This window comes from Rhizobium sp. 05L419, from assembly GCF_056397845.1.
This window is the reverse complement of sequence record NZ_JBFTOF010000032.1, coordinates 1-54,434: the sequence shown is the minus strand read 5'-3', so window position 1 is coordinate 54,434 and position 54,434 is coordinate 1. Positions and strand designations below refer to the sequence as shown.

The following is a 54,434-nucleotide window of genomic DNA, read 5'->3' as shown; positions in this document are numbered from 1 at the left end:
CCTGCTTCGAGCCGTCTTTGAACTGATCGGGATCGTGGCCCTCGATGCCTTGGAACTGAACCTGCAGAACGCGCGGATGCGTCCATTCGCCGTTCTTGCCGAATTTGACCTCACCCATGACCGTGTTGAAGGTCGTCTCCCGTGCGAAGGCCGACAGGGCGGCGTCATCAAGCCCGCCGGTGGCTTCGACCGCCTTGGCGACCACCTGCATCTGGGCGTAGGCCAGCGGCGCCATATAATGCCCCAGGAGATCGATGCCGGCGTCGGTCGCGCGGCCCCGGTAGGTGCTCAAAAACTCCTCCACACCCGGGAACATCATCTTGGAGACCGGGACCCAATATTCGTAGTTCACGAAGCCGTTGAGCAGCGGGCCGAGCGTGGTTTTCACCGACGTGTTCTGTGGCCCGATCATGCCAGCGCCGACCATCTTCGGGCGGAAGGGGTGAGCGTGGATGGCACGCACGAGGCCGACCGAGTCATCGAGGTAGGAGCAGAGAAACAGCAGGTCGCAGTTGCTTTCGGCGACTGCGTCGATGACAGGCGCGAAATTCTCAGTCGTCAGCGGATAGAGCTCCTCATGGACGATCCGGAAGCCGTACTTCTCGGCACTGGCCTTGGCGCCAAGAACAGGATTGCGCGAGAATTCGGCGTCGGCCGATACGAGCGCCACGGTCTCGTGCCGCGGCCTCTGCTCTACGGCGAGCGCGAAGAATCCTTCGGTGAGCGCGGCGTTCGGGTCCGGCCCGGTTGGGATCATCGCAAAATAGTTCGGGTAAGCGAGCGTATTGTTGACGCCCAGGCCCATCAGCCCGACGAAAAAGCGCTGTCGTTCCATGATCAACGGCATCGCCGGCAAAACGGTGTTGGTGCCATAGCCACCGATGACGAGATCGACCTTGTCCTCGTCGATCAACCGTTTGTAGAGGCCTGGAACGCGCAACGCGTCCGCCTGATCGTCATAGCAGACGAATTCGACGGGACGGCCGAGCAGGCCGCCCCGGTCGTTCATGTCTTCCCGCCAGATGTCATGGGCGAGCCGCGCTGATTGGCTGTTGCCCGCGAGCGGGCCCGTCAGCGAAAGGCAATAGCCGATACGGATAGGCGCGGTCGCGGACGGCATGATCAGGCGCCCGCTTTGGCGTGGGCACCAAGAAGCTGCAGTTCCCAGGCTAGGGCCACACCGGCGGCCCCGCCGTGTTCGAGAACAACACGGGCGACACCGGCGGCCGTCTCTTCGCGCGCCCAGTCACGCTGCCATTCGCCCAGCACGGCCATCCAGTTGATCGGCACCGCGCCGGCCTGAACCATGCGACGCACGGCCATGTCATGCGCTTCGGCCGAGACGCCACCCGATGCGTCGGTAACGATGAACACCTCATAGCCCTCACCGAGCGCCTGGATCGCGGGCATGGCGAGGCAGATCTCCGTGTAGAGGGCGGCCAGCACGAGTTGCTTGCGTCCGCTCTTCTTGACGATGTCGGTGACGTTCGGATCTTCCCAGGTGTTGATGAAGGTGCGGTTGATCGGCTTCTGGTCGGGGAAGACGTCGAGCAGGCCCTTGATGATGTAGCCGCCGCGCTCCTCGATCACCGAGGTCAGGATGGTCGGCACGTTGAACACCTTCGCCGTCTTGGCCAGGCCGATGACGTTATTCACGATCATCGTTGGCTCATGGCTGTTCAGATTGGTGAACTGATACGGCTGATGGTCGATCAGCACGAGGATGCTGTCTTCGGGACGCAGCAGGCCTTCAAGACCGATTTTGGGCATGGGAAACTCCTTAGAAGCGCTGAGTACGGCTCAGGCGGTGGGTTCGAGAAAGACGTAGAGAGAATGAATGCGCCCGTCCTGGAAGTGAGCGATGTCCATGCCGGTGACGGCCGCCGGGCCGTTCGGCGGTCCGGCCTGCCAGTGCAGCCGGCCGATACCGTGGTGGCCGAGAGCGGGGCCGAGCGCGGCGAAGGCAAAGTCTGGCGGCAGACTGGCGAGCAGCGCCGTCACGGCCACGGAGATCGCAGCGTGCCCGGTGACGGACGTTTCCGGCTCGTAGAGCACGGCGTCCTCGGCATAGAGTTCGCCAATCGCCGCGATCCATCGCTCGGCATCGCGCTCGCCGAATACACGCGAGAGATTGGCCTGCATGAGACGCTGGTAATCGATGGAATCTCCCGATGCGTTGGACATTGCAGTGGCCTTGCTTTGGGGTTGGGTGCCTTGGCGGAGACAATAGGGCGCCAGATCGGTTCCGATTAGTCATTGATAACTTGAACAATCTTCAACTGTTCGTTTAAGATCGGCGCATGGAAACACTGGCCAACCTGGAATCCCTCATCCGTAGCGCCGAGTGCGGCAGCTTTTCCGCGGCGGCTCGGCGGCTCGGCGTGACACCTGCCGCAGTCAGCCGCAACGTGGCCATGCTGGAACGCAACCTGGGCGTTCGCTTGTTTCAGCGCAGCAGCCGCAGCCTGTCCCTGACCGAGGACGGCGAGCGTTTCCTGGCGTCGGTCACTGACGGCGTGGAGTCTATCCGGTCGGCCATTGCCAACGTCACGACGCACTCCGGTAAGCCCGCCGGCGTGCTGAAGGTGAGCATGGCTTTGACCTTCGGCCTGGACCATGTATTGCCGTTGCTGCCGGCCTTCATGGAGCGCTATCCCGATGTTCAGTTGGACTGGAGCTTCGAGAACCGCCAGGTCGATTTGATCGGCGAGGGTTTCGACGCCGCCATCGGCGGCGGCATGGAACTGGCGCCCGGCGTGGTGGCACGGCGATTGGCTCCGCTGCATGTCATCGCCGTGGCTTCGCCGGAATACATGCAAGGCCACCAACCGCCGCGGCAACCTCACGAACTGGCTATGCTCGATGGACTCTCCATGCGCTCGGCTCACACCGGTCGCGTGCGCGTCTGGAGGATGCGCAACCGCGAAGGCGTCGAAACGACGCTGGAACACAAAGCGCGCATGGTGGCCAACGATCCCGAGGCGATATGCCGTGCGGCCTTGATGGGTTTGGGAGTGGCAATGATCGCCGTACCATATGTGGAGCGGCATCTGGAAAGAGGTGCGCTGCTACGCCTGTTGCCAGATTGGCACGCTGACCTCGGCGCGATATCCCTCTATTTCACCAGTCAGAAACTGCTGCCCGCCAAGACCCGCGCCTTTGTCGACCATGTGACCGCCGCGTTCCGCGAACAGAACCTGGCGCGGCGATTTTCAGCGGAACGATGACCGAGCAGCTGCCTGTAGTAGCGCAATCTCCAATTCTGTCGCAACATTGGATACTGCGGACCACTATCGGACGCGGAATCATAGTGCTCCAGCAGAAACGTAGTTCTCAGTTTCATCAACGCTGGGGCGCCAAAATTTACGCATGTCCATTGTCCATACCGAAGACATAGGTAACAGAGCGTTCCTAATACATGGGTGACAACCTCGTGTGGCGCGGCGCAACCTTCTGGACAGATCGGCGTCAGCTTTCGGACACCAGAACGGAATTCTACCCAGTGTGTATCGGAGCTCCCACGTCGGAAGATTTGAACGCCGGACTGGAAGTACTGAGCACACTTCTTGCTGACCGGCAGCCACGCTTCTTTTAGCTCTTGAGGATCGATTCCGGAACGAGTGATCGTTGAACGGCAGCTGTTGGCGCGATCAGGCGGAGGCGTTCGTCTGGAGTCGGCCCGAAGCGGTCGACTGCCGAAAAACKAGAAGTACTTGGTTGTGATTTCACCCGCAACGCTCGTTGCGATCAATGGTTACGATCCGGTCGCCTATTTCCTAGATAACCGGGCGATCAAGGGGTCGGAGAAGTAGAACAAAGCCTCGATCAGATGGTCCCGAAGGATGCCCAAAACCGGCATCGGTACGCGCGCGTCGCCGGCTGCGGCCGCTACGAGATTCAAGTCCTTCAGAGCAAGGGGCGCGGCGAAACCAGCTGGGCGAATACGCTCGTCGACCAGAATTTGACCGTAGATCTGAGGATCGAGTTCCGGAACGAGTGATCGTTGAATGTCCGCTGTTGGCGGATCGACCGACGCATTCGTCCACATATCGGCTGTTCAGCATTCGGGTCTCTCCGGATTGAAGGAAGGCCAGAAGGTCAGCTACGAGATCGTTCAGGATCGGCGGTCAGGAAAGTCTTCTGCTGAAAAACTGAAGGTCCTTTAGACGAACGGACGTGGTCCGGGATCTTCAAACGGCCGACGTCTTCCACGGGGATGCCGTCACGTCCGCGCAAAAGAAGCGCGCCCGTTCCAATATCGCCCTTGTTCGAGCGCATCGTCTTCGCCCGAAACGAGGGGTGGGCTCCCGTGTCTTGGGGCCAATCGCCAGATCGCGTCGGCCGTTGTTGTCGTCTTCCTTGCAGCCGTCGCGCTTCACACGCTCTTCCATGGCTAGAAGCGACGTGACCGCGATATCGTGGAATTTTACGAAAAATTTAGGTTAATTTTATCGATATCAATCTGCTTGTTTCGATCTGAAAAAAGAAAGCTACAACTTTCACTGGCATGTCCCTGGCGTGCCCAAATCCCTTCAGACAGAACCACGGATCGTCGCAATGAACATTATTGCCAATTCGGATTCCGCATTTTTTCCCTCGGCACGAAGTCTCTCATCTCAAACCACGGAGAAGGTGCGGTCCAGGGCGGTTGGCCCCGATGTCCTGCGATCTTTGGCAATCCTTCTCGTCATGCTCGTGCATCTCCCTGTCGAGGCGACGCCGTCCATGCTCGTCGGCGTCCGCAACTATGCATGGGTGGGCGTCGATATCTTCTTTGTTCTGAGCGGGTTTCTGATCGGAACCCAGCTCTTCAAAGAGGTCTCGCGGACGGGAGGGGTGGATCTGAAGTCCTTCTATCTCCGCCGCGCCTTCCGTATTTTCCCGGCATTTTTCGTTGTTCTCGGCCTCTACGCGATCTTCCCCGTGCTTCGAGACGCCCCGACGATGCAATCGGTCTGGAGCTTCGCGACCTTCACTGTGAACTTCGACTTCGATCCGCGCATAGGCCGAGCCTTCACGCAGGCATGGTCGCTGTGCGTCGAGGAGCATTTCTATCTGGTTTTGCCGCTGCTCGTATTGCTCTTGCATCGTCGGATCAGCATGGGTTGGACGCTTCTCATCGCGGCTTCAATGGTCGTTGCGGGAGTGATCCTTCGCTACACGATCTGGGAAGGCCAGGTCGGCGTACTCGTCGATGCCGGCAAGCTGAGAGATGCCTTCGCCGTCTATCTCAGGGACGTATACTACCCGACATACACACGCTTGGACGGACTGATGTTCGGCGTAGTCCTTGCTGCAGCGAGGTTTTTCAAGCCGGAACTGTGCAAGCGCTACGCGCCTCCGCGTGTGACACTCCCGATAGGTGTCGCTCTCGTCGCGATCGCCCTTGTCCTGTTCTCGATCCGTGGACCGCTTGAAGGAACCAATCTCTTTCTCGTGTTCCAGGCGCAGCTAGGTTCGGTGGCCGGGTTCCCTTTGATCTCGATCGGTATCGCGCTCGTTCTCGGCGCCATGCTCGACCTGGAACATGCTCTGAAACGATGGCCGGTTCCGGGTGTCGTAGTCGTCGCAACCTTGTCGTACAGCTTGTATCTGACCCATAAGTCGGCCTTCCATGTCGACAGGCTCGTCTTTGGGGAACAGAACCTTCAGGGCGGCGTCGGCTTCGTGGTCTATCTTGTCACTAGCTTCGCTGTGGCGGTTGTGCTGTGGTTCTGCGTTGAGAGGACCTTCCTTCTCTTTCGCGACCGCATTCTCTCTTCTGGCCGATGACTTGCATTCTTCCACTTCGGGACGAGAAAGCTCGGGGAGCCGGGCTGACGACAGCGGCCGCTCGTCTTGAATCCTTGATCGCATGGAACGACGGCAAGCTGCCGTCGAAAGGAGGATGGAAGGCGCTGGCGGGCGATATCGGCCCATCGCCGGAAGCGCTCTATCGGGAGCTGTCGAAGCGGCACAATTCCTATGTGCAGGACCGGACTTGACCTTCCCATGGTTGGAAGCCCCATATCGGAGCGGTCAATCTTTGGAGACCTCGATGTACGAATTCGAAATTCAGAACATGACCTGCGGCCATTGCGCCAGCACAGTCGAAAAAGCAATCAAAGCAGCCGATCCGGAAGCTTCCGCCAGCATCGATCTTGCGGCCAGGACTGCCAAGGTTGAAACGAAGGGCGATCCAGCCGCGATCAAAACTGCCATTGAGAAAGCGGGTTATCCATCCAATTTCAAACAAATTTGATTTCCGGAGCGGAGCCCCAGGTGAAACAGGTGGTTCCGCGCCGAAGTCCCAAACCGTCACCGGGGCGACTGATAGGTCTGCGGCGACCGACGATATGCTTCTTCGCAGCGCGACGAACAAAACCACCTCCCTGCAACGCGGCCCGTCGATAGGGTGAATATGGTGGCATGCATCTTACACACCGGATCGATCCAGGCCGGGTCAGCCGACGGAGCAAGCTCGATCTCGTAGAGAGGGACTTCCCCGGCTACCGATCTGAGCGCCACCATTCCAAGGCCGCGCACCAGGATGCCTCTGGCGACAGCCCCCTCGGCAATGGGCTGAGTGGCAAGCACGGGTGAGCGGTAGCCGTGGTTCCTTACGGCATGCCTGCAACAGCGTTCCGAGTATCTGGATCGCCGTATCGGGTTCAGGAAACGAGAGCATTGCCTCATCGCCGATCCATTTGATCGGGGGCTCGTAGCCGCTGAGGGCGTCGCGGACCATGCTCTCGAATACCTCAAGCACGTGAAGCGCGACTGCGTCGCCAGAAATGTCCGCAATCGCGCTGAATCCCGCAATGTCTATGAACGCAACGGTGGCCGGTGCCGAAACCGAATTCTGTCGACGCCACACATCGCTCTCCATCGCCACTCCTACTGGCGCTTGCGTCAGAGCATCGAGCGCTGGTTCCTCGACTGTAGAAAAAGGCTGGCACGTATTTCCGTACGCCGACACTCTAAACCGAAGGGTGGCGGGGCGACGCGCCTAGAAATGAAGACGGGACGCTCACTGGTGTTCACCTCCAAATCCTCTTGCGACCGCCTCTGCGTTGCCCTCGTACGCAGCCGGATCCTAGTGGCTGTCGCTCGCGTCCTGAAGAGAGCTTCTGAAATCGCCAGTAAGAGGCTCTTGACCTTCCCATCATGGGAAGGATTACTTATGTGTGCAGTTGAATGAAGGATCGTCCCATGACTGCCATATCACAGATCGAAAAATCGACCGCGCTGCCCATTCCGGCCGAGTTCGCCATCGAAGGAATGTCCTGTGCGTCGTGCGTCGCAAGGGTGGAACGGGCGATCAAGGCCGTTCCCGGCGTCGATACGGCGTCGGTGAACCTCGCGACCGAACGCGCGACGGTGACGTTCATGGACACGGTGGACGCGGCCGCCGTCCTGCAAGCCATCGAAGGCGCAGGCTACGAAGCCCGGATCGAAACGCTGGAGATGCTTGTCGAGGGCATGACCTGCGCCTCCTGCGTCTCGCGCGTCGAGCGAGATCTGAAAGCCGTACCGGGGGTGGTCGATGCCTCCGTCAATCTGGCGACCGAGAAGGCCACCATCCGCTACGCGGCGGGTACGGCGTCCGTCCGAACACTGGAGGACGCCATCCGCACGGCCGGATACGAGCCTAAATTCGAAAGCCGATCGGACAAGGCCGATGCCACCGATCGCCGCGACGTCGAGACGCGTTCGCTCGCGCTCCGTCTCGGCGTATCCGCCATTCTCACCCTGCCGCTGTTCGTGATCGAAATGGGCTCGCACTTCATACCGGGGGTCCACGAGTTCGTCATGGACACCGTTGGCATGCGCGAGAGCCTCTATCTGCAGTTCGGGCTGGCGACCGTCGTCCTGTTCGGACCTGGGCTGGCGTTCTTCCGGAAGGGCGTGCCCAATCTCCTGCGGCTTGCTCCCGACATGAACTCGCTCGTGGCGCTCGGAACTTCGGCTGCCTGGGCATACTCCGTCGTCGCGACATTCGCCCCCGCCGCGCTGCCTGCAGGAACCGTGAACGTCTATTACGAGGCAGCAGCCGTCATCGTGACCCTGATACTGCTCGGCCGCTACCTCGAAGCCCGCGCGAAGGGAAAGACGAGCCAGGCCATCAAGCGCCTGCTCGGCCTACAGGCCAAGATCGCCTTCGTGGAGCGGTCCGGGACATTCGTGGAGATCGATATCGACGAGGTCGTGGTCGGGGACGTGATCCGCATTCGTCCCGGCGAGAAGGTTCCGGTGGACGGCACGGTGGCTTCCGGAGCGTCCTACGTCGACGAGGCCATGATCACCGGCGAGCCCGTCCCCGTCTCGAAATCCATTGGCAGCGAGGTGGTCGGCGGCACGATCAACAAGACGGGTTCGTTCACGTTCCGCGCGACCAAGGTCGGCGCCGACACCGTGCTCGCCCAGATCGTCCGGATGGTCGAGGCCGCGCAAGGGTCCAAGCTGCCGATCCAGGCTCTGGTGGACAGGGTGACAGGCTGGTTCGTCCCCGCCGTCATCCTCGCCGCGCTGCTGACATTCGGCTCCTGGATGATCCTCGGCCCCTCCCCGGCGCTGAGCTTCGCACTGGTGAACGCCGTCGCCGTCCTGATCATCGCCTGCCCGTGCGCGATGGGCCTTGCGACGCCGACGTCGATCATGGTCGGCACGGGCCGTGCGGCAGAGCTCGGAATCCTGTTCCGCAAGGGCGAAGCGCTGCAGAGCCTACGCGAGGCCCGCATCGTCGCCCTGGACAAGACCGGAACGCTGACAAAGGGCAAGCCGGAGCTGACCGACTTCCGGGTCTCGGACGGCTTCCTGCGCGAGGACGTCCTCGCCTGGGTGGCAAGCCTCGAGGCGCTGTCGGAGCATCCGATCGCAGAAGCCATCGTCAAGGCCGCCAAGGCGGAGGGACTTGCGCTCGGCGACGTGGAGGGTTTCGAGGCGTCTCCAGGATATGGCGTGAAAGGAACCGTCGCAGGTCGATCGGTGCTCGTGGGCGCGGATCGGGCGCTGGTCCGCGAGGGCGTCTCCGTGGAAGGATTCGCCCCCGTCGCCGAGGAACTCTCCGGCAAGGGCAGATCGCCGCTCTATGTCGCCGTGGACGGCCGGCTTGCGGCGATCGTTGCAGTGTCGGATCCCGTCAAGGAAACGACGCCCGAGGCGATCAGGTCCCTGCATGCCCTGGGTCTCGAAGTGGCGATGATCACTGGAGACAACCGTCGCACCGCGGAGGCTGTCGCCGCCCAGCTCGGCATCGACCGGGTGATTGCGGAGGTGCGTCCAGAAGGCAAGGTGGAGGCCGTCAAACGGCTCCGCGAGGGCGGCAAGGTCGCGTTTGTCGGCGACGGCATCAACGACGCCCCGGCCCTCACGGAGGCAGACGTGGGACTTGCCGTGGGCACCGGCACCGACGTTGCCATCGAGAGCGCCGACGTCGTGCTGATGTCCGGAGACCTCACGGCGGTCGTTAGGGCCGTCGGGCTCAGTCGCGCGACCATCCGAAACATCAAGCAGAACCTGTTCTGGGCGTTCGTCTACAACGCCAGCCTCGTGCCCGTTGCGGCCGGCGGTCTATACCCGGTCAACGGCACGCTGCTTTCGCCGGTCTTCGCCGCCGGCGCAATGGCCATGTCGAGCGTGTTCGTCCTCGGCAACGCCCTTCGGCTTCGCCGTATCCAACCTTGAAGCAACAGGAGCGTCGCCGTAGCGGCGCGCCCTTCCGTATCGACAGGAGCACAGAATGAACATCGGAGAGGCAGCCAAGGCCAGCGGCGTATCGGCCAAGATGATCCGGTACTACGAGCAGATAAAGGTGATCGCGCCGGCGCATCGCACGGAATCGAGTTATCGCACCTACGGCGAAAACGACGTCCACACCCTGCGATTCATACGCAGAGCGCGGGACCTCGGTTTCTCCGTCGACCAGATGAAGACGCTGCTGGCTCTCTGGCGGGACAGGTCGAGAGCGAGCGCCGACGTGAAGAGCATCGCCCGCGAGCATATCGAGGAGCTCGAGCGCAAGGCGGCTGCGATCCACGCGATGACCGCCACGCTCAAGCAACTGGTCAAGCACTGCCACGGCGACGACCGGCCCGACTGCCCGATCATCGACGAGTTCGCCAATCCGGACGATGAAGTGCCGCCGCCCGCGATCACCCCCCGCTTCGGCCTCAACGGGCTGAAGACGGAGCACGGCGGACGATAGCCGCCTGGATCCAACCTTTCACAAGTCAGCTCCAGACCGTCCTTGTTAAAGGTTGCGCTCTAAGGCTTGAACAAGGCGAACAATCCCGGTCCTTAGGAGTCGTTCTCATTCCATCCTGAATTTTGCGTGGCATGTGGTGCAGGTCTGGAGCATGAGGTGGAAGGCATGTTCCGCCGGCATCGCCGACAGCTCCTGCTCGTTGCGGACGTGGGTGCCGAGCGGGCCGCCGCCCATGGGCTCTCCAGGCTTCATCCGCATGCCGGCGGACATCGGACCGGGGTTATTCTCCGCCGCGGCGTCCAGAGCGACGGCGTAGTCGCGCAGGTCGTTCGCGAACCGGTTGAACCTGTCGCGCTCCTCGAGGATGTTCGGCCTCGCCTTTGACTGCGGGCTGGCGGCCTCGGACGCAAAGTGTCCGGCGAGAACGCTCCCCGACCTGTCGCGGATGGTGTCGGCCGCCCACCTGAACTCGGCGGCCTTGTAGATCGCCGGATCCTTGAACATGCCCGAGATCGTCTTCGCCGCGGCGGCCATGGCCTTCATGTCCGCCTGCCGAAGGGCGACGACGTCCTCGGCGGCAGGCGTCGGGACCGCCGTCATCAAGACCGCGCCCATCAAGGCAAGTCGTCCAAACCTGTTCACGTAGGTGGTCTGTCTCATAAGCTTGCGTTCCGAACTCGGCTCCATTTCACTTGCCACGGATATCCGTTCTCATCTGGGCAGCAAGAGGGCGAATGCCCTCCTCGATCACACCGCCATCTTGCGGCAGCTCTCGGCGCAGCGGCGGTAGGCGTCGCCGCAGCTCTGCATGTCGCCGATCCGCTCGTCGTCAGCGACTTGCCGATGAGGAAGCGTTAACCGCCGCCGGCTAGTCTGCGCCTCTCGCGCGGAGAGGATCGATGAAAGGCGGCTATTCGCTGGCACAGATAGGACTTCACTGGCTGGTCGCCCTCCTGGTGCCGGTCCAGTATCTGACGGGCGGCAGCATCGAGAGAACCCACCACGCCGTCCACATGGGCATGACACCGTCGCACTGGGACGTCGTCCAGCATCACCTCCACAACTACACGGGAATGGCGGTCGGCCTGCTGATGGGCGTGCGGCTGGTTCTCCGAATACTTCAGCCGCGCCAGGCCGGCGCGCCCGGCACATGGACCGGACGGGCCGCCACGGCGCTGCATCACGCCTTCTACGCAGCGATCATCGGACAGGCCTGCATGGGATTCGTCGCAAGCTACTTCTGGTTCGGGATCGCGCCGTACCACGTCGTGGGGTCGAAAATCATCCTGGCGATGGTCGCGCTGCATCTCGCTGCGTCGGCCTGGCACACGCTAGTCTCCCGTGACGAGACGGTCGATCGGATGGTGTTCCCGCGCCGGAAGCGGTCAGCCCAAGAACGGTAAAGTGGCCAGCGTCAACACGACGTAGCGGCCCGTCTTGGCCACGAACACAAGGATCGTGAACGCAAGCAGCGGCTCCCTGAGCACTCCGGCGACAACCGTGAGAGCGTCTCCAAACACCGGCATCCAGGAAAGCAGCAAAAGGGCGTCTGGTGGCGCATGATCGCGGTGATGTCGGACGATCCGGACTTCGAATATCTGATCGTCGATTCCACCATCATCCGCGCCCATCAGCACGCCGCCGGCGCAAAAAAGGGGCTGAAGATCAGGCCCTTGGCCGCTCTCGAGGCGGCCTGAGCACCAAAATCCATATGGCTGTGCGTGGTCTCGGCTGCCCGGTCCGCTTCACACTTGCCGCGGGCCAGAAGGGCGATGCGCCGCAAGCCGATGCCCTGATCGAGGGCCTACCCGCCGACATCCTCATGGCCGACACCGCTTATGACAGCGATCGCCTGCGCAATGCCATCGCTGATAAAGGCGCTGTGGCGGTGATCCCCAATAATCCCTGCCGCGCTCAAAAATACCCACTGGACAAGGAGCTCTATGCCCAACGCCACCTGATCGAATGCTGCTTCTCCAAACTCAAGCAGTTCAGAAGAGTCGCAACGCGCTTCGAGAAAACGGCGAGAAACTACCTCGCCGTCGTCACCATCGCAGCAATCGTCCTATGGATCAGATAACAGTCCAGGCCATCTAGAGAGAAATAGCTTGGCCCACACCCAGGCGTTTGGCCTCGCGGTAAGCGAGGTCGGCTGCCACCATATCCTCCATGGCGACGCCCATGGCCTTGTAGATCGTGATCTGCTGATCAGACGTCCGACCTGATCGCTGCCCCAGCAACATCGCACCAAGATCGGTGCCTGCTTCGGGATCAATATTTACGAGTTCGCAGCAGCCCACGGGTGTTGGCGCGAACGAATCCCGCGTCTCAACAAAGAGGGTGCCGCGCGCCATCAAATCGATCGGAAGTTCGCCGCCGGGGGGGGCGACACCAACCGAGGACACGTGCGTTCCTGGTTGAACCCATTCTGCGGATATTGCGGGGACATAGGAGTGCGTCGCGAGGCACACAACATCTGAAGAGCGTATCGCCGCCTCGAGGTCCTCGACGGCAGTGATGCCTGAATGACGTGAAGCCAGCGCCTGCGCATCAGCAAAATCTCTAGAGAACACTCGAATTTCCTGGAAATCGCGAACGAGCGGCAACAGGTGAAGGTGCTGGCTAGCTTGAACGCCCGCGCCCACGACGGTCGCGACCTTGGCATTGCGCCTGGCGAGCTCTCGCACCGAGAGGACCGCTGAGCCAGACGTGCGTACGGCCGTAATGTAGGTACCATCCATAATGCAAACAGGCATCCCTGTTTCTGGATCGAAGAGGTGTATTGTTGCGAGGTGACTGGGGATGCCCCGGGCGATATTGCCTTCGAACACGTTGACCAGTTTTACGGTCAAATGCATTCCCTTCATCCAGGCCGGCATCGCCAACGAATAGCCCGCATTCGGAATATCGAGTTGTGGCCGCGCTGGATTGACGACACGACCGTCGGAGAGCGCTTTGAACCCGTCCGCTAGCGCGTCGAGCAGCTTGCGCAGGTCGATGCATGTTTTGACCTCCGCTTCGCTCAGCGAGAGAATCTTGATCTCACCTTTGGTGTGAGTGCTTAAGGCAGGTTGGGTTCTGTGCATGATGTTGCTTGCCTTCGTCTGGTTGGGGTTTAGTTGCTTTCCAACCGTATTGCGGCAAACGGCGCGGCGAAATATAGTCATTTCGACTTTTTTGCGTGATTATCGCGCATTCCAACCCAAGAAAGTGTGAATCAGAAATGAGTGACTTGGACCGTGTCGATCGGATGCTGCTCGGGCTATTGCAAGAAGATGGTCGCCGAACTGTTCTTGACCTCGCCGAACGCGTTGGATTGTCACCCACCGGCGCATCGCAGCGCATCAAGCGGCTTTTCAGTGAAGGCTTTATCCGCGCTGTGCGGGCTGTGCTCGAGCCTTCAAAGATCGGACGCGGCACGCTCGTCTTTATCGAGGTAAGGCTCGATCACACCGCGCCGCACGTCTTCGACCGCTTTGCAGAGGCTGTTGCGAAGGCACCCGAAATCATCGAATGTCATATGGTGATTGGTGGCTTCGACTACCTGGTCAAAGCACGAATAGCGGACATGGCGACGTTTCAGGAATTCCTGCAGCGGGTCATTCTGCCGCTTCCTGGCGTCAGAGAAACCCACAGTTACGCATCAATCGGTGATGTGAAGCCTGACGCATTGTTGCCGCTTTGACACCTCCGATTTCCCGGACCGGTTGAGACTGGAAATTCCAGTCTAGACGGAGTTTTCGGCATGAAAAAAGTCGAAGTTCACGGAGGTGCAGATCGCTTTCATTCTGCGGCAAACCGGGGAGCGAACGCCGGTTCCCGTGGTCTGTCGGTAGTCGCGCGTCGCCGCCATCGTCTTATCGATCAGACAAGTGTCCACGCCACCTAGCTGTGCACAACGCGATGTTCGCGCCACATAAAGGACTCGAACATCGACGAGACATAGGTCCTAGTTGAAATCGGGCTGCTTTGCATGTAGCTCGTTGGGAATGGGCAAGATGTACCGAATCACAGTGAGCAGGCTGCTCGTGATGATGCGGCTGGTGATCATCGTATCACTGGCGGGGTACTCGCTGTCGAACGCCAACGCCGCGATGCACGGCTCCTCTTTCCCCGACCTGAAGGCCGTCGTCTCGGACGTGACACCGTCTCATGAAGGCCACGACATGACGCAGGCGGCCCATCACGGCCGCTCGCATGGCGACGCATCCCACGATGACGATGGTGCGTCGAAGCTCGTCAAGCAGGAATGCTGCAAGGACTTCTGCGGCGGCTTTGGCATCATTTGTGCAAGCCCCGACGTCGGCGGACCCGTCGTGACCTCGATCCGGCAGTTCGTCGACGACCGGACGACCCTTGGCGAACTGCCGACCCTCGACCGTCCCCCGAATATCTGAATAGAGACGCGCCCGCTTGATCGGGTCCAGTCGGCCGCCTGCCTTTTAGGCGAGCGCCCGTAGGCTATCTCTTATTCGGAAATTTCATAATGAAACCCTCGCTTTTCGTGGTGGGGCTGCCGCTTGTTATCGGCGGCTGCGCATCCACGCTTCCTCCCGATGTGGTGGCGTCCGCCGCCGCAGTCGAACAGCCGTTCGCGCGCCCGGCCGCATACCGCTCGCCGATTGCGGGCTATGTCGCCAGGCAGCCCGTCGATCCCAAGCCATGGCGCAGACAGAACGATCTGCAGTCGCCGGCGGATGGAGACGCCTCGTGATCGACCCCAAAAAACTGATGGCCGTGCTGGCATTCCCGCTGGTGCTGAGCGGCTGCGTCACAGGCGCCGAGTATTCCGGCAAGGAGGCGGGCTTCACCTCCGTCTCAAACAAGACTGCCACCGTCACTGCGAAGCAGACCGTCTGGATCCAGAATAAGAACCAGGCCCGGTCGGCCGCCGCGCAGGTCAGAAGCCTGCTCGCGCGAAAGAAGACCCTCGACGCCGAGACGGCCGTCCAGATCGCCTTGCTCAACAACAGGGGCCTCCAGGCGGCCTACGCCGATCTTGGCGACAGCGCCGCCGACGCCTGGCAGTCGACGATGTTCATCAACCCGACCGTCTCCATCGGCACGACGGGCATGGGGACGCCGGAACTGGAGGCGTTCAAGACCATCGAGGGGATGATCACGACGAACATTCTGGCGCTCGCGACGAGGAACCGGGACATAGCGATCGCCGACACCCGCTTCCGGCAGGCACAGTTGACCGCTGCCGTGAAGACGCTTCAGGTCGCCGCCGACACGCGGCGTGCCTGGATAGGGGCGGTGGCGGCCTGGGAGAACGTCGGGCAGCTCCAGCGCGCCCAGGCAACGGCGGACGCCGCTTCCGAGCTCGCGGAGAAGCTGGGCGAGACCGGCGCGATGACCAAGGGCGCCCAGGCCCGCGAACATGTGTTCGTCGCCGAACTTGCCGGAGAGACCGCCAAGGCCCGCCTGGCGGCACGTCTCGCCAAGGAGGAATTGACGCGGCTCATGGGCCTCTGGGGTTCCGACCTGGACTACCAGGTTCAAAACAGTCTGCCGCCGCTACCCAAGTCCGTCGCCAGACGCGACACCATCGAGGCAGAAGCACTCCGAAACCGGATAGACCTAGAGGTGGCGAAGCTCGAACTCGAAGCCACTGCCAAGTCGTATGGTCTGACCGAGGCGACCCGCTATGTCACCGACCTCGAAATCCTGACCGGTTTCGAAACGGAACGGGAAATCGAGGACGACGAGAAGAAGACTAGGACGACTGCCCAGGTCGAACTGGAGTTCGCGATCCCGATCTTCGACACCGGCAAGGCCCGGATGCGCAAGGCCGAAGCGGCCTACATGCGTGCGGCAAACCTGCTGGCGGAAAAGGCCGTCAACGTCCGGTCGCAGGCCCGGTCCGCTTACGAGGCATACCGCTCGAATTACGACATCGCGCGGCACTACCGAAACGACGTCGTGCCGCTTCGCACCAAGGTCGAGGAGGAGTCCCTGCTGACCTACAACGGCATGATCTCGAACACCTTCGAGCTGCTGACCGACACCCGCGACAAGATCAACTCCATCCTGCTCTCCGTCAACGCGAAGCGCGACTTCTGGCTGGCCGAAGCCAACCTCGCGCCTGCGATCTACGGCGGCGGCGCGACGAACGCGTCGGCAGAGACCGAGGTCACCGCTGCTTCCGAAAGCAGCGGTGGCGGCGGCCATTGAGAAAGGACATCACAATGTTCAACAGACGACAACTGTTCGGTGCGAGCGCGGCCCTTCTTGCGGCCGGAGCCTGGACGAAGACGTCGGCGATGGGCCTGCCCGACGCCCCGACAATGGAATCGGCCGACATGCAGCCGCCCCTCCACCCGACCTCCGGTCCGGACTACCAGCCGGTCGTCACCTTGAACGGCTGGACCTTGCCCCACAGGATGAACAACGGCGTCAAGGAGTTTCATCTGGTCGCCGAGCCGGTCGAGCGCGAGATGGCCGACGGCATGACAGCCTACTTGTGGGGTTACAACGGCCAGTCTCCGGGTCCGACGATCGAGGCGGTCGAAGGCGACCGCGTCCGCATCTTCGTCACCAACAAGCTGCCGGAGCACACGACGATCCACTGGCACGGCATGCTCGTGCCGTCGGGCATGGACGGCGTCGGCGGGCTGACGCAGCCGCACATTCCGGTCGGCAAGACCTATGTCTACGAGTTCGACCTCGTGAAGTCCGGCACCTTCATGTACCACCCGCATTCCGACGAGATGGTGCAGATGGCCATGGGCATGATGGGCTTCTTCGTCGTCCATCCCAAGGACCCGAAGTTCATGCGCGTCGACCGCGACTTCGTCTTCCTGCTCAACGCCTACGACATCGATCCCGGCTCCTACGTGCCGCGCATCATGGAGATGACCGACTTCAACATGTGGTGCTGGAATAGCCGCGTGTTTCCGGACATCAGCCCCCTCGTCGTTTCCAAGAACGACAGGGTGCGGGTGCGGGTCGGCAACCTGACGATGACGAACCATCCGATCCACATGCATGGCTACGACTTCGAGGTGACATGCACGGACGGCGGCTGGGTCCGGCCGGAGGCGCGGTGGCCGGAGGTGAGCATCGACATCCCGGTCGGCGCGATGCGCGCCTACGAGTTCGACGCCAAGTACCTCGGTGACTGGGCGATCCACTGCCACAAGTCGCACCACACGATGAACGCCATGGGTCACGACATCCCGACCTTCATCGGGGCGGACAAGTCGAAGGTCGCCGACAAGATCAGGAAGCTGCAGCCGGAATACATGCCCATGGGCACCAAGGGCATGGCAGATATGGGCGAAATGGAAATGCCCATCCCCGAAAACACCGTCCCGATGATGACCGGCTGGGGCCCGCACGGCCCGATCGAGATGGGCGGCATGTTCTCGGTCGTGAAGGTCCGCGAGGGCATCTCGGCGGACGACTACTCCGATCCGGGCTGGTACGAAAACCCGCCCGGAACGCAGGCCTGGGAGTGGGCCGGCGAGCTGCCGGACGCGACCAAGGCCAAAGACGCGAAGACGCAAATCACCCCCAGGCCGACAAACGGCTGAGGCTCAATCTCCCACATCAAAAGGATCTACGCATGAAGAACTATGTACTGGCACTGGCGCTCGTCGCACTCGCAACCCCGGCGCTCGCTTCCGGCAATCACGCTGGCGGCCATGGTGAGAAGATGGCCATCGGAGAACCCGGCGACAAGGCCAAGGCGACACAGACGATCCGCGTCACGATGAAGGAAACCGACGACGGCAAGATGATCTTCACGCCCGCCGTCTTCAACGTCCGCAAGGGGCAGACGGTCAAGATCGCGATCAAGAATGCCGGAACCGTCGACCACGAGTTCGTGCTCGATCAGGAAGACAAGATCCTGGAACACAAGAAGGTCATGGAGAAGTTCCCGGAGATGGAACACGCCGACCCCAACTCGATCCGGCTTCCGGCCGGCCAATCCGGCGAGATCGTCTGGAAGTTCACCACCGACGGCGAGTTCAAGTTCGCCTGCCTGATCCCGGGCCACTACGAGGCCGGCATGCACGGCGACGTCAACGTCAACGTCGCCGGGAAGTAACCACAATCAAAGGAGCCACAAGCATGAAAACTGCAATGATCAAAATCGGCGTAGCCGCCCTTCTTTCGGCCAGCGCGGCCTTCGGTGCGTTCGCTGAGGAATTCACCAAGGGCGTCGTCAACAAGGTCGACGCCAAGGCGAAGAAGGTCACCATCAAGCATGAGGACCTGAAGAACCTCGACATGCCTGCAATGACGATGGTGTTCCGCGTCGACAACCCGGCTCTGCTCGAAAAGCTGAAGGAAGGTTCGAGCATCGAATTCGTTGCCGAACGCGTGAATGGCAAGCTGACCGTCACCGAAGTAAAATAGCGGACTCCTGGCCGCCCGGATCCATCCGGGCGGCCAGGACATCGAGGAGTTGAGACGATGCACAGGAGAAGCTTCATCGCAATGGCGGCATCCGCGCTCGCGTTGCTAGGCGGAGGGGCACGCGCCGCCACGCCGGTCAAGATGACGGTCTACAAGGATCCGAACTGCGGCTGCTGTCATGAATGGTCGAAGGCGATGGCCTCGGCAGGATTTTCCGTCGACGCCCGCGACACCGACGACCTAGCCGCGGTCAAGGCGCGGCTGGGCGTGCCTGCCGACTTGGAGGGATGCCACACCGCCGTCATCGAGGAATACTACCTCGAGGGACACGTGCCGCTCGAGGCTGTCCAGCGCCTGCTACAGGAGCGGCCGCCGGTCCGGGGGCTGGCCGTGCCGGGCATGCCGTCCGGCTCGCTGGGAATGGGTGACGACCCGCAGGCATCCTATGACGTCTATGCGATCCCCTCGGGGACCGGCGCGCCATACGTGTTCATGGAGGTCCGCCCCCGGAAGGGCTGACGCCTCGATCGACCAAGCCATGTCGTACGACCGCTCAGGAAACTGGAGTGTTGCAGAGCGCTGCCCAGAGATCGTGCTTCCAGTCGGTTCCCGGCCGCGCCGACACGTCGATCGCATAGTCGGCGGAATTGATCCGGACCATGGCGGGCGAAACGCAGCGCACGCTCGCCTGGTGTCTACCTCCGTCCCGATAAAGCACAGTCCCGCCACCGTCGAACTCTGACAGCGTGATGACGACGTCGAAATCGAAGGCCGGATCGCGGGCAGGACCGCCCTCCGCCAGACTGAGGCTGACCGACCGGCTGCTGCCGAACGAAGCGGTGTGGAAGATGGCAAGGCCGGAGGCCGCCGACATCGATGCGGACTGCGCGCAAAGGATCAGAGACAGAAGGATGCGGTGCATTTACCCCTCCCGTGGTCAATGCAATCTGATCCTATCATATCCTCGGAGGCTCCGCGACTATTCGCAGAGCCCGAGGCTTGATCCCTAGTCCCCGCTACGGCCGCATGAACGCCTGCAGCTCGTCGGTCGTGACCTTGCCGTCCTTGTTCGCGTCCACGGCGTCGAATATCCGCTTGTGGATCGCCGTCACCTCCTCGAAGGACAGCGCGCCGTCTCCGTCGGCGTCGGCGACCGCGAACATGATCTTCATCATGTGCCCGCGCATCGCCATCATCGGCATGCCCCCCATCATGCCGGGCTGCATCATGCCCCGTCCCATCATCCCGCCTTGCATCATGTCGCAGCCGGGCATTCCGCCCTGCCCCTGCCCGGACATGCCGTCGGTGCCGGAGGGTGGGGTCACCTGCGACGAGTCGGTGGGATGATGAGGGTCGGCGCCGTTCGCCTGTGCTATGGCGAAACCTGTTCCGCCGAGCGTAATCAGCGTGGCCAGCAAGGCCGCATGTGGTAATCTTTTCATAGTCATGTCGCTTCTCCTTTAGCGTGGTTTCTTCATCCGCCTGCCTCCTGGGATCCTGCGCAGGACCGGCATTTGGAATGTCGTGTTCCGGCGGGGACGCCGCCGGCCACCTAGTCGATCGACGAGCGCCGCAGCCGCAGCGAGTTGCCGATGACGCTGACGGAGGACAGAGCCATGGCGGCGGCCGCGATGATCGGCGAGAGCAGCAGCCCCAGGGCAGGATAGAGCACCCCGGCCGCGATGGGCACGCCGGCTGCGTTGTAGATGAAGGCGAAGAACAGGTTCTGACGGATGTTGCTCATCGTCGCGTGGCTGAGCTTGCGCGCCCTGGCAATGCCCTGCAGGTCGCCCTTCAGCAGCGTGACGCCGGCGCTCTCGATCGCCACGTCCGTTCCCGTGCCCATGGCGATTCCGACGTCGGCGGCGGCGAGCGCCGGGGCGTCGTTGACCCCGTCGCCGGCCATCGCGACGACGCGGCCTTCTGATCGAAGCCTGGCGACTACCTTGCCCTTGTCCTCAGGCAGGATCTCCGCCTCGACTTCGTCGATGCCGAGCCTTCTGGCCACCGCCTGCGCCGTCGTCCTGTTGTCGCCAGTGAGCATGACGACGCGGATGTTCTCCTCTTCGAGCGAGCGCAGCGCCTCGGGCGTCGTCGCCTTGATCGGATCGGCGATGGCGACAAGACCGCCCACCTTGCCGTCGACGGCGACGTAGATCACCGTCGCACCCTCGCCGCGCAGCGCCTCGGCCTCGGCCGAGAGTGCCGCGAGGTCCACGCCTGCCTCCGCCATGATCCGATGGCTGCCAATGACCAGCTTCCTGCCATCGACGGTTCCGGTGACGCCCTTGCCGACGGGGCTGTCGAACTCGCGGGCCTCGCCCAGCGCAAGGCCCCTCTCCAGCGCCGCGGCGACAATGGCCGCCGCAAGGGGATGTTCGCTGGCACGCTCGAGTGTTGCGGCCAGCCTCAGGAGTTCGGCTTCGTCGAACCCTTCGACGGCCTTCAATGCGGTCACCTTGGGTCTGCCTTCCGTCAACGTGCCGGTCTTGTCGACGACAAGCGTGTCGATCTTTTCGAAGCGCTCCAGCGCCTCGGCGTTCTTGATGAGGACGCCCATTCGCGCACCGCGGCCGACGCCCACCATGATCGACATCGGCGTCGCCAGTCCGAGGGCGCATGGGCAGGCGATGATCAGCACGGCGACGGCGGCGACGAGGCCGTGGGCGAAGCGCGGCTCCGGTCCCCAGACGCCCCAGGCCACAAAAGCGGCCACCGCGATCAGGATCACAGCCGGGACGAACCAGCCCGACACCTGGTCGGCCAGCCTCTGGATCGGCGCTCGGGAGCGCTGGGCCTCGGCCACCATGCGGACGATCTGCGAGAGCATCGTGTCGCGCCCGACCTTGCCGGCCTGCATGACGAAGCCGCCGCTCTGGTTCATCGTGCCACCGATCAGCTTGGCGCCGACATCCTTGGTGACCGGCATGGATTCGCCGGTGATCATGGATTCGTCGACGGAGCTGCGCCCCTCCAGCAACGCCCCGTCGACAGGGACCTTCTCGCCCGGCCGTACGCGCAGACGGTCCCCGACCGCGACGACGTCCAGCCCGACGTCCTCGTCCGATCCGTCTTCACGGATGCGGCGGGCCGTCGTCGGTGCGAGGTCGAGCAGCGCCCGGATGGCGCCGCCGGTCTGCTCCCTCGCCCGGAGTTCGAGAACCTGGCCGAGCAGCACGAGTGCGGTGATGACCGCGGCCGCCTCGAAGTAGATCGCGACCGAGCCGTCGGCGGCGCGGAACGTGGCAGGAAAGATGTCCGGCGCCGCCGTGGCGACGACGCTGTAGATCCAGGCCACGCCCGTTCCCATCGCGATCAGCGTGAACATGTTGAGGCTGCGGTTGAGGAGCGAGGCCCAGGCCCGCTCGAAGAACGGCCATCCGGCCCAGAGCACGACGGGCGTCGCAAGCACGAACTGCATCCAGTTCGAGAGCTGCGCGCCGAGCAGCATGTGCAGGTTGGTGAGATGGCCGCCCATCTCGAGCGCGAGAACGGGCAGCGACAAAGTGAGTCCGATCCAGAACCGCCGGGTCATATCGACAAGTTCGGCGCTCGGCCCGGTCTCCTTCGTCGTGACCTCCGGCTCGAGCGTCATGCCGCATATCGGACAGGTGCCGGGGCCTACCTGCCGGATCTGCGGATGCATCGGGCAGGTATAGATCACGCCCTCCGGAGCCTCCGGCGGCCTGGTGGCCGCTTGCGTGGCCGGCCGCCCTTCTTCGTGATGGTGATGGCCGCCGTGGGCATGGCCTTCATGGACGTTGTGGTCAGTCATGGACAGCTCCTCCGCGATGGCTTCCAGCGGCGTCCTTTCCGAGGCCGAACCTTGGAAGGAACCGGGGAACCGTTCTGGCATAGGCATCCCACGCGGCTCCGAACTCGGCCCGCGAGGCCTCCTCCTCCCGCTTCGCCAGGCGCACGTAGACCCAGACCAGCACTGGGAACATGGCGAGCGTCACGAGAGTCGGCCACTGCAGAAGGAATCCTATCATGATGACGACGAAGGCGTCGTACTGCGGGTGCCGGACGCGGGCGTAGGGTCCCGTGGTCGCCAGGCAGTGCTCGCGCTGCGCGGCGTAGAGCACGTACCAGCTCGAGGCGAGCAGCCAGAAGCCGGCGATGATCAGGATGTTGCTCGCGAGATGGAACGGCCCGAAATGCGGGTTGACGCGCCAGCCGAACATCATCTCCAGGAGGTGGCCGGCGTCGTGCGACCAGAAGTCGACGCCCGGAAACTGTCGGCCAAGCCAGCCAGACAGCAGATAGACGGTAAGCGGGAAGCCGTACATCTCCGTGAAGAGCGCGACGACGAAGGCGCAGAAGGCGCCCAGCGAGCGCCAGTCCCGTTTCGTCTCGAGCCTCGTGAAGCTCGCGGCGAAGACGATGAAAACAACGGAATTGATGATCACCAGGCTCCAGAGCCCGTAGGCCGGCATGTCAGACATCGTCGGTCTCCTTGCGCCGCTGTTGGTCCATGCCCGCCTGGTGGCCGGCATGATCGTGACCGGAATGGCCGGAATGACCGCCGTGGCCATGATGCATGAAGAGATGCATCAGCGGGCAGGCCAGGATGAGCAGCCACGGCAGGATGCCGAGGACGTGCACGCGGTGTTCGTATGCGATGAGCGCCAGCGTGATCGTGGCGAAGGCGATAAAGACGGTCCGGCTATACGTGCTCCAGGCCGACGGGGGATGATTGTCGTTCATGAGGATGCCTCGTTCGAAGGAGTTCGGGGAAGGCGTCGCGGTCCATTGGACCGCGTCAGCCGATGCCGTCGTAGGTGACGTAGGCCATCATGCCCGTCGCCATGTGGTAGAGATGATGGCAGTGAAGCGGCCAGCGGCCGGGATTGTCGGCGTCGAAGGCCAGGACGACGCTCGCCATCGGCGGCAGCAGGACCGTGTCCCTGACCGCGCCCGCGACCGGGGTTCCGTTGATGCCGACCACCTGGAAATGATGCCCGTGCAGGTGCATCGGATGCGCCATCATCGACGCGTTTTTGATTGCGACCTCGATCCGCTCGCCGCGCTTCACGACGAGACCGTCCGCCCCGTCGATGCCCCAGGTATAGGCGGTCATATCGCCCGTCAGCGACAGATCGAAGCGGCGGTCCGCCGCACGGGACACAAGCGGGCTAACAGGACGCAGGCGCTGCTCGAGATCGAGCCCGAGAACCGGCCCCTTCGCGTCGCCCACGACCGGAATCTTTCGAATATCCGCCCCTGCCGTGGCCAGGACGACGCCCGTGCGCTCAACGGCCCCTTCGCGAAGGGCGAGGACTGGGAAGGCGCCGTCCTCCTTCGGCAGGCTCAGCAGGATGTCGAGGCGCTGTCCCATGGCGACCGGAAACGAGGTCCCACCAACCGGCACCACGCCCTGCCCGTCGACGGCTATCAACTCTGCGGAAAGGTGGCCGGTGTCGATGGTGAAGGCGGTCGCCGTCGCACCGTTGATGATCCGAAGGCGGACGCGACCGCCCTTCTCGACCCTTACGACTTCGGGATCGTCGAGCGTGCGGTCGTTTGCGAGATAGGCGTCGTAGTCGATGTCGTTGAGGTCCATGGACCCCATTCCCGGCATCGCCATGCCCGCCATGTCGTTGCCGGACATCATGTGCTGCATGCCGGCCATGCCCTGCATCGAGCCGTGATCCATCGGCATGGCACCGGACGCGGCATTCCCGTTCAGCTTCGCCAGCAGTTCCTCCGCCGACAGGAAGGAGAAGTCGTGCAGCAGGACGACGACCTCCTGCTCGTCCCGTTTCTTATCGTCTGCGGTCCGCACGATCAGCGGGGCGGCGAGCAGGTTCTGCTCCTGGAGGGTATGGGCGTGCATCCAGTGCGTGCCGCCCGCCCCGACGGGAAAGGTGTAGCGGCGCGTTTCGGAGGGCTTGAGAAATGCCGCCGGATTGTCGGGCACGCCGTCGGCCACCCAGGGCGGCGTCAGGCCGTGCCAGTGGATCAGTGTCGGTTGGTCGATAGCGCTCGACAAGGCGACGTCGAATTCGGTTCCGGCGTCGAATGCCAGTCCAGGCGTACCGTCCGGCCCGACAAGGCCGAAGACGCGGGCCGATCTGCCCTTGACGTCGATGGTCCTGTAGCCGACGGACAAGTTGCGTGGTTCGGGAGATGCCTTGGCGGCGGCATCCTGCGCTCGGCTGCCTATGGGACGAAGGGCGACCGATGTGCCGAGCGCTGCTGCGCCGACCATCAGGCCGTTGAGAAATTCACGACGTTTCATTGTGGTGGTCCTGGTTTCCGGGTCGGCTGCGCCGACCATTGGTCATGGGCGTCCGGAGGGACGCCCGTGGAAGCGACCGGATGCCGCGACGAGGCGGCCTCCGGCATCCTCAGACCGGAAGACGAGGAGGACCGAGCGTCGGCGGAAGCGCCAGACCGCTACCGGTCTGGTCGCCCCATGTGAAACGGAAGAAGGAACCAATGGCTGCGGGAGCTTCCGTCCTGTCGATGCTGGACAGGACGACGCAGAAGCTGCATTGGACGGTGCAGCAGGCCTTGTGGTCGGAAGTGTGAAAGCCGCCTTGAAGCGAGACGTCGGCGCCCTTTTTCAGGCCGAAGGAATGCTCCAGGTCGGACTGTCCGTGGGCCGGACCTTCATGGCACCGCATCGCCTGCACGCCTGCCGCGGGCGCAAGCAGAAACGCGAGTGCGACCAGGAAGGCGAGCACTGTGTTCATCCATGCAAACCTGCACCGGTCGGCGGCCATGTGCGCGGCTCCGCTCCCCTACTCAGCCGAAACGACGGCAGATGAAATTGAAGATCGCAGCGATCGATGCTCCTGCATAGCCGCCGAAGATGACGCTTTGAAGGAGGCCCAGCGCCAGGCTTCGAAGATCGAAGCCCGTTAGGCCGAGATAGAACTGCAGCCATGGCCTATGAAGACCCCATTCCGGCGCGACGAAGCCGAGCAGCATGCACAGCAGGAACGAGATGGAGGCGAAGACGGCGAGCGTTGCGCCCAGCACAGGAACCGAAACATGAGCCGGCGTGGCTGGAGATGTCTCGGAATGGACATTCAAGATTGTGTTCGCCATTGAACGATCCTCCGCCGGGCTGCATATGCAGCCACCTTGACGAGCGAACAATGAACCTGCCAGTCGCGTGCTTCTTTGATTTAAATCAAGAATGCGAAAACATCACCCGGTTGCTGCCATGATGCTGAGGTTTGATCAAGTTATGTTCATTAGATTCGTCATAAGGCTGTTTCGTGGCCAGAATTCTGAACGGCCGTGAGTTCAGTCGGTATCTAGCTGCCGCATGCCGAAAGAAGGCGTTCTTCTGCAGCGAGGCCTGGCGGCGGCGGGCGCGCTTCGAGGACTTCTCGTCAAGACCGGCAAGGCCGCGCCTGGATACGGGCGAAATTGGGGACCGATGACCAGTCTGAGCGAACGGACGATGCCGATGATCTCGTGAGACAGCTCGCCCGTCCAAAGCACGGACCGCCTGATACGTTCACGTCGATCAGCATATTCGCTTACGATCTCAACGAGCGCGGCGATCCCGTCCAAGCATGGGAGACCGTCGTCGACGAGACCGAGGCGGAAGCCATTGAAGAGGCCAAGGACGTCGCTTCCCGTCATGCGGGGATCTCGTCGTTCGGCGGGATGGAAACCCTGCGGGGAAGGAGGCGAGCCGATCGTCGTCCGCTTCGGGAAAACGGGCGACTTCTACGAAGGGATCACGGCAACTGCAGGCAAGCGCGCATTGCGACCGTCCGATCACCGCCCTACCTACTGGCGATGATCGCATTCCTCGATTTTGAAGCCTCCTCCCTCAGCAAGCACAGCTACCCGATCGAGATCGCCTGGGTCTTCGAGGACGGCCGCTCGCGATCGTTGTTGATCAAGCCCAAGCCGGGATGGACAGACTGGTCGGCGGACGCAGAAAAGATCCACGGGATTTCGCGCGACTTGCTGCAAGCGGAAGGGGTCGAGGTTGAACTCGTCGTGCGGGAGATGATCGAGGTGCTCTCGGGAAACGAACTTTATGCGAGTTCGCCGTCCTGGGACGGGAAGTGGCTCAGTGTGCTGCTTAGAGGTGGAGCGATGCCGCGGCATGCGTTGCGACTACGAAAAACCGACGATCTCTTTTTGGAAGCGGTGTCGGGAATCCTTTCTGGCCGAGGCGACGGCGTCGACGTCGCGGCTTTAGTTGCTGACATCATTGCACAGTCGCGGCCATCCAATCCGCCTCATCGCGCTCTCCCTGACGCGTTCCTCGAACTTGAGCGGCTCAAACTTGTCCGCGACGCAGCAACGAGGATCGCCAAATCCGGACGGCGACGGTAATGCCCCTACATCTCGCTCTGCTGGACGCCCGCGTGCCCTAGGAGTTACGATGCGAGGCGAACGCGCGTCATGTAGCAGACGCCACCAATGACGGCAGCCGGGCCCTTTGCGGACATTCTTGATCCATGCTAGCCTCAGCCATTCTGACGAATGAGGAAACCTTCCAAGCCGCACGAGGGGTAGAATCGTGGAAAGTAACCATGGTTGAATGGGGGCCATGTTGCCTCTGCGGCCGAGGCATTGAAGCAAAGTCTCCTAATCCACTTCGTCTTACTGCTGAGACCTCAGATGGCAAATGGCAGGTTTGGTTTGCTCACGCTAGTTGCTTCAAAGACAAGTTGATTGATCCGCCGGATGCGCCGCCCGGTTTTTTTGACCCAGCACATTTTTAAACGGCCGCGCTTTGCGGACGAGGCTGTTGTCGCCTTTCGGCCCCATTGCGGACTCAGCGCCACTATTCACAACGGTTGTACGTGGCCATTCCATAGGATTAATTACAGCCAATTTCATTTGGCCGGGGTGATCTGTGGCTCGAAAGGAACAAACGGGGGTCCGATTTTCTCAGGCTGTGAGGGTAAGCACCGTTCTGATTGCGAGCGCCATCGCAGTTGGTGCCACTATCATATTTCTCGTTCTCAGCGTTGTGGGGTTTGCTGCCTGGAGTGACTACGCGTTTCGCGGGGGTCCGGAGGCCGCACAGTGCAGCGATGCGGAGGCCGTTATGTGGGGCATGGCGTGGGCCGCACCTGCCAGCCTAGTGCTCGCTGTCACCGCTGGTTGGCTGGCCTTTCGAATATTCCGTGCGAGATAGTCGGATTGATGTGAGCGCTTGTGGCGTTACAACGCCGAAGGCTCAGCAGTACTGTCAGCCCAAAGAGGATGCCACCGTTCACGTCCAGTTCATGACGAGCCTTTTGCAGTCCATCCACCGTTCCGCCCCCGGATCGGAGGCGGGTTATGCTCGCCTGAAGGCGCTCAGGTTACAAATGGCATGATATCTACGCCATCCCCAGGAAACACTGTGATGTGCGGGTGGTCCTCAAACAGCCGTGCGGCGGCCTCAGCGGTTTCCGCCTCGACTACCAGGTAACCGCAGAACGGGTTTACAGCTTTGGCGACCCCGTCCTTGGTGATACGGGTCGTTTTGCCGACCATGCCACCACGATCAAGGATGAACGCAGCGTTTCTTTCCTCCCACGTTGCCCACTGCGCTATGCCAACGGCGTCAATTGCATCTTGCTCGGCTTTTGGCAGTCTTCGAAAAGACGAGAGGTCTTCGGGCTTCATAGTGTAAACGGCAAGAAAACGTGGCACTGGCACTTTCTCCATATGCTTAGGTTGTTGGTCAGCTTACACGTCTCGCATGGAAAATCACCCATTGCCCCGCGCCAGGGCCGCCTTCGGCCCAAAGCAGACTCCGTGATACGACATCCTGAAGTTGTAGTTTCCCGAGTGCGCGGAATAACATAAACACTGTCAGCCATTTCCCGACAGAAGTTATTTTTGCGATGAGACCACGATCCCTGCGATCCCACCTGATAGACGCTGCGCTCACATCGGCTCGAGCCGTGGGTACGCCGCTTTGGCTTTACGAGGCAGAGCCAATACGGGAACGGGTCAGGCAAGTCTGCAACCCGGCCATCGCCGCACGCCGCTTGACGATATCGTTGACCGATTTTGGCTCGTCAGCGGCTCAGGGTGAAATGCTCTAACGTCAGGTATTTTTTGGGCGTCGGTCTGGGCTATCGCTTCAAATGGATCCATTTTGCGGTCGTATGGGGTCACGTGCAGGGCAACTCAGGCAAATACGGCAATACAGACGGCCATCCAGATTAAGGCCGTCCCCAGTGCCATCGCCCGCCGGGCGTCGACGACTTTGTCTGCATCCTCCTCCGCTACAGGTGTGGTCACAATCCAAGGCACGGAACCAAGTGCTGCAAATCCGATGATAGCTACAACCACCACAAGATAATCGATTGTATGCCAGCGCCCCTGTTCATACACTCCCCAGTAACCCAGAAACGCCATTCCCACTGCAAACATGGTGGCGGACGCAGAGCAAAGCCCTGTAACGGACCCGGTAGGTGCGCGCGTGTTGCTTTTTCCACGTGTTTGCAAGCTCATGACGCGATATCCATGACGGTTGGGCTGTCTCTCTGCAAATATGTCAGGAATTGAGCGCGGCGTGAAGCGCTGGCGACTCTCTGGGACGGCCGCGAAATTCCCCGCCTCGGTATGGGATGCTGGGCGATCGGCGGCCCGTTTTATGCCGGCGACACTCCGCTTGGCTGGGCGAAGTCGATGACGATGACGATGAACGATCCGATCTATCGAGGAGTTTGTGTCTCCTATCGGCCCCATTGCGGACCCGACGCCACGATTCACAACGGTTGTTTTTGGCCACTCCATAGGATTTTATTGCCGCCAATTTCATTGGACTGAGGTCATCTGTGGCTCGAAATGAACAAACGGGGGTACTATTGCTTGTATGTGAGGCTGCAAGGTTAAGCACCGTTGTGATTGCGAGCGCCCTGGCCGTTGGTGCCACATGTCACCGAATTGAGGCTGCCGCTTGATGGAAGCGCCTCCCGATCTGAGCGACGAGGAACGAAATGCGCTGTTGCAGAGTTTGACGGCAGTAGGCTTTTCTAAGCCGATTGGGTATCTGCCACTCTACACAATCGAAAGGTTCTTACGACTTACACCGGAAGCTCTTGCCGACGCTGCGGCGAAGCGTGGCCTCGCAACGGTTCAGTTCGCTGCGGCGGCATGTCGCATCAAGAGCGGTGCGCTTTATGCATACCATCGTCAGGCGCTCGCGAGCCTTTTGCAAGTAAACGCCGCTACCGTTCGTGCCGCTGGACTTCCGTTGGACCCGGATGAATTTGTATCCCAGATCGCTACAGTGTGGTTTCAGGAGCAGCATCTAGCATATCCGGTCATTGCCGCTGCATTTGGCGACAACGCTTGATATTCGTGCGGCTTTCACCGGCGAGAATACAACCACACCACCCCTGAATTAGAGAAAAATGAGGGCTCCTGGCGCGTAGGGACGCCGTGCCGTGACTACTTTCGGTCCGAAGCAGCCAGCGCCTATTCATCGGGAAATGCTGCGTTTTAATCGTAGCCGGCCCGCCGACGCTGGAGGTCGTCCTCGCGCAATAGGGCGAAGTGCCGCCGCCTCCATCTGTGCAGCGCACGGGAACTGTGGCATAACTGGTCCATGGCGATACATGTCTTGGCGGTCCATCGCGACACGGTCGGGACGGAACAGGCGGCGGGCGGTTCGCTTGCCGCCGCCTATTCCGTGGGGGTTTTCTGCTGGCTGCTGTCGGCCGGCGTCTATATCGCCGCCAAGTGGGTCTCTTCGGAGATGCCGCCCTGGGCGCTTTGCTTCTGGCGCGTGCTGATCGCCTGGGCGATCCTGATGCCGATCGTGTACCGACATTTCGGCGCCATGATCGCGCTCGTGCGGGCTCGCGGCCTCGAGCTGCTCGCCATCGGCGGTATGGGGCTTGCGATCTGCCAGGGCCTGATTTTTGTCGGCCTCGGACATGCTGATGCCACTACTGCCGGCATCATCATCGCCCTTATCCCGATCATCACCATGATCCTTGCCCGTTTCATTCTGGCTGAGCCGATGGGACGCTGGCAGGTGATCGGATCGATCCTCGCCTTTCTCGGGATCGTGGTCATCATCGTCAAGGGCAGCCCGGCTGCGCTCTTGCGTCTCGACCTCAATCCCGGGGAGTTGTGGATCGTCGCTGGCGCGTTCTGTTTCAGCCTCTATACCGTCCTGCTCCGCCGGGCGAAATTCGATGTGAATCGCCTTGCGCTCCTGGTGCTGCTCCTCGGTGCTGCGGTGCTGACGGCGCTGCCCTTCTACCTGTTTGAGCTTGTCTCCGACGAGCGCTCGACGCTGAATGCCAGCGGCCTTATCGCGCTCGGCTATGTCGCGATCCCGGGCGGCGCGGTTATGTATTATCTCTTCAATCGCAGCATCGAGGCTCTGGGGGCGGCGCGGGCGGGCGTGCTGCTTTACATCCAGACGATCTTTATCGCCGTGCTCGCCTACCTGTTCCTCGGCGAACAGTTGCAACGCTATCATCTCGAAGGCGCGGCACTCATAGTCGCCGGCTTGCTTCTCATCATCCTGCTGAAGCCAACGACCAGAGCGGAGGCGACCAAAGCCTGAGTACAAGCGCAATGGCTTTCCCAATGATCGCTTCTGGGGCGCGTTCCGGCCGAGGCGTTCGTCTGGAGTCGGCCCGAAGCGGTCGACTGCCGAAAAACGAGAAGGACTTGGTTGTGATTTCACCCGCAACGCTCTAAAGGTGTCGGCGAACGGGTCACGCTAAATGTTCCCGAAGGCTCCTTGAAACAGGATCGCGCTAATGAAGCTGGTGACCGGTAACTCCAACCGCGCCCTCTCCGAAGCCATTGCCAAATACCTAAATCTTCCCCTCATAGACTGCACGGTCGACCGTTTCGCCGACCAAGAAATACACGTTCAAATCCACGAGAATGTGCGCGGCGAGGATGTATACATCCTCCAGTCAACAAGCACCCCGGCTGACGGCAATCTCATGGAGTTGCTTATCCTGACAGATGCGTTGCGACGCTCATCTGCTCGCCGTATCACCGCCGTGATGCCCTACTTCGGCTATGCACGCCAAGATCGCCGCCTCGTTGGTCGCACTCCAATTTCGGCGAAGCTGGTGGCCAACATGATAGCAGGTGCAGGCGTCTACCGGGTCATAACGCTCGATCTTCATGCGGAGCAAATTCACGGCTTCTTCGATATTCCGACTGATAATCTAATTTCAGCGCCAGTAATGACACGCGACATTGAGCAGCATTACGACACAAATAACTTGATTATCGTTTCTCCCGCCGTTGGCGGCGTAGCGCGGGCCCGCGCCATCGCTAAGCGTATCGGGGCCGATCTTGCCATCGTAGACAAGCGGCCGCCGAGCGCAGGCGTGTCGGAAGTAATAAGCATCATTGGCGAGGTGTCCGGGAAGAGCTGTCTTCTCATCGATGACATCGTTGATAGCGGCGGGACGCTGATTGATGCCGCAGAGGCCTTGTTGGAAGCCGGTGCCAAGGAGATATCGGCCTACATCACGCACGGTGTCCTTTCTCAGGGTGCCTGCGAACGGATTGGCGGAAGCAGGCTCAAGGAATTGGTCGTAACCGACTCCATTCAAGAAATGGAAGATCAGCGCCAGACCGGCAACATCCGACGCATTAGTATCGCGCCACTGATCGGCGAAGCGCTAGCCCGCACTGCAAGGGAGCAAAGCGTTTCAAGCCTGTTCAGCTAATTGGGTTGCTAGTACCAATCGCGATGTCCGCTCCTGGCGCAATCTGATCGAAACGCTCGTCCGCCCACGGCCCTAAGCCAACTTTTCGGTTAAAGTCGAGGCAGCACCATCGGCTTCCGTTTCCGTAAAAATGTGGCCCTTGTGATGAGTGAGCGGATCGTTGACCTGAGAGCCATGAGTGGCCGGCCGATTTCGGAGGTGCTCGTGCCGCGCCGCAAGGATACTGAGCAGGAATTCGCCCAGGGCTTTGATGGAATGACCGCAGAACCGGTGGAATTCGATGCGCTTCTGAAAGCGCGGGACGAATTGGTAGCAGAAATAGCCGGAAGGATGCCGGACGGTCACCGGGCGTTCTTGCTGGGGTTCAAAAAAGGTGAGCCCGACTGGTCCCTGCTGGGGCGTAGAGGGGGCCGAGAACCTGCCTGCCGTAAAGAGGAAGCAGCTCAATCTGGATAAGCTATCGCATGGTGCGCGCAACCGAGGGCGCGTGGGGTATTGCCTTCAATGCACTCACTTGAGTTCTTCTGCGAGTCCGATGAGGAGCCCTTCAGGCCCGCGGATGTAGCAGAGCCGATAGGCGTCCTTATACTGGACCACTTCGCCTACGAGCTGCGCGCCGCGCATGCGGAGCCTTCCAAGCGTCTCGTCGATGTCGTCCACGGCAAACATGACGCGGAGGTAGCCTAGGGCGTTGACCGGGGCTTTCCGATGATCTGCGACGACAGGGGGCGTGAGGAAGCGGGAGAGCTCGAGCCGGCTGTGACCGTCCGGTGTGCGCATCATGGCAATCTCGACATGCTGATCGCCCAGTCCAGTGACGCGTCCGGCCCATTCTCCTTCGATCGTAGCCCGCCCTTCGAGCTCGAGGCCGAGTTCGCGAAAGAAATCAATGGTCGCGCTGAGGTCTTCGACGACGATTCCCACATTGTCCATCCGCCTGAGCGCCATGTTTCCAATCCCCAAGGTGCCGTTTCAATCTTCGAGGTGTCGCCTCGTCTGACAAAGGACGTTTGAGAGGCTCCAACGCCGACAGCCATCCACGCCCCATTCGCTGTTTTCACATCAGAAGCTTGAATTATGGACTGCGTCGAATCTCCAACTTGTTGTCAAACGGTCTCTCAGACCTTGGTTTGCGCGCGTACTTTCGCGCCAGTAGGCTTCAAAGCCTGGAAGTCCTGATCTCGGCGGTCGCGCTCGTGGCAGCTCGATTGTCGGCAAGCCCTTGATCGACGCGCCCGTCGGACAGTGATCGACAACGCTCTGCTGTGCGACCGCGCCTACCTTGGGGACATATCGCAGCCACCAAAGCAGAACCTGCTGCCGGAAGCCATCGTCGCGGAAACTCGCGTCCAAGCCGCTCCGTGACCGTCGGGTCCCGGTCAGTGAAACGGACGCACCTCGACCGGCGCCCGACAGGCAACGACGGCCTTGCGCCCCCACGCCAGCGCCTCGTCCAGGTCAGCGGCTTCCAGCACCCAAAAACCGCCCACGTGCTCCTTGGTCTCCAGGTACGGCCCGTCGGTGATGAACACCCCACCATTGGGCTGCGCCCGCAGGGACCTCGCGCTGCTTGCCGGGTGCAGGCCGCCAACGAAAATCCTGACGCCAGCAGCCTTCATCTCGTCGTTGAGGGCGTCGATATCGCGGGACATCGCTTCGTCCTCTGCGACGGACGGGTCGTAGTCGTCGGGGTGGTGAATTGCGACCAAGTACTGCGTCATGACTTCTCCTCTAGCGGTCCTCGCGCGGGCCGTTGCCCCGCCTTCACGAGCTAGACGAGCGGCCGGATCGGAATTCGACAAATCGCCCGAGAAATTTTCCGACCGTTGCTGCGTTGGGCACGTCACTCCGGAAGACCGGCCTTGCGGTAGCCATCGACGAAATGCTCAAGCGTCGCAGCGTCGCGGAATGGCTCCGTCGTGGCCCAGTGGCGGGTTGTGAAATGCGGGTTGCCGACAAGGAACAGTTCGACCTCTGCGCGCGCCTGGTCGAGCCGGCCGAGTTGCGCAAGGCTTGCCGCCAGAAAACGGCGTGAGCTTGTACGATAAGTCTCGTCCCTGCGCAGCGTCTCGACAGCGGCTTCGTATTCGCCGGCCGCATACTGCGCCTGGCCGAGCGTCAGATAGTACCAACTCGCCGGAAAGGGGTTCAGTCGGAATGCCTTGGCGATATGCTCAAGGCCCTCCTCGACCCGCCCGGCCAGCACCGCGATATCAGACAATGCCGCGAAGGTATCGGCCTCGTTCGGGTCGAGCTCGATCGCCTTGGCGAACTCCGCATCCGCCTCGGCGAAGCTGCGCTCGTAGGCAAGCAGGTAAGCAAGAATCCAGCGACAACCGGCATCGTTGGGATCGATCGCGACAGCTTTGCGTGCCAGTCCCAAGGCAACGCTACGGGTGGGTTCCGTCGGTCCGCCGCTGTGCACCCATCCCATCCAGTGGTTTATGGCGAGCCAGCGATAGGCCTCGGCGTAATCAGGATCGAGGGAAACCGCGCGCGTCAGCATCAGATGCGCTTCCCGCGCCGTCTGCGGCGAATCATCCATCAGCTTGCGCGCCCGCACGCAAAGATCGTAGGCCTCGAGATTTTTGGGCCGATTGCGCGGCGGCGGGGGGCGAAGCCGGCCGAGCAACGCCTCCACGATCTTGGCCGTGACCTCGTCCTGAACGGCAAAGATATCGTCCAGGTTGCGATCGAAGCGTTCCGCCCATAGGTGATCGCCACTCGCCGCGTCGACCAACTGCGCGTTGATGCGCACGCGCCCCGCAGCGCGTCTTGCGCTACCCTCCAGCAGGTAGCGCACGCCCAGGTCCTCAGCGATCGCGCGCACGTCCATCGCCTTTCCTTTGTACGCAAAGGCTGAGTTGCGTGCGATGACGAACAGGCCGGAAATCCTGGACAGGTCGGTGATCAGGTCTTCGGTCAACCCATCCGCGAAGGATTCCTGCTCGGGATCGTTGCTGACATTGACGAAGGGCAGCACGGCTATCGATGGTTTATCGGGCAGCGGCAAAGGCTTTCGCTTTGCGCCACCGAGCTGCTCGACGGCTCCCGTGAAGCGGTAGCCGACGCGCATAACCGTGGCGATCCATCGGCCACCGTCGGCGGAAGGACCAAGCAGTTTCCGCAGCAGCGCGATCTGGACGGTGAGGTTGCCTTCCTCGACAGCCGTGTCCGGCCACGCCGCGTCCATCAACTCGGCCTTCTCAAGGATTTCGCCGGGCCGTCCGACGAGCGCCGCAAGCAGCTTCAGCCCCCGGTAGCCAACGGCAACGGGATCATCGTCCCGAAGGAGCGTTCCCGCACCCGGATCAAGCACGAACGGACCAAAGGCAAAGCGCGATCCCTGCATACAGCGCATCTATAGCCCGTTTGGAAGTTTTTGAGAATTATTTGGGAGAGCTTAATTACGAGGCTGTTCGTATCCTGCAGAGTGCATCCTCTTTCAGGTCGAGGGCAAAGATCGCAGAGCCTTCTCGCGAGGAAAAGGCCAATGCTGCAATCACACTCGATCGCCAGTTTCGGCGTGCCGCAGCGGTTCGTCGGCACTTGCACTTGCCGGAATTCGCCGGCCCTGCTTGGAGGTCTGAATGACTGCCGAAAGCACGACATCACCACAAGGGAACCGGACCCCATGGGCTGCGATGGCAGGCATCATCGCGACCATCACGGTGTTCGCCGTGGCACAGGGGCTAACCTATCCCCTGCTCAGCTTCATCCTGGAGCGGCAGGGGACGACATCAGGCCTGATCGGCCTGTCGGCGGCGATGACACCGCTGGGCTTCATCGTCTCCGCACCCTTCATCCCCGCGTTGGCGCGCCGCGCGGGCGGAGCGCGGCTCGCGATCGTGTGTTCGTTCCTGACCGCGCCGACCCTGTTTGCGATTGCCTTCACTCAGGACGTCTGGGCCTGGATGCCGCTGCGCTTCCTGCTCGGCTTCCTCGCCAATCCGCTTTACGTGATCAGCGAGACCTGGCTGATCGCGGTCACGCCTGCGCCGCGCCGGGGCCGCATCATGGGCCTCTATTCATCGGTCGTTTCGGGCGGCTTCGCCATCGGCCCGCTGTCGCTCGGCCTGGTCGGTACGCAGGGTTGGCCACCCTTTTTGATCGGCATCGTCGCCTTCCTTCTCTGCGGCCTGATCGTGCTTGCGGTCGTGCCGCGGCTGCCTGACATGCCTGAAGAAGGCGAGCAAATATCGGTCGGCGGCTTTTTCGCACTGGCGCCGCTTCTGTTGTTTGCAGTTTTCACCGCAGCCGCCTTCGAGCAGACCCTGCTTTCCCTGTTCGCGGTCTATGGCGCAGCACTCGGCAGCGCCGAGGAGCGCATCGCGTCGCTCATCACCTGTTTCATCGCAGGCAATGCCGTGCTGCAGATTTTGCTCGGGCGCGTGGCCGAACACCTCGGCTCGACGCGGACCATGTCATTCTGTACCCTGACTTGCCTGGCTTGCTGCCTGCTGCTGCCGTCGATCTTCAACTCATGGCTGATCTGGCCGCTCGTTTTCGTCTGGGGCGGGGTCTCGTTCGGGATCTACACCATGTCGCTGATCCAACTCGGCGAGCGTTTCACCGGTCCGGCCTTGATCGCGGGCAACGCGGCCTTTGCGTTCGCATGGGGCATCGGCGGCATCGTAGGCTCGCCCGCGACGGGCCTCGCGATGCAACTGATCGGACATCAGGGGCTGCCATCGTCCCTTGGCCTGCTGTGCGGCGTACTTGCGGCTTTTCTGATGGCGGAGAGACGGCGGCTCTGATCGAGGCACGGCCACGCCGGCGTCAGGCAGCGATCGTAAACAGCTCGATCGGATCGTCGAAGCCTTTGAGTTGATGGAAGCTGGTGGACACGATGCTCTGCGAACCGATCCTGCGTTGGAACGCATCCGACATCAGCAGTGACGTCCCGACCACGCCGCACGCAGTCTGGATCCGGCTGAGGAGATTGACGTCCGGACCGATCACTGTGAAATCAAGTCGGCGTCCCGAACCCACGTTGCCGTAGCTGACCTTGCCATAGTGAAGCGCAATACTTGCCCTGATTGTAGTGCCGCCGAGTTCGAAGCGTTCGAGGCTGTCGAGGATCTCGTCCGCCGCCGCAAGGGCCGAACTGCTCGCGGCCTGCGTATCGGAACTCGGAAAGAATGCCAGCACGGCATCGCCCATGAACTTCAGCACTTCCCCGCCCTGACGCGTAATGGCGGGCACCACCATGCCGAAATAGGCGTTCAGCAACTCCAGCACACGATCACCGGGCAGTCGGTTCGAGAGTTCGGTGAAGCCGCGGAGATCGCAAAGAAGCAGGGCTGCCTCCATCGTTTCGATCTCACCCTGGCGAATGCGTCCGGCAAGGATGCGCTGAGCGGTCATCGGGCCGATGTAGGTGTCGAGAAGGCTGAGTTCGGCCTGACGCATCACGCGCAGTTCGCAGGTGTTTCGCAAAGCCGGGAGAATGCGCTCGATGACGCGATTGTCCGACATCGTGAAGCCTCCCGGACGCCGTGTGCCGAAGACCGCAGCGCTGACCGGGCCATCGACGTTGCAGAGCGGGGCGACGACGAGCTGGTTCAGACCTCGGCCGGTAAAGACGTCGATATCCTGCCACGGCCATTTCGTCTCGTCCGCGCCCACGATCATCGGCTCGCGGCTATCCATCACCTGGCGAAGCGGGCTCGTGGCAAAGCCAAGCCTGGCACCGTGCTCCCGGTCGTGGATTTCGACGGGTTCGCCCGGTGCCCAAGCGATGGTGCGCCCCAGGAACTCCGGATGAAGGGTCATGAGATGCAGCGTGAGGCGATCGATCGGAAGGCCGATGGCCTGCAGCCGCCGGCCGAGCCCGGCGATCAAGCCGGCTTCGTCGATGGCGTGGCACTCGTCGCCGGACAGCCACTCCAGAACGGAAAGCACCAGGTTCGGATCGACGCTGCGGCCGAGGGAAGCCTGTTGATCACCGGCGACCGGATCTTTGAAGAACGTGTTCATGGCTTTGCCTTTCGGGGTCTGTGACAGGAGGCGCTCAGTGAGCGCCGCCGCCGGACAGGCGACCGGGCTTCTTGAGGAGCAGGGTAGCGGCAAGGGCGACAAGCAGGGCGATGCCGAGCAGGAAGAAGGTGTCGCTGAAGGCCATGATGTTTGCCTGCCTCCGCAGTTTCAGAGCGATTGCGACGACGGCCTTGTGGGTTGCGACCGCCTGGTCGCTGACGCCGTGGCTCATGAAGTATGCGGTCAGCTTTGCCACGCGGTCGCGAGTGGCTTCTTCGAAAACCGAGACCGAGTTGGTCAGGATGTTCGAGTGAAACTGCTCGCGCTTCGACAGGAAGGTCTGCAGCGAGGCGATGCCCACGGCACCCCCAAGGTTTCGCATCATGTTGAACAGAGCCGATGCGGAACCTGCATTCTCCTGCTCGATGCCTGCGGTGGCGATCGCCGAAAGAGGCGTGAAGACCAGGGCCTGACCGATGGCGCGGACGATGTTCGGCCAGAAGAGCTGGTCGCTGGCATAGTCGCCTGTCATGTGAACGTTCATCAAGTTGGAGGCGGCAAACAGCGCGAAGCCGACGACGATCAGCAGCCGCACATCGAAGCGCTTCATCAGCCGCGGAACGAGGGGAATCAGCAGAAGCTGCGGGATGCCCGTCCAGGCCAGCACCATGCCGATCTGTTCCGAGTTATAGCCCTGGATGCGCGTCAGATAGATCGGCAGCACGAAAACCGAGCCATAGAGTGCAATACCGAGCAGGAAGTTGGCGAGGATGCCGAAGCCGAAGTTGCGGCGAACGAGCAGGCGCAGGTTCAGGAGCGGATGCGCGGTCTTGAGCTCGATGATCAGGAACAGGGTCAAAGAAACGGCGGCGATGAGCGACAGGCGGACGATGAAATCCGAACCGAACCAGTCTTCCTTGTTGCCCTCCTCAAGCACGGTCTGCAGGGCAGCCAGGCCGACCGACATGGTGATGATGCCCGGCCAGTCACCCTTGGCAAGCAGTGAAAGGTTCATCGGAGCACGATCAAGGGACACCCACAGCATGGCGACCATCAGCGAACCCGGAACGAGGTTGACGTAGAAGATGTACTCCCACCCGAAGTTCTCCGTCAGGTAGCCGCCGATGGTCGGGCCGATGGCCGGCGCAAAGGTGGCGGACAGTGCAAACAGCGCAAGTCCGATCGGCTGCTTGGCCTTCGGCAGCAGCGTGATGATGATGGTGAAGGCCATCGGGATCAGCACGCCGCCGGAAAAGCCCTGGATGGCACGCAGGACGATCATCTGCTGCAGGTTCACCGCAAAGGCGCACGACACCGAGAAGAGCAGAAACAGGACCGCGTTCGTGAGCAGGTATTTGCGGACCGAGAAGACCTTCGCCAGCCAGGCGCTTAGCGGAATGACGACGATCTCGGCGATCAGATAGGAGGTCGATATCCAGCCGCCGTCGTCCGTCCCGGCACCGATCGCGCCCTGGATGTCGGCAAGCGATGCATTGACGATCTGGATGTTGAGCACGGCCATGAACGCACCGAGCGTGGAGCCGATGACGGCGCTCCACATCCGGAGCGGGGTCATCGCCGGCCTGGCCGACGGGGAAGCGGCCTGGACGGGATTGATCGATTGATTGCTGTTTGCTGCGATCTGGAGCGTGGTCATGACTTATCTCCTTCGGCTCTGCCGAAAACCTCTCATGACTTGGGGAGAGTGATAATCGAGAAAGAAACGGAAGGATTATCCTGCCTGACCGGATAATCCTTGATCCGCGGTTGCAGCGGCTTTCGTATCGATCTCAGGTTCGACCGACATGCCGGATCTCAGCAGGCCGCTCAGCGCCTCGTCGTCGATGACGATCTTCACCGGAATGCGCTGTACGATCTTGGTGAAGTTGCCGGTCGCATTGTCGGGCGGCAGGAGCGAGAATTCCAAACCGCTCGCCGGCGACAGGCTGTCGACGTGGCCCCGGATCGCGACATCCGGGAAGCTGTCGACCTTGATCTCGACATCCTGGCCCGGGCGAACGTTGGTGAGCTGCGTTTCCTTGAAGTTGGCGACGACGTAGACGGCATGCAGCGGCACGATCGCCATGAGCTGCGTTCCGGCGGTGACGAACTGGCCGACCCGGATCGAGCGCGCTCCGACGGTGCCGTCGATGGCCGCAACGATGTCGGTGTATGAAAGATTGAGCTCCGCCTGATGCGCAGCGGCAGCGGCGCGGTCGCGCTGAGCGACTGTCTGATCCCGCTGGGTCTGCAGGACCGGCACCTTGTTCTGTGCCGCCACAAGTGCGGCTTCGTCCCGCTCCACCGCTGCTGAGGCCTGGTCCTTGAGGGATTGGCTCTGCTCGGCGCGGGACTGCGTTCCAGCGCCACTGGTGATCAGCCTCGCGTTACGTGCCGCATCCGATTGTGCGAATGCAAGGGAAGCGCGCGATGCGTCGATCGAGGCCTTGGCCTGGCCGATGATCGATTGCTGCAGCTGCACCTGCGCGTCGATATTGGTGATAGCGGCCTCGGCAGCCTTCAGGTCCGCCCTGGCCTGCGACAGGGCAGCCTGGAAATCGCGGTCGTCGATCCTGGCAAGCACCTGTCCTGCCTTGACCGCGTCGTTGTCCTTGACCAGGACATCCTTGACGTAGCCCGCGACCTTTGGAGCGATCGTGGTATAGTCCGCCTTAACGTAGGCATCATCCGTGGACTCGATGAAGCGGCCGACCGTCCAGTAGTGATATCCGACGTTCGCGCCGTAGAGACCTCCGGCGAGAAGTGCCGCGGCGATGACGCCACGCTTGAACACGCTTCGGCTCGATGTCTTCGGCGCTTCGACAGCCGCCTCCAGGACCGGGGGTGTGTGGACCTCGGAGACCTTCGCGGTTTCGGGCTGTGCACTTTCGAATGCTTCCTTGCGGGGGAGCTCAACCATCGTACTTCTCCTGTAGTCCGCCCATGACTGTTTTAGGGCAACTGTGTCCATGGAGGCTAAGATGGTCTGCTAGGCTTCGTTTGATAATCCGCGTATATCAGTAAGGATCATAAGCTGAGAGCGGATAATCAGGAGGCATGCATGGATCGTCTGACAAGTCTTTCGGTCTTCGGGAAAGTCGTCGAGTGCGGTGGTTTTTCGGCCGCTGCTCGCCGTCTCAACATGTCCGTGACGATGGTCGCAACCCACGTCCAGTCACTAGAGGAGAGGCTGGGCGTCCGTCTGCTCAATCGAACGACGCGCAAGGTGAGCCTCACGGAGACCGGCAAGTTCTATTATGATCGCTCGTCCCATATCCTCGCTGAACTCGAGGAGGCCGACCGTGCGGCCGGCGCGCTGACCACCACCCCTCGTGGCACGCTCAAGATCTACTCGAGCACCGCCATCGTCCGATTTCTGCTTCCCGTCATCGACGAATATTTCGAGCTCTACCCTTCGGTCTCGCTGGATATGAACATCGGAGAGCGGATGATCGACATGATCGAGGACGGCTACGATCTTGCAATCCGCACGGTGCCCAGCCCCGATTCCAGCCTGATGGTGCGCAAACTGACGCCGTGGCGTCATCTGCTCGTCTGCGCGCCGGCCTACCTTGAGACGCGTGCCGAGCCAACGATTCCCGCCGATCTCGCAGGCCACAATTGCCTGCAGTATGGCTACTATCCCTATGGCAATGAATGGCACTTCGAAACCGCCTCCGGCGAGCGGGTAAGCGTCAGGATCGACGGCAGCGTCCTTTCCAACAGTGCGGAGACGCTACGTCACCTCGCGCTCAACGGTCGCGCGCTCTGGCTCGCGCCGAGTTTCGTCGTGTCCGAAGATCTCGCCGCGGGTCGCCTCGTCCAGCTGATGCCCGACTTCCGCGGTGTCGAGTTTGCGATCAACGCCATCTATCCCGATCGCACGCACCTGCCGACGAAGGTACGGCTTTTCATTGACCTGCTGGCCGAACGCTTCGCCGAACATCGCAAATGGATGACGTGACACGGCCGCGGGATCGGGCGACTGGCGTCAATGGATCGCCCTCGAATCGCCCCCGTCCGCTCAGTAGCAGCGCGGATACGGATAGTAGCCGCATGCGGGAGGCGGGTCATAGTAGGGCCGATCAGCGGCGACTGCGGCCGCGCCGATTACCGCCCCCGCTGCCACGCCAGCTCCATAGTAGGCGCCTGGATGAGCGTACCATCCGCCATGCCAGACCGGAGCGTGGACATACCCGACCCCACCAACCACACCGACGCGGCCGTAACCGCCGCGGGCTGCAAACCAGTCGATGAACAGCGATGCCGGGCCGTCGGTTCCCAAAAGATCGCCTTCGAGACAGCAACGTCGAAGGTCAGGTGTCCGCCCTCAAGCTTCGGCGTCTTCAAGGCGACCACGGCGTACCGGTTGTCTTCTGCGCGGGCGCTGAGATGGCGTCCTGCGCCAGGACCGGCGATGTCTACAGAAGGCCCGCGGCGACCGCGATCATGCACATGTCGGAGATTCCGATCATGCACATGTCGGAGATTCCAAGCATCATGCTTCCTCCAGGTTGGCGCTCAGGTGGTGGAGTTGGTTATTTGAGAAGCCCCAGATTGATCAGTTGAACCCGCCGGTTGTCGGCCGACTGGGGGTGGCCGGCATCGATCGGCCACTCTTCTCCGGCACCCACCGAGAAGAGCCGATCGGACGAAACCGCGAAGGTGGTCGAGAGCGCCTCGTTGATCGCGTCGGCCCGTTTCTGGCTGAGTTCGAGATTGTGCTTGGCCGTTCCTGTCGCGCTCGAGTGCCCGACGATGAGGAACTTGTACCGGAACAGGTCCGGATGATGCAGAGCGTCCGCGATCAGCCCGACGGTGCGGTAGGATTTGGGCTCGATGGCAGTCGAGTTGTTCTCGAAATCGATCTCGACGATCAACTGCGAGAGCTCCGACAGCTTGCTCCAGTTGGGCAGCGCTGCGACGCCCTTCCCGACATTGGTGTTGGCTTCCTCCACCAAGAGCGCGACATCGACCGCAGGCGCTGCTGACTTCACCTGCCCTAGTGTGCTCATGATCTGACTGTTGTCGAGTTGTTGGGCGGAAGCGATGCACGGAGCCAGAAGCAGGCCGAGTGCCACCGAAAAACCAAGGCTATGAACGATCATCTTGTTTCCCCTGTTTTCGGCCATGTTCAACGCCACCCGGCGTCAGTGATGGCCTGATTGCATGCCTTGTTGTCGACGCGCTTCGTCTCCACGAGGCAGGAGAGAATGTTGCCATCGCCCTTCACGCTGTTGCAGAATTGGGAGATGTCATGCTGGCAGACCTTAAACACCGACGCCTGCGCTTCCTGGCGCTGTGCGATCGACGTTATGACGCTGCCAAGCGTCGACGTACAGGCCGGCGAGACCTTGGATGCGTTCTTCTCGAGGCAAGCCTGGATACGGCCGTTTCCGAGATTGAGGCCATTGCAGAACTTCTTGATGTCGGAGCCACAGTCCTTGGCAAGGACAGTCACCGCATCCGCGTAGCTGATCGTATCTGCCCGACCGACGGCCGTTAAGGTGAGGAAAGCGGCCAACACTGCTCCTCCGAAGACGCCAAATGTCTTTGACATAATGTTCCCATCCTGAAGCGATTGATCTGAAAAGTTGATGGCCGACATGCGTCGCGCGTCGCGATCAGAAATGGAAGTATGTTACAGTAACTAACGTCCCGATCGCCGTATCCGGACCACGGCTACGGCCTCAGAAACGCCTTTACGTCGATGCAATCACCCGCTGGAGGGCGTGGTTCATTTCGCCGGGATGTATCGGAGGGTGCCCGCGAGCCGAGGGCCGGTAGAACCCTTGGTGTCCATGGGATGATTGATGCCGTCATTGACGGGCAGCTCCTCAAAGTCGAAGGGACTGATTCCCTCCAGACAAGCCGCATTGACGCCGTAGAAATCCGGGTTCGAGCGCGGCTTGTGGAACGTGTAGATGCCGCATTTCGAGCAAAAATAATGCTCTGCTGCGTTCGTGTTGAACTGATACTTGGTTAGCCACTCGCCTCCGGAGACGACAGTCACACCGTCCTTCGCAGCAGAGACGGCAACCGCGCCCTTCAGCTGGCAGTAGGAGCAGGTGCAGCGGCGGGCGGTATGAAGACCATCCTTCAATTTGACATTGAAGCGAACGGTTCTGCAGTGGCAGGCTCCGTCTAGGTGCTGAACGTCGAGATTCATTGGATGGTCCATCTGATTTGAGGCGCGATTGACACAGTTCATAGTGATTGGATGGCCGGTGCTCAAGGGTCTCCCACACCGCCGAGGAATGCCTCGTGGTCCAAATCGCCACATTCTCCGGGGAGCTGTCGCTGAGCGGTAGCCCGATCGGGCAAGCCGGCATCGTGATTGTTTGTCAACGCGTTCGCGATGCAGTTGCTGGCCCGGAACCCGTAAAATCGGGTAGGCTCTATGGCCTCTCCTCATGCAAGCAGCTACCTTCGCGCGATCTTACAGGCTGCCTGCTGYGACAACCAACAGACGGAGACGAGATTGCCGCGACTGATTTGGCTCATCCTGACCGCTGCACTGGCACTCGTCGTCACCTTGGCGGCGGCGTGGTCTTCGCTGGCAATTTGGTACCGCTTGCCTGTTCCGGAGTTCGCCAGAGGTTTTGCCGCCGGTCTGTTCGGCCTTTTCGGGCTGTGCGTGATCACGATGCTTTTCGGTCGTCGGCGTCGCTGGGCAATATTCGCATTCACGATCGCGTTCGTCGCGGTGTTGGCCTGGTGGTCGACGATCAAGCCCATCGGACAGGCCGACTGGGCTCCTGATGTCGCCCGCCAAGTCACGGGTGAAATCGACGGTGACATGCTGACCCTGACCAACGTCCGCGACTTCGAATGGCACGGCAAAGACGATTTTACGGAGCGATGGACGGCCCGTACCTACGACCTCGGCAAGCTGCGGACAATCGACCTGTTCATGTCATATTGGGCGGGACCGAAGATCGCACATGTCATCATGAGCTTCGGCTTCGAGGACGGCGAGCAACTCCCCTGGTCGATCGAAGTGCGTCGTCGGGCGGGTGGAGAGTTTTCGCCGCTCGCCGATCTGTTCAAGAGCAATCCGCTTGTGATCATCGCCGCGGATGAGCGCGACGTTGTCGGCGTTCGCTCAAACTTTCGCGGCGAAGACGTGCAGATCTACCGGCTCAAAGCGTCTCCGGCAGCCGTACAGCTCCTGCTGCGCCAGTACGTCGCCGATGCCAATGCGCTTGCCAAGACCCCGGCGTTTTACAACTCGATCACGACCAATTGCACGACAACCGTCGTAAGGATGATGCGCCTGGTTGGTGACACCGTGCCGCTCGACTGGCGGCTCATCGTCAACGGCTACCTCCCCGACTACGCCTATGATCGCGGTGCCCTGGATCCATCGGTTCCGTTGGCGCAACTCAGAGCCGTTTCCCATATCGACCAGCGGGCGCGAGACGATGGCTTGTCGCCGAATTTCTCAAAGGCAATCCGTGTCGGCGTGCCGTCTCCAGCCCTTCCACACGGACAGTAGGGCGGCCTGACATCGAACGAAAAAGGGGCTCGCAGCAGGTGACGGCGAACCCCTTTTTTAAGCAAAGTCAATGCACTGCCATGTCTTACATGCGTGCTGCACATATGCCCTTGCAGCACCATGAAGATGCGCCCTTTTAATTAAGCAACAGTTAATATGACAAAAATCCGTGTTTGCGCTGTATCATTGCGGCGAGCACGTTCTTCCACGCAACCGAACAGCGACCTCCCGTTACCACGAGATTGACAATATCGCTCGGTTCGATGAAGGCTTGGGGCACAGCCAGGCGTTGCCTGCGTGCACTCGGCCAGCATCCGGGAGGAGAGCGACATGGATATCCGCAACGTGTGTCAGGCGGTCCTGACTTTTGCCGCACTCTCAATCGTCGCCGCACCCACGCTCGTTGCCACGCCTGCCATGGCGCAACTGCGCACGCTGCAGGGCACGGTTTCCTATCGCGAGCGCATCGCCCTGCCCCCGTCGGCGAAGGTTGAGGTCAAGCTCGTCGATGTTTCCCGGGCAGACGCACCGGCAATAACGATAGCCCGCACCTCGATCAGGCCGAAGCATCAGGTGCCGATCCCCTATGAACTTCGCTTCGACAGTGCCCGCATCCAAGCCAGTCACCGCTATGGCCTGCAAGCGCGCGTCACCGTTCAGAACGAGTTGATGTTCACGACCACCGATCACCACGCGGTCTTTGGCGGCGGGAAGGACAATACCGACATCATCGTCCGCCGCGTTGCCTCAAAGCCGAAACCGGCAGAGGCCGGGCTCGAAGGCCACTGGTTGGCCGAAGACATCCGCGGCGGTGGCGTCATCGATCTGCTTCAGACCGTGCTGGAGCTCGCAAACGGTGGCACCGTCAGCGGTAGCGGCGGATGCAACCGCATCGTCGGCAAGGCGAACATCGCCGGCGACAAGATCACATTCGGCCCGATCGCAAGCACTCAAATGCTCTGCCCTCCTGCCGCCATGGATCAGGAGGCCAAGTTTCTTGCTGCACTGAAGGATGTGAAAGGCTGGCGCGTCGATCCCGCCAGAAGCAAGCTTCTGCTCCTTGATGTGGAAGGCAAGACGATCGTCGTCCTTGCACGCAAGTAGGGCGCTCTTGACCCCGTCCCGGGCTCAGTCGAACCTAAGCCTGGTCTTCTGCTGCCCGTCCTCGTCGAAATTGGCAGGCCGCAGCCACGCTTCGAAACCGGCCTTCAGGCGCGGCCAATCCGCGTCGATCATGGCAAACCATGCCGTATCGCGGTTCTTCCCTTTGGCGACCATGTGCTGCCGGAAGATCCCTTCGAACGTGAAGCCGAAACGCAAGGCGGCCTTCTTGGAGGGTTCGTTGAGATTGTTGCACTTCCATTCAAAGCGCCGATACCCCAGCGTGTCGAAGGCATGGCTGGCAAACAGGAAGAGTGCTTCGGTCGCAATGCGCGTACGCGCCATAGCAGGCCCCCACAAAATGTTGCCGATTTCGATCACTCCGTTTGCCGTATCGATGCGCATCAGAGCCTGGCGTCCCTCGGCAAGCCCGGTCGCCTTGTCGATCACCGCAAAAAACAGCGGATCCTGCGATGCGGCAGCCTTTTCCAGCCATGGCGAAAAGGCCTGCAGATCGGCGGGCGCCTCCTCGAACAGGTAGCGGAAACGGTCATCTGAACCGGGTTGCCGGGCCGAGGCTAAAAGATCGTTGCCGTGCCGCGCCGGGTCCAGCGGTTCAAGACGTGCATAGCGGCCGTCCATCGGCATGCGGTCCGGGCGCGCCACGCCCTTCCAGTCTGTGAGGTCCATCGAGAATCCTTGTCTGTGCATAATGTCGTCGCTGTGCAGAATATCACGTGGCAAAACAGTTCCTCGTGAACCGCTTTGCAGCCAGTCTGTTTTTCGCTTAAAGAGGTCTGGCGTAAACTTCCACTTTGATCATTCCCTGCAGACCACTTTGAAAGCCCATGTCTCTCACCTCCTCCGCGTGGCTGCCGATAGAACGAGCTGCTGGCGACCTCGAAGGTCAGGTTTACCGGGAGATGCGGGACCGCATTCTTTCTGGGCATATCGCCGCCGGTCAGCGCTTGCCGTCAACGCGGGCGCTCGCTGCATCGCTCGGCCTCGCACGCTCGACGATCGTGAACGCCTATGAGCGATTGAAGGCGGAAGGCTATCTCGAGGCGACCACCGGGTCGGCAAGCCGTGTCGCCTTGCTTTCCATGTCGCCTTTCGGGGTAAGTCATGCGCCTCCCCTGCCCCCGCCGGCGGCAGCGGCACCAACGGCCCATGAAATGCTGCTGGAACCCGGAGTGCCCGATCTATCCGATTTTCCGCATGCGGTCTGGGCACGCTACCTCGCCTCCCGGGCTCGCGCACTGCGCATCCACGACCTCGGTTATGGCGATGCCTGTGGCATTCTCGATCTCCGGGTGGCCATCGTCGAACATCTCTCCGCCACCCGCGGCGTGACAGCCCTGCCCGAGCAGGTGCTGGTCGTACCGTCGACACGGGTGGCAATCGATCTGCTAGCTTCCTTGAGACTGCGCGCCGAGGGCAGCGATATCGCCTGGGTGGAAGAACCCGGATATCCCGCCGCAAAATCCCTGCTGCGCGCCGCCGGTGCACGCCTCGTGCCGGTTCCCTGCGACGAAAGCGGCATCGACGTCAGCCAGGCCGAAGGTCCCTCGCCACGGCTGATATACGTGACCCCGTCCCACCAATACCCAACAGGCGCGACGATGACCCTTAAGCGTCGGCTTGCCTTGTTGGAAATGGCGCAGGCACGCGGCGCACTGGTGCTAGAGGACGATTACGACAGCGACTTTCAATATGGTTCGCGCCCGATTGCAGCACTGCAGGGCATAGACCGCCATGATGTCGTTGCCTATCTCGGCACCTTTTCGAAGATCCTGGCGCCTGGCCTGCGCGTCGCCTATGCCGTCGTCCCGTCCTGGTTGGTGGCGGACGCGTCGGCGGCGCTGCGCATGCGCGGGGCCGCCGTCTCGATCCATATCCAGGCAGCACTCGCCGATTTCATCCGCGACGGCCGTCTGCGGGTGCACCTGAGACAGATGAATGCGAAGTATGCGGAAAAAATGACGGCAACCATCCAGGCGCTGACGCACCACTGCGGCCACCTCCTCGAAGTTGGCAGCGGCTCCGGAGGCCTGCAGCTCGCGACCTGGTTCCACGACACCGCTGCTGAAGACGAGACGGTTGCCGCAGCTCTCCGTCTGCGTGGAATGGCGCCGCAATCCATGTCGCGCTTTCACCTCGGCGCTCCACGGCCCGGACTGCTGTTCGGGATCGCGCGCGTTGAACCTAGTGATATCGACAGTGTCGCGTCGAAACTCTCCCGGCTGCTTGACGAGCATTTTGCCGCCATCCCGGCACGGCGATGACGGTCGTCCCTATAGGCCCGGGATCAGCGTGAAGAGTTCCTGTGCGCGCTTGACCCCGCGCAGCGCGTGCTGGCCGATCGGCAACAGGTTGTCGAGCTGCGCCTGCGGAACGATTGCCGCGAAGCTTGCCGACATCAGCACCTTGCGCTGCAAAGACCGACAGAGCGACACGATGCGGCTGACCTCGTTCACCGCCGGCCCTATGACGGTGAAGTCGAGACGGTCCTTGCTGCCGATATTGCCGTAAAAGACGTCTCCCATGTGCAGGCCGAGATAGACGTCCGTGACGGGGCGTCCCTCGATACGGCGCTGTGCGTTCAGATCGGCCAAGCGCCTGTCGAGCATCGCGCGAGCCCTCAACGCCGCCGCGCAGGCCTCCGTTGGTTTCCTGCCCTTGAAGATGGCAAGCGTCCCGTCGCCCATCAGCTTCAGCACTTCACCGCCCGCCTCCTGAATGGAGGATATCACCGCGTCGGCGTAGTCGTTCAGCATCGGTATGATCTCTTCCGGATCGACGGTATCCGATATGTGCGTGAAATTGGCGAGATCGGAAAACCAGAGTGCCGCCGAAATACGATCGCTCCGCCCTCTGGTAATCTTGCCGTGCAGGACCTGCTTGGCCGCATCTTGGCCGAGGTAGACCTTGGCGATCGTTCCGGCCACGCCGCTGACGGTCACGCATTTTACGGCGAGCGCCAGGCAGGGAAGCAATTCGCGCAGCGCCACCAGATCGCTCTCGGCAAAGCCTTCCCCCGCCCGCGTTGCGAAGTGCGAGAAGAAGCAGTCGATCTCGCCGATCGTCCCCTCGTCGCCGAAGCGATGGGCCATGGCGATAAAGTCCGTGAAACCTGACGCCTTCAGCTCGTCCAGAAAATAGAAATCGACAGGATCGCCATGATGAAGGCGCCGCCGCACCTCGTTCGCGTCTTCGGTTTCCAGATAGTGGAAGGCGGAGCGGAGCCAGTTGTCCGCGAAATTGCCCGGTCCGGAGACGCCATATTCCGAAACGCGCTCGATATGTTGTCGGGCGTCCCAACGAAAAGCACGCCCCTCGTAGATCGGATGGAGCGTATCCATCACCGCGACGGACCGCTCGATCGGCATCCCATTGGCGCGGCACCGCTCGCAGAAACCGGAAAGCAGGTCTGCTTCCGACATGCCCTTCAGCCCGCTCTGCATCAGCCAAGCGGTGATTTCGATGACGTGGCGATCGTCCACGGCTGTCTCCTGGTCGCGGGGCGTCCGTTGTTGTTCGGGCCGGCCGGGTGCTACCTCAGGCCGAGCCACTGTTCACCGCTGGTCAAAGGGACGCCTGGACCGGTAAACTTCAGGAATAGGAAGATGGCCCTCGCGGACCGCCCACAATGTCGGTTGACGGTGGTCAGTTGATGATGGCCACGCTGGCTGTCCGCCCGGCGACCAATGCCGTCCCCTCCGGCAGGTCGTCGAGAGCCACCCGGACGGGTATGCGCTGCGCCAGCCGCACCCAGGTAAACGTCGGAGTGACGTTGGCGAGTTGAGCGCTGGTATCGCTGCGCTCGCGATCTTCGATACCCCCGGCGACACCGTCGACATGGCCCTTCAGCGGGGTCTTGCTGCCCATGAGATAGACCCGCGCTTCATCGCCGACCTTGATACGATCGAGCTTGTTTTCCTCGAAGTACCCGGAGATATAGTAGGAGTCGCTGTCGATCAGCGCGGTAACCGCGCTTCCGGCCGTGACGTAGTTGCCAGGGCGCATCGAGAAATTCGTCAGAACGCCGTTGACGGGCGCCCGCACCACGGAGCGATCGAGATTGAGCTGCGCCGTGTCTCGGCTGATGACGGCCTGATCGTAGGTCGCTTCGTCCTGATGCACGGTCGTCTCGGCCTGCTGGATCTTCTGACGGGTGACCGAGCTTTCTGCGAGCTTGCGATAAAGCTCAAGGTCGCTCTTGGCCATGTCGAGCGCGGCCTTGCTGCTCTCCATCTGGGTTTCGGCCTGGCGCAATGCGAGCGCGAACCGCGCCTGGTCGATGCGGAAGATGACGTCGCCCTTGCGAATCGTCTGGTTGTCCCTGGCTTCGACCTCGCTGACAATGCCGGACACATCGGAGGCAATGCGGACCACGTCGGCGCGAACCTTGCCGTCGCGCGTCCAGGGTTCGTCCATGTAGTAGTCCCAGAGATGCCAGCCGAGCACACCCGCCAGCGCCACGACGGCGCCGGTCAGCAGGAAGCGGCCGGAGTAAGCGAGAAGCGATTTCATAATGACACCTTGTTGAGAGACAGCGCGAGAGCGCCGAGCAGGCAGAAATACATGGCCGTATCGAAGAGCGGCCGGTGCCAGACGAGGCGGTAGAAGCCGGCGAAGGAAAGCACGCGCCGCAGGATTGCGCTGAGAATGAAGGCGACGACGGCAATGGCGGCGAGCGTCGGTATGAAGACACCGTAGAGATCGATTTCCGCTCTCATGCTGCGTTCTCCCTTGCTGGTTGAGCGCCGGCCTTGCCGCTGGCGGCCGGCAGCGCCGAGGCCGCATCTGGAAAGAGACTGTATCGGAGCGCGGTGACGGCCCGGCATGTGCCGTCAACCGCCGACGACCTGGTAAGGTCGACGAGCTGCTGCAGGGCATGATCGAGCGTCTTGAGGAGGCCGTCGTTTGGTTGGGCATCGCGCTTGCGCTGCTTGTCCTGATAATGATCGGCTACACCGGCAAGCACGTTGTCGATCGCATCGCGCTTGTCGCGGGCCAGCAACTGCCTGTGGCGCTGCAGCTCCATCGTGTTCAGCCCGTTGCGCAGATCGCGCAGGATATCGGTCTGGGCGATGGCAGATTCTGCCGGGATCATTGCAAGCCTTGGCGCCACCAGCCCGAACCGATCGACCATGCGGTAGAGCAACCGCGCAAAGTCCGGTCCGTCCCGCTTGCGCGCTACAGCCACGATATCGGCCCAGCCCGACCGAAGAACCCGGTAGGCGCTCCACTCGGCGCCGACCGAGCGGACCAGCGCCGTCGTGCCGCAGGCGACGATCATCCCCACGATCATGGCCATGTTCGAGTTCAGGAACGACGCCAAATCGAGGTTCAGCCGATCCTGCAAGGCAAGCATGTTCGGAAAGTTGACGCAAAAGCCCAGGCCGTAGAGCGCGAGCGACGGCCGGGTCATCATCAGCCCCGCGGGGATGAGAACCAGCCCAAGCGCGGCGGCCAGCGGCACATAGCCGTGGATCAGTGGCATCAAACCGAACTGAAAGATGAAGGCAGCGATCACCGTGACGATCGCGACGTTCAGGAATTTCAGCATCATCGGAGCAGGATCGTCCATCGTTGAAAAGATGCAGCAGAGCACGCCGGCCATCATCGCGGCGGCACTTCCCTGCGGCCAACCGGTAAAGATCCAGATCGCCGTCGCGATGAAGGTGGCGAGCATCACCGACAGCCCCGAGTGAACGGCCATGCCGTAGTCCTTGTGGATCGGCGCGCGGTCGAACAGCGTGCCGAAACGCTTCCAGCGCAGGTCATGGCGAGTACCGGTCTCGATATCCTGACTCAGGGCCAGACAGTCGCCCCAGATCTGCAAGAGGTCGCGAAGGCGAGCCGTGAAGTTATGAGCGAGAAGCCCTTTCCACTGGTCCTGCTCGCGGCCTTCCCGTTCTGCCCTCTCCATCAGTGACAGAAGCTCCAGCCTCTCGTCGTCGCCGTACGGCGCCTTGGATGCGAGCATGCCGGTCACTCTATCGATCAACTCATTGACCGCAGGCGTGAACGTGCCGTCCGTTGCCCTGCCAAATGCGTGCAGAACGTCGGCAAGACCCGAGACGATCGGCAGCATCGCGACCATCCTCTGCTGGAGGGTTCTTGTGCGGCCGACCATATCGCGAAGGCCCGACGTATCGTAGGCGACATGGGTGGTGAAACTGTGCAGATCGACCGCATCGGCAGCAAGCCTGCGGGCAGCTCCCTGGAGCGGAGCGTCCCGCCCCTTGCCATTCAGCGTTCCAATCGCGAGCTCCGCCCCGTCCTTCAGCCAGGCGTCGATGCGCGCAGCGAGGACGGGTCCGGCGTGGCGCGGAAAGGCCACGCGATTGACGACTGCGGCACAGATAATGCCGAGCGCAATCTCTTCCACCCGGGCCGTTGCATAGGTGAAGGCCGTGTCCGGGTTGGCAACGATCGGAAATCCGGTCAGCGCCGTCGTATAGCCGGCCAGCATGAACGAATAGCTGCGCGGCGTGCGGTCCAGCAGGCTGACGCCGAGGCAGAACGCCATCCAAAGTGCAATCGCCAGCGTCAGAAGCTCCGGCGAATTGACGAGGTTCGGGATCAGGATGACGGTAACGGCGCCGCCGAGCGCCGTGCCGATCAGCCGGTAGATCGCCTTCGACGTGCTCGCGCCCGACAAGGGGTGCGCCACGATATAGACGGTACCGACGGCCCAATAGGGATTGGTCAGATCGAAGCACAGCGCGATCAGGAGCGCCAGCATGGCTGCGGCGAAGGTCTTGATGGAAAAAACGACGTCCGCGACACTCGGGCCGATCGTATTACTGCTGCTCGTCATTGTCCTGTGTTCCGGCTAGGGCCGCGGTCTTCTCGGCGATCGCGCGCAGAACGGCCAGGGCTGCTTCGACCTGTTCCGGGTCGATATCGCCAAGGATCTGTTCTCGCAGCTCTGCCGCACAGCCTTCGGCGCGCTCGGCGACCGCTGTGCCCCCTTCGGTCAGTTGCACCAGCTTGATGCGTCGGTCCGCCTCATCGGGCACCCGGCAGATCAAGCCATCGTTCTCCAGACTGTCGAGCACACGAACGAGTGTCGGCCCTTCCACGCCGACCCGCTCGGCAAGCACATTCTGCGGGATCCGGTCGCCATGGCGCAGCAGCGCGATCAACGGCGCGGCGCTGGCATCGGAAAGCTTGTGCTCTGTCAAGACGGCGTTCAATGCCCGGCGCCATCCGCGCCCGCAAATCATCAGCAAGGGTGCGAACTCAGCCCAGGTCTTGTTCATTCTTTTCGTCATGAAATTAGATAACATCCTATCGATTAGAATTCAATGGTATTTCGCATGCGGCGCGGCCATGGGTTACCGAATTGCTTCAGACGCTCTCACGCTCCCCAAAATCTCGCGTTGAGGCACGTGGCACGGGTGTGAAAAATTAACCGTCATCGACAATGCTCACTTGGCGAATCACTCAGCGCCCGTTGTTGATGGAGACCCCATGCGCCGCCTTGCAGTCCTCGCCGCATTGTCCCTTCTCGCGGGCTGCGTGAGTGGTCCGGATCACGTCCCTCCGGAGATGCCGCTTCCGGCCAAGTTCAAAGAGGGCGGGACGAAAGGCGACGGCGACGTTTCGACGATTGCCTGGTGGACAGCCTATCGCGATCCGCGGCTGAACTCGC

The 54,434-nt window shown here is 61.7% G+C and carries 57 protein-coding genes and 6 pseudogenes (1 of these 63 running past the window's edge); 29 read left to right on the top strand and 34 right to left on the bottom strand.

Features of this window, described 5'->3' with window-relative positions; translation table 11 throughout:
* The 3 genes in view from AC1DMK_RS27410 to AC1DMK_RS27400 are tightly spaced (at most 30 nt apart) and all read right to left on the bottom strand, a layout consistent with a single transcriptional unit that may run on beyond the window.
* A protein-coding gene (locus AC1DMK_RS27410; protein WP_477863535.1) for an amino acid ABC transporter substrate-binding protein crosses the window boundary here: on the bottom strand, positions 1-1,120 show its 5' portion. Its footprint begins 65 nt before the window's first position; only the first 1,120 of its 1,185 coding nucleotides appear in the window; it begins with the start codon at positions 1,118-1,120; its stop codon lies off the left edge, out of view.
* 2 nt (positions 1,121-1,122) lie between these two features.
* A complete protein-coding gene (locus AC1DMK_RS27405) occupies positions 1,123-1,770 on the bottom strand; it encodes a hydrolase (protein WP_477863534.1) in 648 nt (215 codons plus the stop codon).
* Between the two features lie 30 nt (positions 1,771-1,800).
* Positions 1,801-2,184: a nuclear transport factor 2 family protein gene (locus AC1DMK_RS27400; protein WP_477863533.1), complete on the bottom strand. Its 384-nt coding sequence runs from the start codon at positions 2,182-2,184 to the stop codon at positions 1,801-1,803.
* A 116-nt stretch (positions 2,185-2,300) separates the two neighbouring features.
* Here AC1DMK_RS27400 and AC1DMK_RS27395 point away from each other — a divergent pair, with 116 nt between their 5' ends.
* Positions 2,301-3,227 (top strand): LysR family transcriptional regulator, encoded by a 927-nt coding sequence (locus tag AC1DMK_RS27395; RefSeq protein WP_477863532.1) that lies wholly within the window; start codon positions 2,301-2,303, stop codon positions 3,225-3,227.
* A 542-nt stretch (positions 3,228-3,769) separates the two neighbouring features.
* Here AC1DMK_RS27395 and AC1DMK_RS27390 read toward each other — a convergent pair.
* The gene (locus AC1DMK_RS27390; protein ID WP_477863546.1) at positions 3,770-4,048 is read right to left on the bottom strand and encodes a hypothetical protein; all 279 of its coding nucleotides are present in this window, start codon (positions 4,046-4,048) and stop codon (positions 3,770-3,772) included.
* Here AC1DMK_RS27390 and AC1DMK_RS27385 point away from each other — a divergent pair.
* A pseudogene (locus AC1DMK_RS27385) lies at positions 4,023-4,166 on the top strand (cold-shock protein); the annotation flags it as partial. The gene AC1DMK_RS27390 and the pseudogene AC1DMK_RS27385 sit on opposite strands and share 26 nt — an antisense overlap.
* Here AC1DMK_RS27385 and AC1DMK_RS27380 read toward each other — a convergent pair.
* Positions 4,099-4,278: a hypothetical protein gene (locus tag AC1DMK_RS27380; protein WP_477863545.1), complete on the bottom strand. Its 180-nt coding sequence runs from the start codon at positions 4,276-4,278 to the stop codon at positions 4,099-4,101. The pseudogene AC1DMK_RS27385 and the gene AC1DMK_RS27380 overlap by 68 nt on opposite strands.
* Before the next feature lie 279 nt (positions 4,279-4,557).
* Here AC1DMK_RS27380 and AC1DMK_RS27375 point away from each other — a divergent pair, with 279 nt between their 5' ends.
* The 5 genes from AC1DMK_RS27375 to cueR all read left to right on the top strand — a co-directional run bounded on the left by AC1DMK_RS27375 (position 4,558) and on the right by cueR (position 10,186).
* Positions 4,558-5,772 carry an acyltransferase family protein gene (locus AC1DMK_RS27375; RefSeq protein ID WP_477863531.1) on the top strand — a complete coding sequence of 405 codons (1,215 nt, stop codon included), beginning with the start codon at positions 4,558-4,560 and terminating at the stop codon, positions 5,770-5,772.
* Between the two features lie 74 nt (positions 5,773-5,846).
* Positions 5,847-5,984 (top strand): hypothetical protein, encoded by a 138-nt coding sequence (locus tag AC1DMK_RS27370; RefSeq protein ID WP_477863530.1) that lies wholly within the window; start codon positions 5,847-5,849, stop codon positions 5,982-5,984.
* A 53-nt stretch (positions 5,985-6,037) separates the two neighbouring features.
* Positions 6,038-6,241 carry a heavy-metal-associated domain-containing protein gene (locus AC1DMK_RS27365; RefSeq protein WP_477863529.1) on the top strand — a complete coding sequence of 68 codons (204 nt, stop codon included), beginning with the start codon at positions 6,038-6,040 and terminating at the stop codon, positions 6,239-6,241.
* 950 nt (positions 6,242-7,191) lie between these two features.
* Entirely contained in the window at positions 7,192-9,666 is a 2,475-nt protein-coding gene (locus AC1DMK_RS27360; RefSeq protein ID WP_477863528.1) for a heavy metal translocating P-type ATPase, read from the top strand.
* Between the two features lie 55 nt (positions 9,667-9,721).
* On the top strand, positions 9,722-10,186 hold the full coding sequence (cueR, locus tag AC1DMK_RS27355) for a Cu(I)-responsive transcriptional regulator (RefSeq protein ID WP_477863527.1): 465 nt from the start codon (positions 9,722-9,724) through the stop codon (positions 10,184-10,186).
* 105 nt (positions 10,187-10,291) lie between these two features.
* On the opposite strand, the gene AC1DMK_RS27350 is transcribed toward cueR, so the two are convergent.
* Positions 10,292-10,846 carry a cytochrome c gene (locus tag AC1DMK_RS27350; RefSeq protein WP_477863526.1) on the bottom strand — a complete coding sequence of 185 codons (555 nt, stop codon included), beginning with the start codon at positions 10,844-10,846 and terminating at the stop codon, positions 10,292-10,294.
* 239 nt (positions 10,847-11,085) lie between these two features.
* On the opposite strand from AC1DMK_RS27350, the gene AC1DMK_RS27345 reads away from it, so the two are divergent.
* A complete protein-coding gene (locus AC1DMK_RS27345) occupies positions 11,086-11,589 on the top strand; it encodes a cytochrome b (RefSeq protein WP_477863525.1) in 504 nt (167 codons plus the stop codon).
* On the opposite strand, the pseudogene AC1DMK_RS27340 reads toward AC1DMK_RS27345, so the two are convergent.
* A pseudogene (locus tag AC1DMK_RS27340) lies at positions 11,572-11,727 on the bottom strand (YqaA family protein); the annotation flags it as partial. The gene AC1DMK_RS27345 and the pseudogene AC1DMK_RS27340 overlap by 18 nt on opposite strands.
* Between AC1DMK_RS27340 and AC1DMK_RS27335 the strand changes: the two are divergent.
* A pseudogene (locus AC1DMK_RS27335) lies at positions 11,725-12,266 on the top strand (IS5 family transposase); the annotation flags it as partial. The pseudogenes AC1DMK_RS27340 and AC1DMK_RS27335 sit on opposite strands and share 3 nt — an antisense overlap.
* Before the next feature lie 13 nt (positions 12,267-12,279).
* Here the strand turns inward: AC1DMK_RS27335 and AC1DMK_RS27330 are convergent.
* A complete protein-coding gene (locus AC1DMK_RS27330; protein ID WP_477863524.1) occupies positions 12,280-13,353 on the bottom strand; it encodes an ornithine cyclodeaminase family protein in 1,074 nt (357 codons plus the stop codon).
* A gap of 56 nt (positions 13,354-13,409) precedes the next feature.
* Here AC1DMK_RS27330 and AC1DMK_RS27325 point away from each other — a divergent pair, with 56 nt between their 5' ends.
* From AC1DMK_RS27325 to AC1DMK_RS27290, 8 genes are all read left to right on the top strand, one after another.
* A complete protein-coding gene (locus AC1DMK_RS27325; protein ID WP_024324002.1) occupies positions 13,410-13,871 on the top strand; it encodes an Lrp/AsnC family transcriptional regulator in 462 nt (153 codons plus the stop codon).
* A gap of 304 nt (positions 13,872-14,175) precedes the next feature.
* A complete protein-coding gene (locus tag AC1DMK_RS27320) occupies positions 14,176-14,583 on the top strand; it encodes a hypothetical protein (RefSeq protein WP_477863523.1) in 408 nt (135 codons plus the stop codon).
* 89 nt (positions 14,584-14,672) lie between these two features.
* Positions 14,673-14,900, top strand: coding sequence for a hypothetical protein (locus tag AC1DMK_RS27315; protein WP_037058882.1), 228 nt, complete (start codon positions 14,673-14,675; stop codon positions 14,898-14,900).
* A gap of 17 nt (positions 14,901-14,917) precedes the next feature.
* A complete protein-coding gene (locus AC1DMK_RS27310; RefSeq protein ID WP_477863544.1) occupies positions 14,918-16,363 on the top strand; it encodes a TolC family protein in 1,446 nt (481 codons plus the stop codon).
* Between the two features lie 14 nt (positions 16,364-16,377).
* Positions 16,378-17,724: a multicopper oxidase family protein gene (locus tag AC1DMK_RS27305; RefSeq protein WP_477863522.1), complete on the top strand. Its 1,347-nt coding sequence runs from the start codon at positions 16,378-16,380 to the stop codon at positions 17,722-17,724.
* 32 nt (positions 17,725-17,756) lie between these two features.
* Positions 17,757-18,242 carry a cupredoxin domain-containing protein gene (locus AC1DMK_RS27300; RefSeq protein ID WP_477863521.1) on the top strand — a complete coding sequence of 162 codons (486 nt, stop codon included), beginning with the start codon at positions 17,757-17,759 and terminating at the stop codon, positions 18,240-18,242.
* Between the two features lie 23 nt (positions 18,243-18,265).
* On the top strand, positions 18,266-18,553 hold the full coding sequence (locus AC1DMK_RS27295) for a copper-binding protein (protein ID WP_037067853.1): 288 nt from the start codon (positions 18,266-18,268) through the stop codon (positions 18,551-18,553).
* 57 nt (positions 18,554-18,610) lie between these two features.
* The gene (locus tag AC1DMK_RS27290) at positions 18,611-19,072 is read left to right on the top strand and encodes a DUF411 domain-containing protein (RefSeq protein WP_037067855.1); all 462 of its coding nucleotides are present in this window, start codon (positions 18,611-18,613) and stop codon (positions 19,070-19,072) included.
* A 34-nt stretch (positions 19,073-19,106) separates the two neighbouring features.
* Here AC1DMK_RS27290 and AC1DMK_RS27285 read toward each other — a convergent pair whose 3' ends face one another.
* From AC1DMK_RS27285 to AC1DMK_RS27250, 8 genes are all read right to left on the bottom strand, one after another.
* Positions 19,107-19,475, bottom strand: coding sequence for a hypothetical protein (locus AC1DMK_RS27285; protein WP_477863520.1), 369 nt, complete (start codon positions 19,473-19,475; stop codon positions 19,107-19,109).
* A gap of 94 nt (positions 19,476-19,569) precedes the next feature.
* Entirely contained in the window at positions 19,570-20,001 is a 432-nt protein-coding gene (locus AC1DMK_RS27280; RefSeq protein WP_477863519.1) for an EF-hand domain-containing protein, read from the bottom strand.
* Positions 20,002-20,105: 104 nt separating this feature from the next.
* Positions 20,106-22,328: a copper-transporting P-type ATPase gene (locus AC1DMK_RS27275; RefSeq protein ID WP_477863518.1), complete on the bottom strand. Its 2,223-nt coding sequence runs from the start codon at positions 22,326-22,328 to the stop codon at positions 20,106-20,108.
* Positions 22,321-22,998 (bottom strand): methyltransferase family protein, encoded by a 678-nt coding sequence (locus AC1DMK_RS27270; protein ID WP_477863517.1) that lies wholly within the window; start codon positions 22,996-22,998, stop codon positions 22,321-22,323. Before AC1DMK_RS27270 ends, AC1DMK_RS27275 begins: the two co-directional genes overlap by 8 nt.
* Complete coding sequence (locus AC1DMK_RS27265) at positions 22,991-23,260, bottom strand: DUF2933 domain-containing protein (RefSeq protein WP_037067869.1); 270 nt, start codon at positions 23,258-23,260, stop codon at positions 22,991-22,993. The genes AC1DMK_RS27270 and AC1DMK_RS27265 overlap by 8 nt, the downstream gene beginning before the upstream one ends.
* A gap of 55 nt (positions 23,261-23,315) precedes the next feature.
* Entirely contained in the window at positions 23,316-24,794 is a 1,479-nt protein-coding gene (locus AC1DMK_RS27260) for a multicopper oxidase family protein (RefSeq protein WP_477863516.1), read from the bottom strand.
* Positions 24,795-24,903: 109 nt separating this feature from the next.
* Positions 24,904-25,251: a hypothetical protein gene (locus AC1DMK_RS27255; RefSeq protein ID WP_477863515.1), complete on the bottom strand. Its 348-nt coding sequence runs from the start codon at positions 25,249-25,251 to the stop codon at positions 24,904-24,906.
* 52 nt (positions 25,252-25,303) lie between these two features.
* Complete coding sequence (locus AC1DMK_RS27250; protein WP_037067874.1) at positions 25,304-25,609, bottom strand: hypothetical protein; 306 nt, start codon at positions 25,607-25,609, stop codon at positions 25,304-25,306.
* 705 nt (positions 25,610-26,314) lie between these two features.
* Between AC1DMK_RS27250 and AC1DMK_RS27245 the strand changes: the two genes are divergently transcribed.
* The gene (locus AC1DMK_RS27245; protein WP_037067877.1) at positions 26,315-26,863 is read left to right on the top strand and encodes a 3'-5' exonuclease family protein; all 549 of its coding nucleotides are present in this window, start codon (positions 26,315-26,317) and stop codon (positions 26,861-26,863) included.
* Positions 26,864-27,838: 975 nt separating this feature from the next.
* Here AC1DMK_RS27245 and AC1DMK_RS27240 read toward each other — a convergent pair.
* Complete coding sequence (locus AC1DMK_RS27240; protein ID WP_183719529.1) at positions 27,839-28,177, bottom strand: hypothetical protein; 339 nt, start codon at positions 28,175-28,177, stop codon at positions 27,839-27,841.
* A 483-nt stretch (positions 28,178-28,660) separates the two neighbouring features.
* On the bottom strand, positions 28,661-28,987 hold the full coding sequence (locus AC1DMK_RS27235; protein ID WP_037067885.1) for a hypothetical protein: 327 nt from the start codon (positions 28,985-28,987) through the stop codon (positions 28,661-28,663).
* 69 nt (positions 28,988-29,056) lie between these two features.
* Here AC1DMK_RS27235 and AC1DMK_RS27230 point away from each other — a divergent pair.
* The 5 genes and pseudogenes from AC1DMK_RS27230 to AC1DMK_RS27210 form a co-directional block, all read left to right on the top strand.
* Positions 29,057-29,175, top strand: a pseudogene (locus tag AC1DMK_RS27230) (aldo/keto reductase); the annotation flags it as partial.
* A gap of 263 nt (positions 29,176-29,438) precedes the next feature.
* On the top strand, positions 29,439-29,834 hold the full coding sequence (locus tag AC1DMK_RS27225; RefSeq protein ID WP_037067888.1) for a hypothetical protein: 396 nt from the start codon (positions 29,439-29,441) through the stop codon (positions 29,832-29,834).
* Between the two features lie 252 nt (positions 29,835-30,086).
* Complete coding sequence (locus AC1DMK_RS27220) at positions 30,087-31,058, top strand: DMT family transporter (RefSeq protein ID WP_037067891.1); 972 nt, start codon at positions 30,087-30,089, stop codon at positions 31,056-31,058.
* Between the two features lie 199 nt (positions 31,059-31,257).
* Positions 31,258-32,190 (top strand): ribose-phosphate pyrophosphokinase, encoded by a 933-nt coding sequence (locus AC1DMK_RS27215; RefSeq protein ID WP_477863514.1) that lies wholly within the window; start codon positions 31,258-31,260, stop codon positions 32,188-32,190.
* Positions 32,191-32,334: 144 nt separating this feature from the next.
* The gene (locus AC1DMK_RS27210; protein ID WP_477863513.1) at positions 32,335-32,646 is read left to right on the top strand and encodes a hypothetical protein; all 312 of its coding nucleotides are present in this window, start codon (positions 32,335-32,337) and stop codon (positions 32,644-32,646) included.
* Positions 32,647-32,700: 54 nt separating this feature from the next.
* Here AC1DMK_RS27210 and AC1DMK_RS27205 read toward each other — a convergent pair whose 3' ends face one another.
* The 3 genes from AC1DMK_RS27205 to AC1DMK_RS27195 form a co-directional block, all read right to left on the bottom strand.
* Positions 32,701-33,138 carry a VOC family protein gene (locus AC1DMK_RS27205; protein WP_477863512.1) on the bottom strand — a complete coding sequence of 146 codons (438 nt, stop codon included), beginning with the start codon at positions 33,136-33,138 and terminating at the stop codon, positions 32,701-32,703.
* 431 nt (positions 33,139-33,569) lie between these two features.
* The gene (locus tag AC1DMK_RS27200) at positions 33,570-33,911 is read right to left on the bottom strand and encodes a YciI family protein (RefSeq protein WP_037067902.1); all 342 of its coding nucleotides are present in this window, start codon (positions 33,909-33,911) and stop codon (positions 33,570-33,572) included.
* A gap of 122 nt (positions 33,912-34,033) precedes the next feature.
* Complete coding sequence (locus tag AC1DMK_RS27195) at positions 34,034-35,542, bottom strand: winged helix-turn-helix domain-containing tetratricopeptide repeat protein (protein WP_477863543.1); 1,509 nt, start codon at positions 35,540-35,542, stop codon at positions 34,034-34,036.
* 238 nt (positions 35,543-35,780) lie between these two features.
* On the opposite strand from AC1DMK_RS27195, the gene AC1DMK_RS27190 reads away from it, so the two are divergent.
* Positions 35,781-36,947, top strand: a complete 1,167-nt coding sequence (locus tag AC1DMK_RS27190) for an MFS transporter (protein ID WP_477863511.1) — start codon at positions 35,781-35,783, stop codon at positions 36,945-36,947.
* Positions 36,948-36,969: 22 nt separating this feature from the next.
* Here the strand turns inward: AC1DMK_RS27190 and AC1DMK_RS27185 are convergent, their stop codons facing one another.
* From AC1DMK_RS27185 to AC1DMK_RS27175, 3 genes are all read right to left on the bottom strand, one after another.
* Positions 36,970-38,169, bottom strand: coding sequence for an adenylate/guanylate cyclase domain-containing protein (locus tag AC1DMK_RS27185; RefSeq protein WP_477863510.1), 1,200 nt, complete (start codon positions 38,167-38,169; stop codon positions 36,970-36,972).
* Between the two features lie 34 nt (positions 38,170-38,203).
* Positions 38,204-39,826 carry an MDR family MFS transporter gene (locus AC1DMK_RS27180; protein WP_037067912.1) on the bottom strand — a complete coding sequence of 541 codons (1,623 nt, stop codon included), beginning with the start codon at positions 39,824-39,826 and terminating at the stop codon, positions 38,204-38,206.
* A gap of 75 nt (positions 39,827-39,901) precedes the next feature.
* The gene (locus AC1DMK_RS27175; protein ID WP_477863509.1) at positions 39,902-41,089 is read right to left on the bottom strand and encodes an HlyD family secretion protein; all 1,188 of its coding nucleotides are present in this window, start codon (positions 41,087-41,089) and stop codon (positions 39,902-39,904) included.
* Between the two features lie 141 nt (positions 41,090-41,230).
* Between AC1DMK_RS27175 and AC1DMK_RS27170 the strand changes: the two genes are divergently transcribed.
* Entirely contained in the window at positions 41,231-42,133 is a 903-nt protein-coding gene (locus AC1DMK_RS27170) for a LysR family transcriptional regulator (protein ID WP_037067918.1), read from the top strand.
* Between the two features lie 60 nt (positions 42,134-42,193).
* On the opposite strand, the pseudogene AC1DMK_RS27165 reads toward AC1DMK_RS27170, so the two are convergent.
* From AC1DMK_RS27165 to AC1DMK_RS27150, 4 genes and pseudogenes are all read right to left on the bottom strand, one after another.
* Positions 42,194-42,534 (bottom strand): annotated as a pseudogene (locus tag AC1DMK_RS27165) (hypothetical protein); the annotation flags it as partial.
* A 173-nt stretch (positions 42,535-42,707) separates the two neighbouring features.
* Positions 42,708-43,277 (bottom strand): OmpA family protein, encoded by a 570-nt coding sequence (locus AC1DMK_RS27160; protein WP_477863508.1) that lies wholly within the window; start codon positions 43,275-43,277, stop codon positions 42,708-42,710.
* 26 nt (positions 43,278-43,303) lie between these two features.
* On the bottom strand, positions 43,304-43,729 hold the full coding sequence (locus AC1DMK_RS27155; protein ID WP_037067956.1) for a hypothetical protein: 426 nt from the start codon (positions 43,727-43,729) through the stop codon (positions 43,304-43,306).
* 177 nt (positions 43,730-43,906) lie between these two features.
* A complete protein-coding gene (locus AC1DMK_RS27150) occupies positions 43,907-44,338 on the bottom strand; it encodes a GFA family protein (protein WP_037067921.1) in 432 nt (143 codons plus the stop codon).
* Positions 44,339-44,650: 312 nt separating this feature from the next.
* On the opposite strand from AC1DMK_RS27150, the gene AC1DMK_RS27145 reads away from it, so the two are divergent.
* Together AC1DMK_RS27145 and AC1DMK_RS27140 are read left to right on the top strand one after the other, a co-directional pair.
* Positions 44,651-45,667: an Lnb N-terminal periplasmic domain-containing protein gene (locus AC1DMK_RS27145; RefSeq protein ID WP_477863507.1), complete on the top strand. Its 1,017-nt coding sequence runs from the start codon at positions 44,651-44,653 to the stop codon at positions 45,665-45,667.
* Positions 45,668-45,997: 330 nt separating this feature from the next.
* On the top strand, positions 45,998-46,771 hold the full coding sequence (locus tag AC1DMK_RS27140) for a YbaY family lipoprotein (RefSeq protein ID WP_477863506.1): 774 nt from the start codon (positions 45,998-46,000) through the stop codon (positions 46,769-46,771).
* 24 nt (positions 46,772-46,795) lie between these two features.
* Here AC1DMK_RS27140 and AC1DMK_RS27135 read toward each other — a convergent pair whose 3' ends face one another.
* Positions 46,796-47,458, bottom strand: coding sequence for a GNAT family N-acetyltransferase (locus AC1DMK_RS27135; protein ID WP_477863505.1), 663 nt, complete (start codon positions 47,456-47,458; stop codon positions 46,796-46,798).
* A gap of 158 nt (positions 47,459-47,616) precedes the next feature.
* On the opposite strand from AC1DMK_RS27135, the gene pdxR reads away from it, so the two are divergent.
* Positions 47,617-49,053 (top strand): MocR-like pyridoxine biosynthesis transcription factor PdxR, encoded by a 1,437-nt coding sequence (gene pdxR, locus AC1DMK_RS27130; RefSeq protein WP_477863504.1) that lies wholly within the window; start codon positions 47,617-47,619, stop codon positions 49,051-49,053.
* A gap of 9 nt (positions 49,054-49,062) precedes the next feature.
* Here the strand turns inward: pdxR and AC1DMK_RS27125 are convergent, their stop codons facing one another.
* The 5 genes from AC1DMK_RS27125 to AC1DMK_RS27105 all read right to left on the bottom strand — a co-directional run bounded on the left by AC1DMK_RS27125 (position 49,063) and on the right by AC1DMK_RS27105 (position 54,042).
* Positions 49,063-50,271: an adenylate/guanylate cyclase domain-containing protein gene (locus AC1DMK_RS27125; RefSeq protein ID WP_037067932.1), complete on the bottom strand. Its 1,209-nt coding sequence runs from the start codon at positions 50,269-50,271 to the stop codon at positions 49,063-49,065.
* Between the two features lie 163 nt (positions 50,272-50,434).
* On the bottom strand, positions 50,435-51,301 hold the full coding sequence (locus tag AC1DMK_RS27120; protein ID WP_037067935.1) for an HlyD family secretion protein: 867 nt from the start codon (positions 51,299-51,301) through the stop codon (positions 50,435-50,437).
* Positions 51,298-51,507 carry a DUF1656 domain-containing protein gene (locus AC1DMK_RS27115; protein ID WP_477863503.1) on the bottom strand — a complete coding sequence of 70 codons (210 nt, stop codon included), beginning with the start codon at positions 51,505-51,507 and terminating at the stop codon, positions 51,298-51,300. The genes AC1DMK_RS27120 and AC1DMK_RS27115 overlap by 4 nt, the downstream gene beginning before the upstream one ends.
* Positions 51,504-53,597, bottom strand: coding sequence for an FUSC family protein (locus tag AC1DMK_RS27110; RefSeq protein ID WP_477863502.1), 2,094 nt, complete (start codon positions 53,595-53,597; stop codon positions 51,504-51,506). The genes AC1DMK_RS27115 and AC1DMK_RS27110 overlap by 4 nt, the downstream gene beginning before the upstream one ends.
* Entirely contained in the window at positions 53,581-54,042 is a 462-nt protein-coding gene (locus tag AC1DMK_RS27105) for a MarR family winged helix-turn-helix transcriptional regulator (protein WP_477863542.1), read from the bottom strand. Before AC1DMK_RS27105 ends, AC1DMK_RS27110 begins: the two co-directional genes overlap by 17 nt.
* A 211-nt stretch (positions 54,043-54,253) precedes the next feature.
* Between AC1DMK_RS27105 and AC1DMK_RS27100 the strand changes: the two are divergent.
* Positions 54,254-54,434, top strand: a pseudogene (locus tag AC1DMK_RS27100) (efflux transporter outer membrane subunit); the annotation flags it as partial.

Coding starts and splice junctions, on each gene's coding strand:
- AC1DMK_RS27405 (WP_477863534.1), bottom strand. CDS start 1,770: ATGCCCAAAATCGGTCTTGAAGGCCTGCTGCGTCCCGAAGACAGCATC.
- AC1DMK_RS27400 (WP_477863533.1), bottom strand. CDS start 2,184: ATGTCCAACGCATCGGGAGATTCCATCGATTACCAGCGTCTCATGCAG.
- AC1DMK_RS27395 (WP_477863532.1), top strand. CDS start 2,301: ATGGAAACACTGGCCAACCTGGAATCCCTCATCCGTAGCGCCGAGTGC.
- AC1DMK_RS27390 (WP_477863546.1), bottom strand. CDS start 4,048: ATGTGGACGAATGCGTCGGTCGATCCGCCAACAGCGGACATTCAACGA.
- AC1DMK_RS27380 (WP_477863545.1), bottom strand. CDS start 4,278: ATGCGCTCGAACAAGGGCGATATTGGAACGGGCGCGCTTCTTTTGCGC.
- AC1DMK_RS27375 (WP_477863531.1), top strand. CDS start 4,558: ATGAACATTATTGCCAATTCGGATTCCGCATTTTTTCCCTCGGCACGA.
- AC1DMK_RS27365 (WP_477863529.1), top strand. CDS start 6,038: ATGTACGAATTCGAAATTCAGAACATGACCTGCGGCCATTGCGCCAGC.
- AC1DMK_RS27360 (WP_477863528.1), top strand. CDS start 7,192: ATGACTGCCATATCACAGATCGAAAAATCGACCGCGCTGCCCATTCCG.
- cueR (WP_477863527.1), top strand. CDS start 9,722: ATGAACATCGGAGAGGCAGCCAAGGCCAGCGGCGTATCGGCCAAGATG.
- AC1DMK_RS27350 (WP_477863526.1), bottom strand. CDS start 10,846: ATGAGACAGACCACCTACGTGAACAGGTTTGGACGACTTGCCTTGATG.
- AC1DMK_RS27345 (WP_477863525.1), top strand. CDS start 11,086: ATGAAAGGCGGCTATTCGCTGGCACAGATAGGACTTCACTGGCTGGTC.
- AC1DMK_RS27330 (WP_477863524.1), bottom strand. CDS start 13,353: ATGACTATATTTCGCCGCGCCGTTTGCCGCAATACGGTTGGAAAGCAA.
- AC1DMK_RS27325 (WP_024324002.1), top strand. CDS start 13,410: ATGAGTGACTTGGACCGTGTCGATCGGATGCTGCTCGGGCTATTGCAA.
- AC1DMK_RS27320 (WP_477863523.1), top strand. CDS start 14,176: ATGGGCAAGATGTACCGAATCACAGTGAGCAGGCTGCTCGTGATGATG.
- AC1DMK_RS27315 (WP_037058882.1), top strand. CDS start 14,673: ATGAAACCCTCGCTTTTCGTGGTGGGGCTGCCGCTTGTTATCGGCGGC.
- AC1DMK_RS27310 (WP_477863544.1), top strand. CDS start 14,918: ATGGCCGTGCTGGCATTCCCGCTGGTGCTGAGCGGCTGCGTCACAGGC.
- AC1DMK_RS27305 (WP_477863522.1), top strand. CDS start 16,378: ATGTTCAACAGACGACAACTGTTCGGTGCGAGCGCGGCCCTTCTTGCG.
- AC1DMK_RS27300 (WP_477863521.1), top strand. CDS start 17,757: ATGAAGAACTATGTACTGGCACTGGCGCTCGTCGCACTCGCAACCCCG.
- AC1DMK_RS27295 (WP_037067853.1), top strand. CDS start 18,266: ATGAAAACTGCAATGATCAAAATCGGCGTAGCCGCCCTTCTTTCGGCC.
- AC1DMK_RS27290 (WP_037067855.1), top strand. CDS start 18,611: ATGCACAGGAGAAGCTTCATCGCAATGGCGGCATCCGCGCTCGCGTTG.
- AC1DMK_RS27285 (WP_477863520.1), bottom strand. CDS start 19,475: ATGCACCGCATCCTTCTGTCTCTGATCCTTTGCGCGCAGTCCGCATCG.
- AC1DMK_RS27280 (WP_477863519.1), bottom strand. CDS start 20,001: ATGACTATGAAAAGATTACCACATGCGGCCTTGCTGGCCACGCTGATT.
- AC1DMK_RS27275 (WP_477863518.1), bottom strand. CDS start 22,328: ATGACTGACCACAACGTCCATGAAGGCCATGCCCACGGCGGCCATCAC.
- AC1DMK_RS27270 (WP_477863517.1), bottom strand. CDS start 22,998: ATGTCTGACATGCCGGCCTACGGGCTCTGGAGCCTGGTGATCATCAAT.
- AC1DMK_RS27265 (WP_037067869.1), bottom strand. CDS start 23,260: ATGAACGACAATCATCCCCCGTCGGCCTGGAGCACGTATAGCCGGACC.
- AC1DMK_RS27260 (WP_477863516.1), bottom strand. CDS start 24,794: ATGAAACGTCGTGAATTTCTCAACGGCCTGATGGTCGGCGCAGCAGCG.
- AC1DMK_RS27255 (WP_477863515.1), bottom strand. CDS start 25,251: ATGAACACAGTGCTCGCCTTCCTGGTCGCACTCGCGTTTCTGCTTGCG.
- AC1DMK_RS27250 (WP_037067874.1), bottom strand. CDS start 25,609: ATGGCGAACACAATCTTGAATGTCCATTCCGAGACATCTCCAGCCACG.
- AC1DMK_RS27245 (WP_037067877.1), top strand. CDS start 26,315: ATGATCGCATTCCTCGATTTTGAAGCCTCCTCCCTCAGCAAGCACAGC.
- AC1DMK_RS27235 (WP_037067885.1), bottom strand. CDS start 28,987: ATGAGCTTGCAAACACGTGGAAAAAGCAACACGCGCGCACCTACCGGG.
- AC1DMK_RS27225 (WP_037067888.1), top strand. CDS start 29,439: ATGGAAGCGCCTCCCGATCTGAGCGACGAGGAACGAAATGCGCTGTTG.
- AC1DMK_RS27220 (WP_037067891.1), top strand. CDS start 30,087: ATGGCGATACATGTCTTGGCGGTCCATCGCGACACGGTCGGGACGGAA.
- AC1DMK_RS27215 (WP_477863514.1), top strand. CDS start 31,258: ATGAAGCTGGTGACCGGTAACTCCAACCGCGCCCTCTCCGAAGCCATT.
- AC1DMK_RS27210 (WP_477863513.1), top strand. CDS start 32,335: ATGAGTGAGCGGATCGTTGACCTGAGAGCCATGAGTGGCCGGCCGATT.
- AC1DMK_RS27205 (WP_477863512.1), bottom strand. CDS start 33,138: ATGGCGCTCAGGCGGATGGACAATGTGGGAATCGTCGTCGAAGACCTC.
- AC1DMK_RS27200 (WP_037067902.1), bottom strand. CDS start 33,911: ATGACGCAGTACTTGGTCGCAATTCACCACCCCGACGACTACGACCCG.
- AC1DMK_RS27195 (WP_477863543.1), bottom strand. CDS start 35,542: ATGCAGGGATCGCGCTTTGCCTTTGGTCCGTTCGTGCTTGATCCGGGT.
- AC1DMK_RS27190 (WP_477863511.1), top strand. CDS start 35,781: ATGACTGCCGAAAGCACGACATCACCACAAGGGAACCGGACCCCATGG.
- AC1DMK_RS27185 (WP_477863510.1), bottom strand. CDS start 38,169: ATGAACACGTTCTTCAAAGATCCGGTCGCCGGTGATCAACAGGCTTCC.
- AC1DMK_RS27180 (WP_037067912.1), bottom strand. CDS start 39,826: ATGACCACGCTCCAGATCGCAGCAAACAGCAATCAATCGATCAATCCC.
- AC1DMK_RS27175 (WP_477863509.1), bottom strand. CDS start 41,089: ATGGTTGAGCTCCCCCGCAAGGAAGCATTCGAAAGTGCACAGCCCGAA.
- AC1DMK_RS27170 (WP_037067918.1), top strand. CDS start 41,231: ATGGATCGTCTGACAAGTCTTTCGGTCTTCGGGAAAGTCGTCGAGTGC.
- AC1DMK_RS27160 (WP_477863508.1), bottom strand. CDS start 43,277: ATGATCGTTCATAGCCTTGGTTTTTCGGTGGCACTCGGCCTGCTTCTG.
- AC1DMK_RS27155 (WP_037067956.1), bottom strand. CDS start 43,729: ATGTCAAAGACATTTGGCGTCTTCGGAGGAGCAGTGTTGGCCGCTTTC.
- AC1DMK_RS27150 (WP_037067921.1), bottom strand. CDS start 44,338: ATGAATCTCGACGTTCAGCACCTAGACGGAGCCTGCCACTGCAGAACC.
- AC1DMK_RS27140 (WP_477863506.1), top strand. CDS start 45,998: ATGGATATCCGCAACGTGTGTCAGGCGGTCCTGACTTTTGCCGCACTC.
- AC1DMK_RS27135 (WP_477863505.1), bottom strand. CDS start 47,458: ATGGACCTCACAGACTGGAAGGGCGTGGCGCGCCCGGACCGCATGCCG.
- pdxR (WP_477863504.1), top strand. CDS start 47,617: ATGTCTCTCACCTCCTCCGCGTGGCTGCCGATAGAACGAGCTGCTGGC.
- AC1DMK_RS27120 (WP_037067935.1), bottom strand. CDS start 51,301: ATGAAATCGCTTCTCGCTTACTCCGGCCGCTTCCTGCTGACCGGCGCC.
- AC1DMK_RS27115 (WP_477863503.1), bottom strand. CDS start 51,507: ATGAGAGCGGAAATCGATCTCTACGGTGTCTTCATACCGACGCTCGCC.
- AC1DMK_RS27110 (WP_477863502.1), bottom strand. CDS start 53,597: ATGACGAGCAGCAGTAATACGATCGGCCCGAGTGTCGCGGACGTCGTT.
- AC1DMK_RS27105 (WP_477863542.1), bottom strand. CDS start 54,042: ATGAACAAGACCTGGGCTGAGTTCGCACCCTTGCTGATGATTTGCGGG.